The sequence below is a fragment of the Thermonema sp. genome (assembly GCF_026003375.1).
Classification (GTDB): Bacteria; Bacteroidota; Bacteroidia; order Cytophagales; family Thermonemataceae; genus Thermonema; species Thermonema rossianum.
In genome coordinates this window covers 476,873-534,543 of sequence record NZ_BPHD01000003.1, presented here as the reverse complement: position 1 = coordinate 534,543, position 57,671 = coordinate 476,873, and the positions used below count along the sequence as shown (strand labels likewise).

The following is a 57,671-nucleotide window of genomic DNA, read 5'->3' as shown; positions in this document are numbered from 1 at the left end:
ATGCCGCACGCCACGCATGGAAAGAGCAATACGAAGGAAAGCGCTTCTATCACGTATCTACCGATGAAGTGTATGGTTCGCTCGAAAACCCGGATGAGTTCTTCACCGAAAGCACCCCTTATGACCCGCGCTCGCCTTACTCTGCCTCCAAGGCATCGTCCGACCACTTTGTGCGTGCTTACCACAACACCTATGGGCTGCCCGTGGTGCTTTCGAACTGCTCCAACAACTACGGTCCCAATCAGTTTCCGGAAAAGTTAATTCCGCTTTGTATTCTGAACATCAAAAACAACCGCCCTATTCCTGTGTATGGCAAGGGCGAAAATATACGCGACTGGCTGTATGTAGTCGATCATGCCAAAGCCATCGACTTGGTGTATCACCAAGGCAAGACCGGCGAAACCTACAACATAGGCGGGCACAATGAATGGAAAAATATAGATGTGGTACGTCTCATCTGCCGCCTGATGGATGAAAAACTGGGGCGCCCCGCCGGCACTTCCGAACAGCTGATTACTTTCGTAAAAGACCGTGCCGGTCATGACCTGCGCTATGCCATCGATGCCGGCAAGATACAAAGAGAACTGGGCTGGACGCCTTCCGTGCAATTTGAAGAAGGACTAAGCCAAACCATCGACTGGTATTTGGCAAACGAAGCATGGCTTGAGCGTGTAAGCAGTGGCGCCTACCGCGATTATTACCGTATTCAATACGAAAATCGTTCGTAACACATGAGTAACTTGTATAAAAAACCTTTTCACCCTGGCTCTTTGCATAAACTACGTTTTTTGGTAACCGGCGGTGCCGGCTTCATTGGCTCTCACCTGGTAGAGTACCTGTGTGAGCACAAGGCTGCCCTGGTGCGTATTATGGACAACCTAAGCACCGGCAAAATCGAAAACATTGCGTCCTTCCTTGCTCTGCCCAATGTAGAGTGGATAGAAGGTGACATTCGCGACCTCGACACTTGCATGCAAGCATGCGAAGGCATAGACATCGTATTGCACCAAGCGGCTTTAGGTTCCGTACCGCGCAGCATTGCCCAACCGCTGCAGAGCCATGCCACCAATGTGGACGGCTTCTTGAATATTCTTTATGCAGCCAAAGAGAAAGGCATCCGGCGTGTGGTTTTTGCCTCTTCTTCATCGGTTTATGGCGACAGCCCGCACCTGCCCAAGCAGGAAGAAATCATAGGAAAGCCTCTTTCGCCCTATGCACTCACCAAGCTTATCAATGAGCAATATGCCGAAGTGTTTGCGCGTACCTATGGCATAGAGTACGTAGGCTTGCGTTATTTCAATGTATTTGGTCCCCGCCAAAACCCGGAAGGACCTTATGCCGCCGTCATACCGCTGTTTATGAAAGCAGCCCTGACAGACAGCGCCCCCACCATCCACGGCGACGGGCAACAGTCCCGCGACTTCACTTTCGTAAGCAATGCGGTAAAAGCCAACCTGCTGGCAGCGCTCACCCGGAAAGAAGAAGCCATCAACCGTGTGTACAATGTAGCTTGTGGCAAGCAATACACTGTTCTGGATATATGGCAGCATATAGCCCGGCTGACGGGCACAGCGGTGCAGCCTGTCCATACGGCGCCCCGCCCCGGCGATGTGCGCCACAGCCTCGCCGACATAGGCGCCGCCCAGCAACTGCTTGGCTATGAACCGGAGCATTATCTTGAAGAAGGACTTGCCCATTCATTGGCATGGTATCGAGCGCTTTATGCCCCCAATCCCAAAGGCTGACAAGCTTGTAAAACAGCGCTTTTTTCACTCCATTTTGCTATCTTGTTCATAGGTAAAAAATTGTTGTTCAATGAACAAGGTAGCTTTTTTTATTTTGCTTGCTTTACTGACACTTGAAGCCCGGTGCCGGCAAGGGAAGCAGCCGGTTCTTGTTGGTGTTCCGGAGTGCGTCAACCGCAAACATCTTACACCCCGAGCCATGTCCCGCCTGTACATCTTCAAAAGAGAAAACCAATACAGCACCTACAGTATTGCTTTCAGCCCCGAATACCGGCTCTACCACCACTATTTAAGCTCCCGTGATGAGGTCCATGGAGTCAAACACAGCGCTCATGGAGCTTTTATAGGCAATACCGTTGTGCAAGTTAACCCCAAGGTAAAACTGGTATTTGCAGAAATACCTATGTATGAAGACATTAAAGACCAATATACGCTAAGAAACATGCTGCGCCAAAAACCAAGAGAAGCAGCTCACTTGTTTTGCGACGCCTTTGAGTATAGCGTGAATTTCATGGATAGCCTTGGTGTCAAGGTCATTCCCATTGCATGGATATGGAACCTCTCTTTCTTTGAACGTTTTTTTGGCAAAGACGTACCCCATCAGCAACGCATAGAATGGCTGGAAGTATTCAAAGCACGCATGCGAAAAATCATCGCCGACCATCCGAACATACTCTTCTTAATGGCCGCCGGCAACGACAGCAAAGACACGCGTAAAAATCTTACCGTGCATAGTATGATAAAGCTGCCCAATGCCCTGACCGTGGGCGCCTTTGATAACGATTGCCGAAACCGTGCCTCTTACAGCAATTATGGTCCGCTGGTAGATATATGGGCTGCCAGTGATGTAGAAGTTGACTTCGGGGGGAAGAGGCTCTATCCTATCACTTTTAGTGGCACCTCCGCAGCTACTGCCGTTGCCGCCGCTTGGGCAGCGCACTGGCTCGGTCAAGGGCTTAGCCAAGAAGAAGTGGTGCGCCGCCTGAAAGAAGCCGGTTGCCTGCCGGCACATATACCTTAAAAAGAAAAAGGCAACCTGCTGTGGGTTGCCTTTTTGCGTCGGGATGACTGGACTCGAACCAGCGACCCCCACGTCCCGAACGTGGTGCGCTACCATCTGCGCTACATCCCGATAAACAGGAGAAGGCGACCCTTTGCCTGAAAGCCGCCTTCTTATTTTACAAGTCGGGATGACTGGACTCGAACCAGCGACCCCTAGCACCCCATGCTAGTGCGCTACCAACTGCGCCACATCCCGATTGCCTTTTGCTGTTGCAAAGATAATAGCTTTGTTGTAAACTTACCAAAAGATTTTTCAAAAAATTTTTAAAGCACGCTTTATGGTCATTGCTATCCATGGTCGTAATTTCCGCGTCGAAGTGCGCCATTACATCGAACGCATGTTGCATATACTTGTGCATCAATACCATGCCAAGCTCTTTTTTTCGAAAGACTTCGCCCGGCTGATTCAAAAACACGAGCTGCAAGCATACGACGGGCAGCTGTACTACACCAACCACAGCGACCTGCCCGAAGTCGATTTCTTCTTTAGTGTGGGCGGTGATGGCACCATGCTGGAATCTGTAACGCATGTAGGTGCCCGGCAAATCCCTATTGTAGGCATCAACACAGGACGCTTGGGCTTTCTGGCAACCATCGCCCCGCATGAACTGGAAGACGCCGTGCACAACCTCTACAATGGCTACTATCATTTCGACGACCGCTCGCTCATCCATCTTGACTCGAACTGTCAGCTGTTCGGTGAGCTCAATTTTGCGCTCAATGAATTCACCGTCACCAAGCGCGACACTGCTTCCATGATCATCGTGCATGCTTATGTGGATGGTGAGTATTTAAACTCTTATTGGGCAGACGGCTTGATTATCTCCACGCCTACCGGCTCTACCGGCTACTCTCTCAGCTGTGGCGGTCCCATTGTTTTTCCCCGCTCAAAAAATTTCATCATTACGCCGGTAAGCCCGCATAACCTGAGCGTGCGCCCATTGATTATTTCAGACCAAAGCGTCATATCGCTACAGGTAGAAGGCCGAAGTCGTTATTTCCTTGCTTCACTCGACTCGCGTTCCGAAATCATTGACTCCTCCGTACAAATAGCTATTAGTAAGGAGCGGTTCTGCGCCCGTTTGGTGCAAATGAAAGAGCACAGTTTCATGGAGACATTACGCAACAAGCTCAACTGGGGCTTGGACGTGCGCAACTAAAAGGCGGCCCGGGCTGACCAATAAAGCCATGCCGCCACCAGAGGGGCTGCCAACAGCAAACCATCGAAGCGGTCCAGGAAGCCGCCGTGCCCCGGAATCAGTTTGCCGGAGTCTTTCACGCCCAAGCTACGCTTTATCATTGACTCGGTGAGGTCGCCATAAATACCCCCAACCGTAATCAAAAAAGACATGCCTACCCACTGCTCCACACTCAATGATTGAAACGCAGAGGACAAACCCAAAGCCACGAACATGGAAAGTACCCCTCCACCAATGGCGCCTTCCCAGGTCTTGCCGGGCGATATGCGAGGGAACAGTTTGTTCTTGCCCAAAGCCTTCCCAACAAAATAAGCACCGGTATCATTTGCCCATAGCAAAAGCAAGAAACCCAATGCTATGTAGTAATGATAGCTGCCTTCAAACAGATAAGCAGCTCGCATGTAAAGCATAAAAGGAAGCAACACATATATCCAAACCACACAATGCAACGCCATAACTTCCAAGGGCTGTCCTTGATGGCGGTCATAGAGCAGTGTCCAACACAAAAACACAAACAAAAAAACCGGCGCCCACAGCCATGCCCACGATTGCAAAGCCCCTACCAAATGCAGGGCGTGCAAAAGCAGGATAATGGCCGATGATAAAACACCTGCGGTTTTGCCGGGATGTTTAATGTGTATTTGCGCCAAAGTCAGCAGCTCATATGCCGACAACAGGGCTATCAAGGAAAACAAAGCAACGAAACTCTCGCCGCGCCACCACACACTGCCCAACAACAACACCCCACCTATAACACCCGACAATACGCGCAACTGAAGGTTAGATGCTTTCTTCATCGGACTGCTCGAAGTTGATTTCATGACGAATTATTTTTAATGCTCGAATGACATCAGCAGGATGCACTTGTACCTCTGCTTCACCCCACAAGCCATACATGGAATCTTTTTTGTTTAAGACCACCGCCTGAATACCCCGCTCAAGCAGAATTTGCTGCACAATGCCGGCTCTGTGCGGAAAAGAGGTCTTATATACAGTCTGCCATTGCATGTATTCACATCTTAATGCTCCGGTACGCTTAAGGAGATGGTAGCAAATTACAAAATTTAATATGACAAGCCACATAAATGGCTATAAAAAAGGTAAGCATAACTTTTTTAACTTTACCCTTCGGAAAGTTTTTAGCTATCGTCATGAATTTATCGTTTAGTACTACGGAAATCACCTCCGGGCATTTGGCTTCCGATGCCCCCCTGCACTATCGCCTGTTGTTTGCTTACAAAGCGGCTGCCGAATGCCTCGAAGGCGGCAAGCTGCTTGAAGTGGGCTGCGGCATTGGCAGAGGCCTGCCTTACTTGCTTCCCAAAGTAGATGCGTACTGGGCTATAGACAAAAACCGTCAACTGCTCGAGGCGCTGCAAGCGCAGTATCCGCAAGCCACTTTCATAAGTGGACAAGTGCCGCCCCTTTCTCAAATACCGGACAATAGCTTCGACTATGTGCTCAGCTTTCAAGTCATAGAGCATATTCCTAATGACAGGCTGTTTATCCGGGAACTTCACCGGGTACTAAAACCGGGCGGCACACTCATACTCACCACGCCCAACCGCCTGCGCTCATTGACGCGCAACCCTTGGCACATACGCGAATATACCGCCACGGAACTGACCCAATTGCTGCAAAGCTTTTTTACAGAAGTAAAAATGCAGGGCGTAGGCGGCAATGAAAAGGTAGAACAATATCAAGCGGCCAATGCTGCGTCCGTAGCCAAGTGGAAACGATGGGACGTATTCAATCTTGAGTACCGCCTGCCACGCTGGATGCTGCGCCTGCCGTATGAAATACTGAACCGGCTGAACCGTAACCAATTGATGCAGAAAGAAAGCGCCGCACGCAACATCACACTCGACGACTACTTGCTTGTAAAAGACATGCGGCGGGCTTTGGACTTGTTTGTGACGGCAAAAAAATAGAAGGGTGAATCCTCACCCTTCTTTCTACTCTTCAACGGGAATAATGTTTATTTGAATGCCTAAAAAGTTTTCATAGTCTTCGGCTTCTTCCCGTATGTCTTCATCGTCTTCGGGATAGTACCAGGTAATCTTCACTTCGCCTCCGGCATCTTGATATTCCTTCAAGATGCGCACGATGTCCAAGAAGCACTTGGAAGAGCTGGTGTTGTAGTAAGTAAGGTTAAAAGTGAAATCTATAGGCCCTTTCTTTTCCTCGGTGTATCTTTTGAGCCAATCCAAAATAGGACGGTAAAACTCCCAGGTATCTTCCAAGTATGACTCGCCTTCAATCAAGCACTTTCCGGTGGAGGCATCAAACTTAACATGTGGGGTAAAATAGGTACTTTTTACACCTTCAATTTCTAAGTTTTCCATATGCTCGCTTTATTTTCTGTATTCCAAAATATTTAAAGATTCTTCTTCACATTCACTGCCAAAGCAAAGAACGAGAGCTTGTCGTCCACATCGCGGAACTCCACTGATATGGGTTGTGCCGAGGTGAGGGCTATCTGAATGAGCCCGATACCGGCGCCCTTGCTGCGCTCGTCTTCATTGGGGTTGATGCGTTGCTCAAACTTCAAACGGCGCAACGCCTCCCTGTCGAGCGTATTAATCAGCTCGCACTTGTCCCACAGGGTAGGTATCCACTTCTTTTCTACCAGGTTGCCTGCCATCAGCGTATAAAACGCTTCATCTTCGGTAATTACGATGGTTCCTACCCGGTATTCTTTATCTCCAATTTTACTCACTTCCGAGGAATAAAAAAAGATATTCTGTGCCAACTCCATGAAAATAGAGTACACTTTTTTGCCTGATTTCGGGTCTTGTGCCAATTTATTTTGCAATTCCTTGCTTATCTCATAAATAATCACATCGGACATAGGACCTTTATAAGACACCAATATTTCTTTGCTTGAAAGGTCCTGGTAGTGATTAAAAAAGCTGAACTTTCCCATTGCAATTTATTTTTTCCTGTTTTTGAATAGTTTAATTATAGCAAAGTGTTTAAATATATGCAATTCTATTTTTATTTTTTTATTCTGCCGGGATTGAGTAGCACTTTTTTAGCAAAATTTAACAAAAGGTGCACGGTTGTAGCATTCGCTTCACAATTAAAGGGGAATTCTTATTTTTGAGCTATTAATTTGTCTGTGAAACGTAGAGTCTTAACTTCATGATACGGATTGGGATATTTTTTGGTGGCAGCTCACGCGAGCGCGAAGTGTCTTTTGCCGGTGGTCGCACCGTTTACGACAACTTGGATAAATCGCTTTTCGAAGCTGTTCCCATCTTTGTCGACAGTCTGGGGCGCTTCATCTTATTGGAATGGGAATACCTGTATAAAGGCACCATCCGTGATTTTTACCCTCCGGCGCAGCATCAACCCCGTGATTTTCAAATTTATATAGAATCACTTGCTCAAAGTCCGGCGGCATGGCTCGAACGCATAGCAACCGAAGTGGGGCGTCCCATCACGCCTGCGGACTTCGCCGGTCTTTTCGATGTGGCTTTCCTGGCATTGCATGGCTCTTACGGTGAAGATGGCACCATTCAGGGCTTGCTCGAATGGTATGGCATTCCTTATACCGGCTCGGGCATTTTGCCCTCAGCCATAGGCATAGACAAAGCCACCCAACAACGCCTGTTTCAGAAGATGGGCTTCGAGCGCCCGGCCTACCGCCTCATCGGGCGCGATGACTACCTGCGCATGGATGCCCGGGCACTGGAAGCGATGCTGCAAGCAAGCCTTCAACAGTTGGGCGACCCTTTGGTGGTAAAGTCAGCACATCAAGGCTCTTCTATTGGCGTCAGTGTGCTGCGCAATCCCAAATTGGAAGATTGGCAACAAGCCCTGGACAAAGCCTTCTTCATACGGCGCCTTTCGTTAAGTGAATGGCACAAGCTGAACGAAGAGCAGCAGCGCGCCCGGCTTATCGAGTGGACCGACATTCGCGAAGGGCTGGGATTTCCCATGCTTGCGGAATACGAAAACGAACATACGACCCTTTATCATCCGCATGAATTACGCGCGTGGCTTCAAAAGCACACCGAAGGGCAAGCCACTCTCTATGCGCTGCAAAACACGGAAACCGAAGTACTCATCGAAGCTTTCATTCACGGGCAAGAGTTTTCTTGTATTGTGGTGGAAGATTTACAGGGCAAGCCCGTGGCATTGCCTCCCACACAAATCATCAAACAGAGTGAAGTATTTGACTACCGGGCTAAATATTTGCCCGGAATCAGCCGTAAAATCACCCCCATTGAGCTGCCCGACGAGCAAATAGAAGCCATCCGAAAAGCCTGTGTGGCATTGTATGAAGCCATGGAAGGCGAGGTGTATGCCCGCATCGATGGTTTCATTACACCGGAAGGCAAAATTTATCTTAACGACCCCAATACCACTTCGGGCATGATGCCCTCTTCTTTCTTTTTCCATCAGGCTGCGGAAATAGGGCTTGACCCCAGCCGCTTTCTCACCTACATTATTGAGCGCTCGCTGCAGGTGCGTGCCGCACAACCCAACCTGCATTTTGTAAGCCGGCGCCTGCTTGCCCAATTACAACAACTCCGGGAAAAACTGCATCATCAAAAACAAGACACTATCCGCGTAGGTGTCATCATGGGGGGCTATTCGTCTGAAAGACATATATCGGTAGAGAGTGGGCGAAATATCTATGAAAAGCTTTCCGCCTCAACCAAATACACGCCCATTCCCATTTTCCTGACCGGCAATGCCGGAAATTGGCGCCTCTACCGCCTGCCCGTTCACTTGATGCTTAAAGACAATGCCGACGACATCAAAGAAAAAATTGAAAACTACCAAACCCACCCCATCATCGAGCAAATCAAACAAGAAGCGCAAGCCCTCACGGCACGCTATGCGCAGGATGCTTTCTTTGAGCCCCAAGCCATCAGCTTTGAAGAACTGGCGCGCATGGTAGATGTAGTGTTTATAGCCCTGCATGGGCGCCCCGGTGAAGACGGCTCTTTGCAAGCTCGTCTCGAAGAATACGGCATTCCTTATAATGGATCGGGCGTGGCCAGTTCTCAAATCACCATCAATAAGTATGAGACCAATGAAATATTGAAGCAACACGGCGTGCCGGTAGCTGCCCACCGTTTGGTGCACAAAGAAGAGTGGCTGCAACAAGGCATGCAAGTCGTAGAAAGTATTGAAGCAAGCTTCGCCTATCCTTTCATAGCCAAGCCCGCCGACGATGGTTGTAGCTCGGCTGTAAAAAAGGTAAAAAACAGAGACGAGCTCATTGCCTATATCGAAGCGTCATTCAGAAGCGACGAAACACTGCCTCAAGAGCTGATGCAGCGTCTTGGCTTGAAGCCGGGCGCCCCCTTTCCGCCCCGTGAGTTTTTCCTTATTGAAGAGCTCATTACGGCGCGCGGCGCGCGGCGTTTCCTCGAAATCACCGGTGGGCTGCTTACGCACCTCACCCCCGACGGCAAGCGGCGCTATGAAGTATTTAGCCCATCGGAAACCCCTGCCTTAGGTGAAGTGTTGTCTTTGGAAGAAAAATTCTTGGCAGGCGAAGGGCAAAACATTACCCCCGCACGCTTCTCGGAAGACCCGGAAGAAAACCGGCGCATCACCGAAGTCGTAAAACAGCATTTGCAAAAAGTAGCTGAAATATTGGATGTAGAAGGCTATGCCCGCATCGATGCTTTCGTGCGTGTTTACTCAGCCGAAAAAGTGGAAACCGTAATTGTGGAAGTCAATTCCTTACCCGGCATGACACCGGCTACGTGCATTTTCCACCAAGCCGCCTTGCATCATTACAAACCCTATGATTTTATAGACGGAATACTCACTTATGCCCTAAACAAACAGAAAAAGACAAAGCTGAAACACACATGAAGTTCTGGATAAAAACCAATTCCATCAAACAAGTAGTCATACATTTGCTGCTGGCTGCCGTTTCGTTTACGCTGTTGCTGGTGCTTTTTTTCTTCTACCTTATCCCCTACATTGCACGGCAAGACGAGGTAGCAGAAGTACCCCGCCTAACCGGTGCTTCCATAGATTCGGTATTGGCAGTGGCCGGGGAACTGCCTGTAAAGGTGATTATTCAAGACAGTAGTTTTTCGACTGAATATAAGCCGGGCACCGTATTGAGCCAATATCCCCTGCCCGGCACACAGGTAAAACCGGGGCGCAAGGTATATCTTACCATTTGCCCCAAGGAGCCCCCACTTACTCAAATGCCCAAGCTCACCGGGCTTTCTTACCCCACAGCCATTGCCAAGCTTAAAAGCAATCAGTTGGAACTGGGGCGCATCCGTTTTGAGCCGGATATTGCCATAGACATTGTGCTGGAGCAGGAAATAGACGGGAAGCCCATTCCGCCCGGCACCCCCATTCAGATGGGCACCAAAGTAGATTTGGTGGTGGGCAGTGGCATTGGCGAGGAGGAATTTGACGTTCCCGACCTCACCGGTCTGACGCTCGAAGAGGCAGAAGCCGTTTTGAAAGCGCGCTCGCTGCGCTTAGGCATCGTGCGCTACGACGAAAATGCCCAAGCCCCTTATCAACGCATATTCAAACAAAACCCACCGGCATTTGTCGATTTGTCGCAATATGAGTTGGCCGGCTACGACAAGCACGGGAAACCCATCTACCGGCCCGTAAAGGTGCGCAGCGATAGCCTTTTGTCAGGCAAAGGACACAGCAAGGGATTGGACCTGAACAAGGTGCCCCGTAATAAAATACGTCCGGGCGAGATGATAGACATATGGATTTCGAACAACCCGGCTTACTCTGTCTTCAACGATACGCTTTCGAGCATGATGGACGAATTCCAACCCATCGACTCCCTGATAAAAAAAGACAGTAGCCGGAACAAAAAAATAACCCCATAGCTTCAGCGGTATGGCGCCACGCCCCCTTATCCGGATTCCTACCGATAAGAAAATACACTTGTTTCTTCATGTAGCGGCAGCCCTGCTCGCAGGCTTGCTGCTGCTGCTGTTCTTCTTTTTGGTCATGCTCCCCTACTATACTCGCCAAGAGCAACTGCGCAGTATTCCTCAGGTAGAGGGGCTCTCTTATCAGGAAGGGGTTCGCCGTCTGCAAGACGCCGGTTTTTTACCCGTGGTGCAAGACACAGTTTTTGTGGCAGGTGCCGCACTCAACAGCATCGTAGAGCAATACCCGCCCTCCGGGCAGCTTGCCAAATCGGGCAGAAAGGTGTATTTGCGTATCACCCCCTCTTCCGTCCCCAAAATACCCATACCCGAAGTCATAGGATTAAGTACGGAATATGGCTTGCGCCGTTTACAGCAAGCCGGCTTTCAACACATACAACTCCGCTACTTGCCCCACCCGGAAACGCCCCCCAACAATATTGTAGGACTTAACAACAGCCGGGGCAGTGTTTTATCTCCTCATACGCCTTTTTCTTTAAGCGACACGCTGGTGGTGGTAGTGAGCGAATCGCCCGAGTCACAAATAGAAGTGCCGCAGCTGATGGGGCTCAGCGAGGAAGAAGCCCGTTTTGTAGTTCGTGCCTTGGGCCTGCAGATAGGCAAGGTGGAATATGTCTTTGATCAACCCGGCCTGCCGTTGGGGATGGTTGTTAAACAAAACCCTCTCCCCCATTACTGGGAAGAGGGGAAAAAGCACTATCGCCACGTAAGCCGTGGCAGCTACATAGACCTTTGGGTAGTGGGCATGCCCGTTCCCCAAGAAGAAGCCACCGAAGACTCTTTGCCAACCCCATAACTGATTTCACTGTGACGTATCTTACCGCCGGTGTTTCCTACCTGCCCCAGCATAAACAAAACGCCTGCGGCAAACAACAAATTGGCAAGTAGCAGGTAAAAAGGATAACCGTCTTTTTTCATAAGCCACCAGAAAGAGAAGAGGGCAAAAGCACCTATTATCTCCACCAACCAGAAAGCTGTTTCGGCAGCTTCCTCATGCGCATGTATGAGGCGGTGGCTTACTTCCGGCAATTCTTCTACTATCTCTTCGGCACCTTCGCCCGTGAGCAGAGCCGGAATAGCCAGCAAGGCAGCCAATATCACAAGCCCCAAGCCGGTCATGGCCATTTCTTTCTTCCGGAGCAAGAGCGATACAAGAAGCACCAGACTTCCGAAGAACATGCCTGCAATAGGCAAATGGTTCACTACCAAGTGTAAATGTGCTGCGTTCATAAGCTTTGTTTTTTGGGTAATACTCAAAGATAAGCAAGCTTCGGCTTTTCTTTTACCCCTTAGGCTTAGTTTTTATATTTTTTACATAAACTCATATTACCTAACACAAGAAATTTGTATTAACAAACAGTACATATAAAATCAAAATACTTTCTTTTGCAAAAGAATAATAACATACACTACCAAGCATATTTTCAAGCATTTATTTTCCAAAAAAATTGAGCCAAACATTTGCTTTTCTTATATTTGCAAGCAGCTTATTATCAAAAGTAGAGCCTTATGAAAGCGTTTCAACTTCTCATTTTTGTAATTTTACTTAGCTTAGACTTACATGCGCAAGTAAATGTAACAGCTACTGCCGGAGTAAACAGCAGCTCTTACACTACACTCGGTGCAGCCATTAATGCCATCAACAGCGGTACACACAGGGGAAATATCAATGTTAGAATTACCGGCAACACCACCGAGCCCGGAAATATTACCATCAACCCCTCGGGCACCGGTGGTGCCAACTACGTATCCATCACCATACGCCCGCAGGGCGGAGTGCGCACCATTAGTGCCAATTTTGGGGGCGCTCCTTTGCTAACATTAAATGGCTGCCAAAACGTAACCATCGATGGCGAGTACAACGGAGGGCGTGGCTTGCAGTTTATACACAACGGGGGAGGTACTGACGACTACGCTGTTTTGTTTATAAACGGAGCCTCCAATAATGTCATTCGTTACTGTGACTTCCGGGCAGGACAAACGCACAACGACCGGGGCGTAGTCACCTTGCTTGCCACAAATGGCACCCCCATTCAAAACAACATCATAGAGTATAATGCCATTTACCATGCTCCAAGCCATTATCCCAAAAACGGCATTATAGCAACTACAAATGCCGGAAACGGTGCCATACGCGACAATACCATCCGGGGCAATTACGTTTACAACTTCTACTCTTCCGGCAGCCCCACTGCCGGCATACGCTTCGACCTTAGTTTTGCCTCTCCGGGCTTGAGCTACGGCAATCAAATCCTGAATAACCGTATTTTTCAAACCACCTCACGCAACTACACCTCCGACAATACACACCGTGGCATTTACCTGCAAGGCGGCGGCAGCTATACCGTAAGCGGCAACGTCATCGGCTATGCCAATGGCAGCGGCACGGGCACCTATTCTATGACTACCCCGGGCAGCAAACTACGCTACCGGGGCATAGAGATGCGCGACCTCGACAACATAGGCACCCATCTTATAGAAAACAACACTATTTCGAATTTCTATTTTGAAACCACCTCAAATGAAAACAATGCTGCCGGTGGTAATGAAATAGGCGTGTGGTGTGGTATTGTAGTGGGTGAGTATAAGACCAATGATATTTTCGATGATAGCTACAACGCCATCATACGCAACAATACCATAGGTAGCCATACTACCAATGATGTTATTACCGTAGTCAATGGAGGCACCAGCGACCAAAGCATGACCAAAGGTATTTATGCCCATTTCAATGGCAATTGTGTGATAGAAAACAACCGTATCGGGGGTATATGGGCTTATGGTGCAGGCCCCAACAATGGCTCCAATTTCGTAGGGATCGATGTGGACGGCAGCGGTAATAAAAACGTGAACTACAACCTGATTGGCAGTGAAACGGTAGCCCATAACATAAAAGCCGGGCGGGCAGGCTTCACTACCGAGGACACCTTTGTAGATGGTATCTATGCCGATGCTTGGGGGAACAATACTTATAATTACAACGTCATTGCCAACATGACTTCTTATGGCAGCGGCACCACCAGCACCACCGGCTCTACCAACGGAGGCATTTACTGCTACTATGGCACCAACACCTTTATTGGCAACCGCATCCACGATATAAACATATACAATGACGGCGGATTCTTCTCGTTTCCGGACCCCACCACCGGCAACTCCGTAAACGTACAACAGTTTGGTATTTACAATACTGCCGGCACCGGGCAAGCCATCACAGACAACGAAATATATAACCTCTATAACCACCATCCCTCCGGGCAATTGTGCACTGTAGCCTTGATGCTGGGCGAAGGAGGCAATGACTCCTATGTAGCCCGCAACCGCATTTACAACCTGTGGATGAACAGTAGCGACCTTAGCTCTATCATTATGGGCATGGGGGTAGATAATAACAATTCTACCGATGAATGGACGCTGGCCAATAACATGATTAGTGTAGGGCAAAACGTTACCCGCAACTATCGCATCTTGGCATTCTATGCCAACACGCCTGCCCGTTTGCGCCTGTGGAATAACACTTTTCTGGTGCAGGGCTCTTCCAATGGTTCAGCCAACAACCGTACTCATGCCGCCATTTTCATTCAAAATGATTTCGAAGCTTATAACAACCTGTTTTTCAACGCCCGCACCACCACCGGCGGAAGTGCAGGTATCAATGTAGCCATGAGTGTATTCAATGCAGTTGATGTGCCCTCCGTTAATACGGACTATAATGTGTACTTGGCTTCCGACCCCATCTTTGGCAGATTGACCTTGGGCTATCTGAACAACAATGGCTATTCTGCCCCTTATGCCTTCACGCAGATGAGTACTTGGCGCACCGAAACAGGTAACGACGCATACAGCTGGGCAGAACACGGTAGCGGCTCGGCACCTACCTCCTACGTCCCCAACCCAACGGCTCTTTTTTTGGACCCTGACAATGGCGACTTGCATATTAATCCCAATCATGAAAGCGCCTGGTTTGTGAATGGCAAAGGCAAGCAAATCAACCATACGGGCGTGATTACCGACTTGGACGGGGACACCCGCTCCGCTTCGGTAACTACAGGCACCACCGACATTGGTGCCGATGAGTTTACTATGAACCTGGCTGTTGCTCCACCCAATGCCTATATTGAAAGTGGCAGCATCAGCAATGGCAGCACTACGGTTTTCTCTTGGGCACAGAAAGAGATAGCGCGCATTACATGGGTAGGCACTGCTTTGCCTTCCGAAATGTGGGTGCAGTATTACTCCGGCGAAACGCCTCCCAACCCCGTGCCCGGAGCAGAGTACAGCGACGGCTACTGGCACATAGAGCCCAAAAGTGGCACTTTTACCGGCTTATACACCGTACAGATTAACTTTGGACCGCATGAGACCGGCACCATCACTACGCCAAGCCTCTCTGCAATTCTTACCAAACACGATGCCGGGGTTTGGGTGCCCTTCTTTGCCGGCACCGGCCCCCTCCAAAGTCAAAAAAATTATATAACTGACCCTAAACAGATATGGGTCACGGGTATCAGTTCCTTTTCTGATTTTGCCCTTACCTCCGGTTTTGCGCCTCTACCGGTACAACTCACACACTTCAACGGCGAAGCTACACCCGAAGGGATAGAACTAAGATGGATGCTGACAGGCACGCCCAAAGAGGTGGTGTATGTAGAGCGCTCAAACGATGCCTTACATTTTACACCCATAGCCGAACTGCCGGCTCGCGTGGGGGAAACCAAGCATTTGGATCCTCACCCACAAGCCGGTTATAATTACTACCGTTTGCTTATCCGGGGCAATGAGCAGGAAGAATACTCCTCTATCATTGCCATATGGTGGAATGAAAGTGCGCCCACCGTGCAGATATATCCCAACCCGGCCACTTCGTGGGTAAAAGTGCGCGGCATTCCCTCCGGCGCAAGCATCAAGCTGCGCAGCAGCAACGGGCAACTCATACAGCAAAAGCAGGACCTCCGGGCTGAATGTGAGCTCAATCTGCAAGGACTTGCTTCCGGCATTTACCTGCTTGAAATAGAAGATAAAACCGGGAAACGGATAGAAAAACTCATGGTGCAAAAATAAGGGCTAAGCGTGTGCTATACTTCATAAAACAAAAACAGCGGCAGGTTCTGTGAAACCGGTGCCGCTGTTTCTTTTTTTTCACTCTTCTTCAAGCTCAGTTCATACCATAGCGTTGTACATCATCGGCCGTGATGGTATCGCCGGCAGCCATGATAACCAGGCGCTCCACCACATTGCGCAGCTCACGTATGTTTCCTGACCAGCTGCGCGACTGCAGCAGCTTCACTGCTTCCGGCTCTATTTCTTTCTTTTTGGTACCATACTCATCGGCAATAGCCTGCAAGAAATGCTCTACCAACAAGGGAATATCTTCTTTTCGCTCGTCCAAAGCAGGCACTTGAATAACTATCACACTTAAGCGGTGATACAGGTCTTCACGGAAATTCCCTTTTTTAATTTCTTCGCGCAGGTCTTTGTTGGTAGCGGCAATCACCCGCACATCTACTTTTATTTGCTTATCGCCCCCCACACGGGTAATCACCTGCTCTTGCAGTGCCCGCAACACTTTGGCTTGTGCCGACAGGCTCATGTCACCGATTTCGTCTAAGAAGAGTGTGCCCCCATTGGCTTGCTCGAACTTGCCAATGCGTTGTTTCACCGCCGAGGTAAAAGCACCTTTTTCGTGGCCAAACAATTCACTTTCAATCAACTCGCTGGGAATGGCCGCACAGTTGACCTCCACAAAAGGACCTTTGGCACGTTGGCTTTTTTCATGAATTTGGCGGCACACCAACTCCTTGCCTACCCCATTGGGTCCCGTAATCAGCACGCGGGCATCGGTAGGTGCCACCTTGTCTATATCTTCAAGCACGCGCTTGATAGCCGGCGACTCGCCTATGATTTGGTACTTCTTGCTTATTTTCTTTTTCAGCACTTTGGTTTCTTGTACCAAGTTGGTTTTGTCGATGGCATTACGCACACTCACCAGCAGGCGAGCCAGGTCCGGTGGTTTGGTAATGAAGTCGAAAGCCCCTTTTTTGGTGGCTTCTACAGCCGTATCGATGCTTCCGTGTGCCGAAATCATAATGAATTGAGTGTCTTTGCCCAATGCCATGGCTTTATCGAGCAGCTCCATGCCATCCATTTTGGGCATTTTAATGTCGCAAAGCACCACGTCGAAATCGTCTTTTTCTATTTTTTCGAGTGCTTCCACGCCATTGGCTGCTTCATCTACTTCATAGTTCTCAAACTCCAAAGCGTCGCGCAACGCCTCCCGAATCATTTGCTCGTCATCTACAATCAGAACTTTTGCCATATCTTTTCATTGAGTTGTGTGGACAAATAATTGTACAAAGCTAAAATTTATAAATTCACCCGTTCTTTTACAAAGGCTTCCCACTCTTCAAGCAGTGCCCCTTTGATAACACGCGGGAACTTATGTTGCCCGCCCTCTTTTCCTTTCATCCGCATAAAGTCATAAAACACATCGTTGGGCAGTGCATGCACATAAATTTCCTTCAAAGCGGCGCTGCGTTCCACCCGGTAATCATCGTTCAACACCTTGAGATGCTCATCGAGGCGTTCTTTCAGAAGCCGGGCATCTACCGGGTCATCGGTGCCCACATACCAACGGTGTGCAAACAATGAACCATAGGGCACACCTGCCACGGTAAACTCTTTCACCCGTATGTTCAACTCCTCTGACACAAGCTCTATGGCTTTGTTCATATTATCCACCGAAAGGTGCTCACCACAGAGGCTCAGGAAGTGTTTGGTGCGCCCCGTGATGATGATTTCAGAGCGCTCTCTGTCAACCAATCGCACGACGTCGCCAATCAAATAACGCCACGCCCCCGCACAGGTCGAAAGCAAAAGCGCATAGTCTTTGCCTTCTTCTATTTCGTCAATCATATAAGCCTCGGGGTTCTCCACAATTTGCCCGTCCGGCGTGAAGTTCTTCTCATCGAAAGGCACGAACTCAAAGAAAAGTCCATTGTTAAGCACCATTTTCAAATCGCCGCCGGGGCGCGACTGGTAGGCAATAAAACCTTCCGATGCCAAATAGGTTTCTATATATATCAAAGGCTTACCCAACAGCTTCTCGAAGCCCTTCTTATACGGCTCAAACGACACGCCCCCGTGTACATAAATATGCAGGTTGGGCCATATTTCATGAATATGAGCCACATTGTAGCGTGCAATAATTTTTTCAAGCAAGATTTGAATCCAAGCCGGCACTCCCACAATAAAGCCGATGTCCCACTTAGGCGCCTTTTCGGCGATTTCATCCAACTTCTGATTCCAATCCGTATGCTTGGCAATGCGCTTGCCCGGCTTGTAGAAATGCTGAAACCAGAAAGGAATCTGGCTGGCAGTAATACCGCTCAGGTCACCTTCAAAGTAAGTACCCCGGTGATTGAGGTGGGTGCTTCCGCCCAACATCAGCATGCCCGTTTCAAACAGCTTGCTGGGCAAGTTGGGATAGTCCGAGAGGGTCAGTATCTGCCGTATGCTGGTACGTTGAATGGCTTTAATCATTTCCTTGGTAACAGGAATATATTTCGAAGAGGCTTCGGAAGTACCGGAACTAAGGGCGAAATACTTCACATGCCCCCGCCAAGCCACATCTTTTTCGCCGGCTTTGGTGCGGTGCCACCACTCCTTGTACATTTTGTTGTAATCGAAAACAGGCACCCGTTCTTTATAAGCTTTGTAGAAGTCGCGGCTCTCACGCGGCAGCTGCTGAATTAAACGAATCAGGTCTTCGAAGTTATAATACAAACCAAAAGCCGTATGCTGGGCTGAAGAAAGCAGTTTCAAAAGCTCGCGCTTTTGCAGAGTAAAGGGTGTGTGCTTCTCTTGCTCTATGCTTTTTCGTAATTTTATGCCCTGCTTCAACAGCGTACCTAAAATAGCCATAAGTCCTCCTTTTTTAGTACTATGCAAAGTTAAATTTTTCCTTTATTCTGAATATAAAATGCATGCCCAAAAACAGCATTTATTTGTAAAATACAATAAAAAACAAAAAAACCAACCTCAAAACAATGAAAAGTACAATAGATAAAATAAAACAAGAGTTAGGCGAGCACGTACGTTTGATTGCCGTAAGCAAAACGCACCCGCCCGAAGTCATCATGCAAGCTTATGAGGCAGGATGCCGCGATTTTGGCGAAAACAAGGTGCAAGAGATGCTGCCCAAGTACGAAGCATTGCCCAAAGACATACGCTGGCACTTGATTGGACACCTCCAGCGCAACAAAGTAAAATACATAGCCCCTTTTGTGCATTTGATTCATTCGGTGGACAGCGAGGCGCTCTTGCGCGAAATCAATAAGAGGGCAGCTCAAAATGAAAGAGTGATTGACTGCCTGCTGCAAATTCATATTGCCCAAGAAGAAAGCAAGTACGGCTTAAGCTATGAAGAAGCCCATGCCCTGCTGACCTCTTCCATTTGGGAAGAGCTGCCCCATGTGCGCATCATAGGTTTGATGGGTATGGCTACCTTTACCGACGACACCGCGCAAATACGCCGGGAGTTCAGAGGCTTAAAGCACTTTTTCGATGAGCACAAGCAATATGAGCGTCCCAATGTGAAAATGCAAGAACTTTCTATGGGCATGAGTGGCGACTACCGCATAGCCATAGAGGAAGGCTCTACCATGGTGCGCATCGGCAGTGCTATTTTCGGGCAACGTCAATACACCTGACAGCATGCAAACAAGCATTCCTCACTACCGGCACAGGATACGCAAAGGTCCGGCAGGTGCACTCTACATCTTCGATACCATACGCAAAAAGTGGGTGCGGCTTCTGCCCGAAGAGTGGGTGCGCCAACAGTTCATCCGTTGGCTTATAGAAGAGCAGCACTACCCCGCCGCTTTGATTGCCGTAGAGCAGAGCTTAGGCAAATGGCGTGCCGACATTGTGGTGTATGACCGCCGGGGCATGCCTTTCCTTGTCGTGGAGTGCAAGCGGCATGCCATCACCCTTTCACGCGACACCCTGATGCAGGTGCTTCGATACAACGCCCTGCTCAAAGCCCCCTATTGGGCAATCACCAATGGAGAGGAGGTGCACCTCTTTTCGGTAAACCCCGAAAAGCAAGCAATGGAAGCCCTCGATGCCTTTCCCCCTTTCCCTTCCTGATTTTTTTCAGGCTTGCCATTCATTACCATTTCTGGTAAAAAATCATTAGCTTTACCATGAAGCTTAATTTCCCAAAAGCCCATGAAACGCTTTTTTGCTAACCTTAGCCTCAACACCAAATTTGTGCTGTTTACCCTCGTCACCCTTTTAGTTACTTTCTTGGGGCTGGCGATCTACATCTACGAATATCAGCAGGGCTACTATGAGGACCGCACCGATACCGAAATGTATCAGCACTTGGACGACCTCAGCCGTTTGGTGAAACTCGAATACCGCTACCGCGAAGACATCGTAAAACAAGGCATGCAGGTCCTGCGCTTTCATATGCAGCAGTTGGGGCGCCTGCAGGAAACCAAAGAGCTTTTGCCTCTGGCATTGACCAATGAAGAAAACAAGAATAAAACCTTGGTCAACCTGCCGCGCTGGGAAATAGGCGGGCAGCAAATACAAGGCAGTATTGCCATCGTGGACAGCATTCATAACCTGACCGGCGCAGATGTCTCTATCTATCAAAAAACCAATGTAGGCTTTGCACGCATCAGCACCACCGAGCGCAGCCCCGGCGGCCAACGGTTGGAAGGCTATTATATTTCACCCGAATCGCCCATATCGCTCAGCATAGAACAAGGAAAGCCTTATTTGGGCAGAATCAAACGCTTTGACCGCTGGTATATTGCCTACTTCACCCCCCTTACCATCCTCGACGAAGTAAAGGGCATGCTGTCTATAGCCATTCCCGAAAAGGACCTCAGCTATCTGCGGCGCGAGCTCAAAAGCATTCAGTATTTCCGCACCGGCTATCCCTTCATCATGAGCTATGACGGCGAATATGTGGTGCACCCCTATGCCGAAGGCAAAAAAGAAACGGATTTAAACTTTCTGGAATTTGTACAACAGAAAGAGCGCGGGCGCTATAGTCGCGAGCAAAACAATGAAGAGCAGTTGCTCTATTTTTCTTACTACGAACCCTACGACCTGGTCATTGGCGCTTACGTCGATCGGGCCGAAGCAATAGACCTGCCGCTCAAAGACCTGCGCCGTTCGTTGGCAGTCAGCTTCCTGCTGGCTTTGATTATCGGCTCGGTAGGCATTTCCCTGCTGGTGCGCAGCAATATTCTTAAACCTATCCAACGCTTGGCAGAAGTCATTTCCGACCTTGCCCGTGGGCGTTCGGTAGAGCCGGTACATTTCAACCAAAACGACGAAATAGGCGCCATCGCTGCTTCGGCCAATCAGCTCATACGGGGCTTCAATCAATACTCGCGCTTTGCCCAAGAAATAGAGCAAGGCAATCTCGAGGCTTCGTTTACCCCATTGAGCGACGAGGATATTTTAGGAAAAGCCCTGCTCGACATGCGCGACAGCATCAAAGAAGCTGCCCAACGCAAGCAAAAAGAAGAATGGATGAACGAACGGCTCAACCACTTCAATGAGGTGTTGCGCCGGCAGTTTGAAAACATAGAAGACTTCTCTGCCCGCCTGCTGGCAGAAGTGGTCAACGAGATGGGGGCCGTGCAGGGCGGCATGTTCCTGCTGAATGACGAAACACTGCCTGCCGAGCAGCAAAAACTTGAAATGGTGGCTTGTTATGCCTATAACCGCCACAAGCGCCTCCAGCGCGAAGTGCGCCCCGGCGAAGGCCTGGTAGGGCAAGTATATCTGGAAGGCGATACCGTCAACCTGCTGGAAATACCGGAAGACTACCTGCTGCTCTCTTCGGGATGGGGCGAAACAGAACCCCGCAACATCTTGATTGTACCGCTGAAAACCAACGACGTAACCATTGGCGTGCTGGAGTTGGCAAGCCTTCAACCTTTCAGCCAAGAGCAAATCACCTTGGCAGAAAAGGTAGCGCAAAGTATTGCAGCCACCTTCTTTACCGTGAAAAACACCACACGCACACAACAGCTGCTGCTTGAGCAACAAGAGCTCACTGAGCAATTGCGCGCCCAGGAAGAAGAAATGCGCCAAAACCTCGAAGAGCTGCAAGCCACACAAGAAGAGATGGAGCGCAGTCAAAAGCAACTGCACGCTATTGTCAATGAGGCGCAGCGAAAAGAAGAGCTGCTCAGCTCACTTATCAACAACACGCAAGACCTTATCGTTGCCATTGACGACAAGTACCAAATCACCATCTTCAACAAGGCGGCCAAAGACTGGTTCTTTGAGCAAAATGGCGTGCATCTGAACAACGGTGCCAACATTATCAATATGCTGACGGTAGAGCAAAGCGAAAAATTTAAGGAATACTTCGACCGTGCCCTGTTGGGCGAGCGTTTCTCGGAAGTGGAGCCGGTGCAAACGCCGGCAAACACCACCGAGTATTGGGAGTACACCTTCAATCCCATCAAAAGCAAAGACGACAAGCCCGCCGGTGTGTCTATGTTTGCCCGCAACATCACCGATAAGGTATTGCAAGAGCAGGAGCTCAAAGAAATCAACCGCACCATCATAGAAAAGGACCGCGAGCTGCAGCGCCGTCTCGAAGAGCTGACCCAAGCCCAACAAGCCATCCGGGAAAAGCAAGAAGAGCTCGAAGCCAAAGAGGCAGCCATCGACAGCAGCGCCATCGCCAAAATAGAGATGGACATAGAAGGCAACATATTAGAAGCCAATCAGACTTTCTGCAGCCTGTTTCAGTACGAAAAAGAAGAACTGGAGCACATGCACCATAACAAGCTGGTTGATGCAGAGACGTTGAATTCTATCGAATACCTTAACTTTTGGCGCAACTTGCGCAATGGCATCAGTCAGCATGGCCAATACAAGCGCATTACCCGCTATGGCGAATCCATTTATTTGATTGCCACCTACATACCGGTACGCAACGAAGCGGGCAAAGTAGAACGAATCGTGCAGATGGCTATGGACATTACCGCCTTCGTATTGCGCGAAGAAGTCTATGAAATGCGCATTGCACGCCTGCAACAAGACCTTGAACAGTGCCGCGAGGCGCAAGAGCAAGACAACAGCTCAAACAAAAAGAAATAAGGGCAGTTTGCCCACACACAGGGGATTCCTTGCCCTGCTTGATGCATCATAGGCAAGGAATCTCTATTTTTAGGCTTTCAAAAAGAAATGAACCTTTTGAAATTTTTTACGCTATGGCATCCATACAAGTAGAAGGAGGACACCCACTCAAAGGCACCTTGCACCCCCAAGGGGCAAAAAACGAAGCACTACAGGTGCTCTGTGCCACTTTGCTTACCGAAGAAGAAGTAACCATTCACAACATACCGAACATACGGGACGTCAATAAGCTCATCGAAATACTGCAAGACCTGGGCGTGCGTGTAGAGCGCCTTGCCAAGGGCAGCTATCGTTTTCAAGCCAAAAACATCAACCTTGAGTATCTGGAAACCCCTGCTTTTGCGCAAAAAGCTGCTGCGCTGCGTGGCTCGGTCATGATTTTAGGCCCGCTGCTTGCCCGCTTCGGCTATGCGCGCATTCCCAAGCCCGGGGGCGACAAAATCGGACGCCGCCGCCTCGACACCCACTTCTTGGGACTTCAAAACTTGGGCGCTGACTTTCAATATGACCCGGCCACCGGTTATTACAGCATACAAGCGCATAACCTGAAAGGTACCTACATGCTTTTAGATGAAGCATCGGTTACCGGTACTGCCAATATCATCATGGCGGCCGTGCTTGCCCAAGGTACGACCACCATTTACCATGCCGCCTGTGAGCCCTACATTCAGCAGCTGTGTCATATGCTGGTGCGCATGGGTGCCCGCATTTCAGGTATTGGCTCCAACCTGCTTACGATTGAAGGCGTGGAAGCGCTCGGCGGTACCGAACACACTATCTTGCCCGACATGATAGAAATTGGCAGTTTCATTGGTTTGGCTGCCATGACCGGTTCTGAAATCACCATCCCCAACTGCCGCATCGATCAGCTGGGATGCATTCCGCGCGTCTTCCGGCGTATGGGCATTGACATGGAATTTCGCGGCGATGACATTTACATACCCGCCCAAGAACATTACGAAATAGATACCTTCATGGATGGGTCCATACTGACCATCTCCGACGCCCCCTGGCCCGGCTTCACGCCCGACCTGCTTAGTATCGTGCTGGTAACGGCCATACAAGCACGGGGCACCTTGTTGGTGCACCAAAAAATGTTTGAGAGCCGCTTGTTCTTCGTGGATAAACTCATCGATATGGGGGCGCAAATCATCTTGTGCGACCCGCACCGTGCCACAGTCATAGGCTTAGACAAGAAAATGCCGCTGCGTGGCATACGCATGACCTCGCCCGACATACGTGCCGGCGTGGCATTGTTGATTGCTGCCCTTTCGGCAGAAGGCATCAGCATCATCGACAATGTGGAGCAGATAGACCGCGGCTACGAAAACATAGACGGACGCCTAAATGCCATAGGTGCCAAAATCAAACGTTTGTAAAGAAATGAAAACACTACTTCTTACCCTATTTTCCTGCATGCTGCTTGCCGCTGCTCATGCACAGGGGCACCTGGTTTTTTCCGATAGTGTGTACCGCCTCCCCCAACCACTGCTGAAAGGACAGACAGCCGAGGTGGTGCTTCGCTGCACCAACACGGGCGATGCACCGGTGCTCATCTGGCAAGTGCAAAGCAGTTGTTATTGTGTACTAAGCGAGAAGCCCAAGCAAGCCATTGCCCCCGGCGACAGCGCTCATATACGCGTTAAGATACAAAGCGAAGGACTGCCGGCAGGACCTTTCCGGCGCCATCTTTTGGTTATCAGCAATGCCGTGCCTCCGGAGCAACTTTTGCGCATAGAAGGCGTGGTGGAAGAAAAAAAGTAAGCCCTCTTGCTTTGGCATGCCGGGGCAAAGCGAAACTACTGTTCGAACAAAAGCAACAACATTTGCGCAACGAAATCTACTGTTTCGAACGGTGCCGGGCACGCCATGTCGAACGAAGTGAGCCTTCCCCTCAAACCACAAGAAGCAAAGAGATCTCTCGCTGCGCTCGAAATGACAAGGGGGCATCCGGAATAACAAAAAGGAAGGGGGCTTGAAAGAAAAAAAGTCAATGTACAAAAAGATGCTTCCGAAAAAGCAAAAGACCTTGTGAAAAAAGCTACTTTGTCATTTCGAGCCTCACGCAGTGAGGTGAGAATTCTCAAGCTCAAGCCCGCCAAGCTCCCCCCCCACTTCGTGTATCTCCTTGCAATCACCTGTTATTCTTTATGATAGCCACAAGCATCATAAAAGCGAAAAAATTTTTTCGCTTTTATGTTTGGATTATTGAAACCACTTGCCGTATATTTGCATCGTCAATCAGGGCAATGGCCCGTTCGTCTAGCGGTCTAGGACGCCACCCTTTCACGGTGGAAACACGGGTTCGAGTCCCGTACGGGTCACCAAAAACAACAAAAAAGCTTCCCTTCATGAAGGGAAGCTTTTTTTATTCATGAGCTGCACTACCGGAAAAGCCACCGCAAACAAACAGGCTTTTTCGCAGCAGAAGAAAGCATACTTAAGAATAATGCTGTAACTTTGCCGGTAACGATTCTTTACGTATTTTATCCATGAGCATGAACACCCAACCAACAACCCTGACCTTAGCCCGGCGTGTAGAAGCCTTTGTGCAGTTGGGGCAACAGCTGAAAAACCTACCGGAGGCAGAAAAAACGGCTTTGTTCCAAAGCGCCGAAGCGCGCAATCCCTGGTTCACTGCCGAAAATTTACACTTTGCTTTGGAAGCCCTGCAACATTATCTCGACGCCGGCGCCCTGCAAGCATGGCTACAACCTTATTTGCCCCTGCTTGAACAGGCGCGCACGCCCCTGCCCGTTGGCGTAGTGATGGCAGGCAACATACCGGCCGTAGGCTTTCATGACCTGCTGTGCGTGCTGCTGAGCGGACACAAGCTCTTGGCAAAGCTTAGCAGCGACGACGAAGTGCTCATGCGCTACCTTATTGACCGGCTTTGTGAAATAGAGCCGGCTTTCAAACCTTTGATTGAGCTGCCCGAGTTTATCAACCAAGCTGCTGCCTACATTGCTACCGGCAGCAACCACTCGAACCGTTACTTCAAACACTACTTCGGCAAAAAGCCCCATATCTTGCGTGGACATCGCAATGCCGTGGCCATCCTCGATGGCAACGAAACCATAAACGATTTCTTGGCACTGGGCAAAGACATATTCCGTTACTTCGGCTTGGGCTGCCGCAACGTGTCAAAGTTGTATGTGCCGCGCCACTACGACTTCCAAGCTCTTTTTGAAGGCATGGAAGCCTATCGCGACATTATCAACCATCATAAGTACGCCAACAACTACGAATACAACAAAGCTGTTTTCCTGGTAAAACCTGTGCCACACTTAGACAACGGTTTTCTGCTGCTGCGCGAAGCCGCCGAGATTGCCTCGCCGGTAGCCGTCTTGCATTATGAATATTATGACGACGCCGGTGCCTTGCAAGAAGAATTGCAAAAACACAGTGCTGCCATACAATGCATGCTTAGCCGTGCGGGCACCTTTCCGGGCACCATCCCCTTTGGCGAAGCCCAAAATCCACGCCTAAGCGACTATGCCGATGGCATAGATACCATGCAATTCCTTCTTACTTTATCTGCTTAGCTTATCTTCACATTGGTCAATAACTTTTAAAAAACAAAAACTATGGGAGCAATCACCGATTTCATTGAAAAACACTATTTACACTTCAACGCTGCAGCACTGAAAGATGCTGCCCGCGCTTACAAAAAACATATTGACGAAGGTGGCAAAATGCTCATCTCTTTGGCCGGTGCCATGAGTACCGCCGAGCTGGGCAAATCCTTGGCTGAAATGATACGCCAAGACAAAGTAGCCATCATCTCCTGCACCGGTGCCAACCTCGAAGAAGATGTTATGAACCTGGTGGCTCACAACCACTATGAGCGCATTCCGAACTGGCGCGACCTCACCCCCGAAGAAGAGCAGGCCTTGCTTGAAAGAGGCATGAACCGTGTAACCGACACTTGTATTCCCGAAGAGGAAGCCTTCCGCAAGCTGGAAGACCGCATCTTGAAACTGTGGCAAAAAGCACAAGCAGAAGGCAAACGTTATTTCCCCCACGAATATTTTTATCAACTGATATGGAGCGGCGAACTGGAAAACGACTACGAAATAGACCCCAAAGACAGTTGGATGGTAGCCGCAGCCGAAAAAAACCTGCCGATTGTAGTACCCGGCTGGGAAGATTCCACCCTCGGCAACATCTTTGCCGCCCACTGCATCAAAGGCGACGTGCGCCCCGACGTGGTGAAGTCAGGCATTGAATACATGATGTTTTTGGCTGACTGGTATCAAAAGAACAGCGGCGGCAAAGGCGTCGGCTTCTTCCAAATAGGTGGCGGCATTGCCGGCGACTTCCCCATTTGTGTGGTACCCATGCTGCACCAAGACCTGCAAATGGAAAACATTCCTGTATGGGCTTACTTCTGTCAAATATCTGACTCCACAACAAGCTACGGTTCTTATTCCGGTGCTGTACCCAACGAAAAAATCACTTGGGGCAAACTGGCCGTAGACACGCCCAAATTCATCGTAGAGTCGGATGCCACGATTGTAGCACCGCTTATCTTTGCTTACGTTTTGGGCTGGTAAACACCCATAAAAATTGACTGCAAAGCTCGCTTAGCTCCGTAAGTTTTCAAAACCTTGCGGAGCTTTTGTTTTCGATGTTTGTCATATCGAACAAAGCGGAGCGGAGATTGAGATTTCTCGCTGCGCTCGAAATGACAAGAGGGGGCATGCTCAAAATGACAAGGAGAGTACCCGGACGAACGAAAGCGATTCAGAAGCCTCTTTGCTTTTACCCGGCGCTAACAAAAACTTTACAAAAGGAACTTGCATCATTCACAAAATAGTTTTATACTTGATTTGGAAAACATTAAAATACAAAAGTATTCAAGACGCCACCCTTCAAATATGGAGCCTGCACGCTCAGCGTGGTGCCCCTGCGAGCTGAGCCTACAGACAGAAGCGAACAGGTATCGCAGCTGTTGTTTGGCGATGTTGTCTCTGTTCTTGAAATGTCGGACGACGAAAAATGGCTCCGCATCCAACATGTCTTCGACGGATACGTAGGCTGGATAGACCTGCTGCAGCTGGCTGCCATCTCCGAAGAAGAATATTTGCGCCTGCAAAGACACCCGGCACCGGTGGTGGCCAATCTCTGCCATTTCCTGCACAACAACCGGCGGCGGATCCCTGTCACCATAGGCTGCTCCTTGCCTTTTTACGAGCACGGTAAGCTCTACCTCGCCGGTGAGCATTATCACTTTCAAGGCGAAATTTACGACACACAATATCCTAAAAGCCGCGGCTTTGTGATGCAAGCTGCCCGGCAGCTTTTGCATGCCCCCTACCAATGGGGTGGGCGTAGCCCCTTCGGCATTGACTGCTCCGGCTTCGTGCAGCTGGTCTTTAAAATGGCCGGCTACCGCTTGTTGCGCGACGCTTATCAACAAGCCGAACAAGGGCACATGCTCGATGGCCTTTCGCAAGCCGAGCCCGGCGATATCGCCTTCTTCGAACGCAACAAACGCATTGTGCACGTAGGCATCTTGCTCGAAGATCGCAAAATTATTCATGCGCGCGGCTGCGTACGCATTGACCTGCTCGACAATACAGGCATTCTGGATATACAAACTCAAACCTACTCGCACCGCTTATCGCATATAAGCCGGATTGTGAGTACATAAAACCGCAAAGCCATGGGCAAGGTACTCATTCTGAACCAAGACTACAGCGCGCTGACTGTCTGCTCGGCACAAAAGGCGTTTATCTTGCTGTATCTGCAAAAAGCCGAGCTGGTAAAAGAAAATCCACGGCAGAAGTTACGCAGCGTAAACCATGCCTACCCCATGCCGTTGGTCATACGGCTGCACCGTTACGTGCATATCCCCTACAAAGGAGTAATGCTGAGCCGTCAGAACATTTTCCGCCGCGACGGCTACCGCTGCCAATATTGTGGTGCCAAGCAAGACCTTACACTCGACCATGTAGTGCCCCGTTCGCGTGGCGGCAAGTCATCGTGGACCAACTTGGTGACAGCCTGCAAGCGCTGCAACAACAAAAAGGGCGACCTGACCCCCGAAGAAGCAGGCATGCCCTTGCGTCGCCAACCCTACCGCCCTTCTTTTGTGATGTTTTTGCGCAGCCTTTCAGGGCCCGTTTCTGAGGCATGGATTCCTTTTTTGGGCGGGCAGGAGGTTTAGCTTACTGCCATTGAACAAAGCCGCTCAAAAGTTTGTAATTTGCATCTCAGTCACAAGAGCCATCATAAAAAACAAATTTGGTTATGCGCTTTTTGATTGTGGATGAGATGCATCCCTCTATTTTACCCTTGCTTGCCGACTTGGGTATAGAAGCCGACTATGAGCCCGGCATAGACTACCGGCAAGCCAAATCGGTCATCCGTCAATACGAAGGCTTGATTATCCGCAGTAAGTTCTTTGTAGATGCAGGTTTTCTTCAGGCTGCCCCACGCCTGCAGCTGATAGCACGCGCAGGCTCCGGCTTAGATAATATAGACCTGGTAGCTGCCCGCCGGCAAAACATACATATCATCAACGCCCCGGAAGGCAACCGCGATGCTGTTGCCGAGCATGTCATAGGCATGCTGCTGGCTCTGATGAATAAAGTGTGTTGGGCAAACCGGGAAATCAGACAATGGATATGGCAACGCGAAGCCAATCGTGGTGAAGAAATACGGGGCAAAACGGTGGCTATCATAGGTTATGGCAACACGGGGCGTGCCCTTGCCAAAAAGCTAAGCGGCTTTGAGTGCCGGGTGCTTTGCTACGACCACAAACTTACTGCCTATGCCGACAAATATGCCATGGAAGTAAGCATGGATGAAATATGGGATCAGGCAGACATCGTGAGCATCCACTTGCCACTTACCGAAAAGACACGCCGGCTGGTAGATTATGACTACCTCACGCGCTTTCGCAAGCCTGTTTATTTTGTAAATAGTGCCCGTGGTGAAATTGTGGTATTGCGTGACCTGCTGAAAGCCCTGCAAGAGGGAATTGTCCGGGGCGCTTGTCTTGATGTGCTGGAGTGTGAAAAGTTCGAGCGGCTTACCGAAGAACAAAAACAAACACTTGAAGCACTGTTTGCCTTACCGCAGGTGTTGTTTACTCCCCACGTAGCCGGCTGGACGCGCGAGTCCTATGTGCGTATCAATGAAGCTTTGGTCAAGAAAATACGTATGTTTTTGCAACAGTCAAATCAATAACGCAATGAGAAAAATCATTGGCAGCCTGTTTGTTCTTCTTCTACTTTGCGGTTGCTCGTCGGAGCAGCGTGCCGCTGAGGCATGGGCCGACTGGCAGTGCCGTTATACCCACACTCTCCGGCTGTTTGCCACCGCCCCACCCCCACAATCCGACAGCCTGTGGCAGGTGCTGCGCCAGCTGGAAGAGGAACGCCTCACCCATGCCATTGATTTAAAAAACAGTTTGGGCAACGAAGCACTCAACCCCGATGCCTTCCGTAAGCTCGACAGCTTGGCCGCTGCCCTGGCAGAGCCTTGTGTGGAATAAAATAAAGTACTTGTATGCAGCTAAAAAAAAGTCTGTGGCATGCTATCAGCCGCCCCGTGTCCGTGGCTCCTCTGGCTACTTTTCGTTTCATCTTTGGCGTTGCCATGTTTATCAGCACCCTGCGCTTTCTGTGGATGGGCTGGGTGTACGACCATTACATAGCACCTAAACTGCACTTTCATTATTTTGGCTTTGAATGGATAGAACCGGCACCCGCGTGGGCACTGTATGCCATCCATGGGCTGATGCTGCTTGCCGCCTTGGGCATGGCTTTGGGGTATCGCTACCGCCTGTCGGCTGTTTTGTTTTTTCTATGTTTTACCTACACCGAACTCATCGACATCACCTATTATTTGAACCACTACTATTTTGTGAGTCTGGTGTCTTTCGTCATGATATTTTTGCCGGCGCATTACAATTATTCGCTCGATGCCCGCTTGGGCAAAGTGCAGGCAGTCCGCTATGTAGAACGCTGGCAAGTAGGTATTGTGCGTTTCTTGCTGGCCATGGTCTATTTTTATGCCGGTGTGGCAAAAATCAACGATGAGTGGTTGTTGCATGCCCTGCCTTTGCGTATTTGGCTGCCTGCTCACAACGACATGCCGCTGCTGGGTCCCGCCTTCAACTACCCGCTCACTGCTTATGTGTTCAGCTGGGCAGGCATGCTCTACGACACGCTGATTCCCTTCTTCTTGCTCAACAGGCGCACACGCCCCTTTGCCTACATAGTGGTATTGTTCTTTCACGGCGTAACCGGCTATCTGTTTCAAATAGGCATGTTTCCGCTCATTATGAGTGCTTCGGTGTTGGTGTTTTTCTCTTCGGAGTGGCACGAAAGGCTGTGGCAGCGCTACCTGCCCGGCTGGCAAGTAGCTACACAGGCATTTCGCCCGGCCTCTTTTCCCCGCCTGCAATATGCTTTCTGGGCATTGTTTGTGTGTTTTCAAGTGCTTTTCCCTTGGCGCTATTTGCTTTATCCGGGAAACCTGTTCTGGAACGAAGACGGTTTTCGCTTTTCTTGGCGCGTGATGCTCATAGAAAAAGCCGGTACCGCTACTTTTTTTGTGCGTGACCGCCAAAGTGGGCATGAGTGGGTCATCGACAACCGCGAGTTTTTAAATACGCACCAAGAAAAGCAAATGGCCATGCAGCCCGATTTGATTCTTCAGTTTGCCCACTACCTGCATGATTATTACGAAAAACAAGGGGTTGCCGATCCCATCGTGCGTGCCGAGGTGTATGTAACCCTCAACGGGCGCCCCAGCAGCTTGTATTTTTCGCCGGATTTGGATTTAAGCCGCCTCGAAGACAGCTGGGCGCCACGTCGCTGGCTCTATCCGGCGCCTCCCTTGCAAGAGCCGCCTTTTCAAGGGCTTTTAAACATTTTTTAAAGACACGGGCACTCTTGTAATATTTTTCATGCTTTTGGTGAGACATTTAAAAATAAAATTTCGTTTTTTGAGTAGTGAAATTCTCATGACTCACAAAGCCTGACTACTATGAGTTCAACTCCCGTATATTGCCTCATTGATGATGATGAAATCAGCAATTTGATTAGCGCTACCATTATTCAGAAAGTAACAGGTGCCCAAGTAATCACATTCACTCGTGCCCGGGAAGCACTTGAATACCTTCAGTCTGCAGAACGCCTCCCCGATGCCATCTTTTTGGATATCAATATGCCGGAAATGAACGGATGGGAATTTCTGGATGCGGTCGAGCAACTGCCCGGCGACATCAAAAATGCTCTTCAAATTTACATGCTTAGTTCTTCTATAGACATAGAAGACCAACGAAAAGCCGAAACATACCGGCTTGTAAGGGGCTATATTACCAAGCCTATCTCACCGGATAAAATGGTGGCTACCGTGAGCAACTAAATGCAAACATGCCGGTGCGTTCTCTCACCGGCATGTAAGATTTTTCCTGGTTGGTGTTCGATGGGTTGTCAGAACTGCATTTCGGGCACTTCGCCTTCCACAATCAGTTTTCCTTCAGTTGCTTGGCGTATATAATCAACACTTACACCGGGAGCCCGTTCTTTTAAGAGGAAACCACCTTCCGGCAAAATATCCAAAACAGCCAAGTCCGTAACTACCTTTTTCACGCAGCGCACGCCCGTAAGCGGCAAGGTACACTTTTTCAACAGCTTCGATTCGCCGGTTTTGGTGGTATGCTGCATGGCCACAATGATATTTTTGGCGGAAGCCACCAAGTCCATGGCGCCGCCCATGCCCTTTACCATCTTACCGGGAATTTTCCAGTTGGCAATATCGCCGTTTTCCGACACCTCCATGGCGCCCAGCACAGTCAGGTCGATATGCCCCCCTCGAATCATGGCAAAACTTTCGGCAGAGCTGAACAGGGCAGCACCGGGCACCATGGTAACCGTCTCTTTACCGGCATTGATAAGGTCCGGGTCTTCCTCCCCTTCATAGGGATAGGGTCCCATGCCCAGCAAGCCATTTTCCGATTGCAACACCACATGGATGCCTTCGGGTATGTAGTTGGCAACCAAGGTAGGGATGCCAATGCCTAAATTCACATAAAAGCCGTCTTGTAGTTCGCGGGCTATTCTTTGAGCTATTTGTTCTTTTGTCAGAGCCATAATTTCGCTGGGTTTTGAGTTATGCATTGCGTGGACGTACGGTGCGGCGCTCGATGCGCTTTTCATAATTTTTGCCGTGATAGATATGCTGCACATAAATACCGGGCGTATGGATTTCATTGGGATCCAACTCGCCGGCGGGCACCAGCTCTTCTACTTCGGCAATGGTAATTTTTCCTGCCGCTGCCATCATAGGGTTGAAGTTACGGGCAGTCCCTTTGTAGATGAGGTTGCCCATGGTATCGCCTTTCCAAGCTTTGACCAGGGCATAATCGGCACGCAACCAACGCTCCATCAGGTAGAGCTTTCCGTCGAACTCACGCACTTCTTTGCCTTCGGCTACTTCGGTGCCTACGCCTGCCGGCGTGAAAAATGCCGGTATGCCGGCACCACCGGCGCGAATGCGCTCTGCCAAAGTGCCTTGTGGGATGAGTTCTACTTCCAGCTCGCCACTCAACAGCTGACGTTCGAACTCCTTATTTTCACCTACATAAGAAGAAATCATCTTACGTACTTGCCTGTTCTTGAGCAAGATGCCTATACCGAAATCGTCCACACCGGCATTGTTCGATATGCAAACCAAATCTTTCACACCACTGCGTGCCAAAGCAGCGATGCAATGCTCGGGAATGCCGCATAAGCCAAAGCCGCCCAACATAAGGGTAGCCCCGTCGGGAATCTGTGCAATCAGGGCATCTAAGTCGTGTACAGTTTTATCTATCATGATGCTTGCTTGTTTTAGTATGGCTAATATGCAAAGTTTTATTGAAAAAAATCAATTTTATAGTACTTTCTTTGCCGGCTTGGGCATTTTTTTATCATTTCGCAACTTTGCTTTCACCTAAACCGCCAGAACATGCGCTATCAACTGATTCCCTATACGCTGCACTTTAAATTCAAAGCCGGTACCTCGAGAGGGTATCTCACGCAAAAAACCTCTTACTTTATTGTGCTTACCGACGAACAGGGGCGACGAGGCATTGGTGAGGCTGCTCCCGTGCCAAAGCTCAGCCCCGACGATACGCCGGCGCTTCCTGCTCAAGCCCATGCTCTTCTCAAAGCCCTATGCCGGACCTCTTTCGACTCGCTATCTGCTGCTTTGGAATGGCTGGCACAACACTGCCCCCCCAATTTTCCCTCCCTGCGTTTCGGTGTGGAAACAGCACTACGCAGCTTGTGGAGTAAGCATCCTTTCATCCTGTTCGATATGCCTTTTGTGCACGGGCAACAAGGCATTCCCATCAATGGCTTGGTATGGATGGGCGACCTCGATTTCATGCAAAAACAAATAGAAGAGAAGCTGCAACAGGGCTTCCGCTGTATCAAGATGAAAATAGGAGCCTTGGAGGTGGAAAAAGAGTTGGGTTTGCTACGTGAACTGCGGCAACGCTTCCCTGCCGACGCTCTTACGCTGCGCGTGGATGCCAACGGTGCCTTCGGTGCAGAAGAAGTCATGCCCGTACTCGAAGCCCTTGCAGCCCTCGAAGTGCACTCCATAGAGCAGCCCATTCGCCCCGGTCAGTGGGATGCCATGGCACACTTATGCGAAGTGAGCCCGGTAGCTATTGCACTGGACGAAGAGCTGATAGGCATTCACACGAAAGAAGAAAAGACACGCTTATTGAAACATATACGACCTCCTTACATCATCTTAAAGCCCGGCTTGGTGGGTGGACTTCAGGCAGCAGATGAATGGATACAAGCCGCCAAACTAACGGGAACCGGCTGGTGGGCTACCTCAGCGCTGGAAGCCAACGTAGGTCTGAATGCCATCAGTCAGTGGACGGCTACTTTTGCACCGGCTCTGCCACAGGGCTTGGGTACAGGGCAGCTTTATCATAACAATGTGCCGCTGCCGTTGTCTATTGCCAACGGACATTTATACGCCCACTTCGAGCGGCATGCATCCATCGATTTCGACGCTTGGTTCAACAAAGCATAAAAAAACAGCGGAAGCACAAGGTGCCCCCGTTGTTTCATGTATCCTCACTATATGGAAAGTGCTATTGCAGCTTTGTCTTACGCATGGATGCTCAATAAAGGGACTTCTGTCTTAAAGAGCATCCGGCGCGTATGACTTTTATCGAACAAGCGTTTAAACACAGATTGTTGATGCGGAATCATTACCAGCCAGTCTATATTATGTGTCTGCACATAACGTTCAATGGCTTCTTCCGGCGATTCTGCTTCTTCCAAATGGTAGTCGTGGCGGTACTTTTGGAAGTATCGGTCCAATAGTACGATGGCTTCTTCTTTTTCGGGTGTCAGCTCTTTTTCAGGCCTTTTCACGTGTATGATGTGAATGGCGGCATCGAAGCGTTCGGCTATGTATTTTATCAAACGCATACCGGCTTTGTTGATATCAACTTGCCGGCAGTCGGTAGCAAAAGCAATATGAAATACGCCCCGGAAAGCAGCCTGCGGCGGAACCGCCAACACAGGCATATCTTTGATTTCATCTATCAAAGTAGTGGTAACCGTGCCCAGCCATCTGTCCAGCGCCCCACCACCACGCGTACCTACAATCAAAAGATCATGTGGTTGTTCCAAAACAAAATCCTTTATTGCTTCCACCACAAAGGCCCGTCGCAAAATAAAAGACACGTTCACTGATGGGTATTGAGCACACAACGCCTTTACCTCTGTTTCCATTTTCTGCCGTGCTTCCTCTTCCAAAGCCTCAACCGAAAGCGGGTCAAAAGCCATGCCTTCGCCCAGTGCTGCCACCGGCACATGCCACGCATGCAGCACGCTCACCTCTGCCCGCAAGAACTTGGCAAGCTCCAGGGCATAAAGCAGTGCATTTTGTGCCACAGCAGAAAAATCAGTTGCGACTAAAAATCGTAGCTTTGCCATTGTTATCTTGTCGATGTACTTCAAAAGTAGCAGAAGAAGTGTCAACGGCAAATGACTTTTATCAATGCTGAAAGAAAAGCGGCAGTTCTGTGTTTGTCTTTTAAAAAAAGAGTAGTTATGAACGACATACAATCACTGATTCTTGAAATAAGTGCCAAAATAGAGGCTGCCCGCCAGCAATTGGTAGAGGCCTCAATAGACACCACTCAGAAAAAGAAGCGGCTGCAGATGCTGCGTGCCGTACAACAAGAATGGCAATTGCGGGTAGAGTGTTACCGGCGTGCCTGCCACGACCTAAGGTCAGCAGAAGAAGGAAAGCAACTCCCCTTTCCCTTGGAACACTACGAGCGGCAAAAGGAAAAAGAAGAGCGTATCATACGGCGCATTGCCGGTTTGTTTCAATAATTGCAGCCACTTGCCCCCGACGGGTTCAAAATATTTAGCTATTTTTAAAGTCACAGGAAGACAAGTGGTGCCATGGAGATGAACACGGGCTATAAAATCGAAGATTTCTACTATCCTATCCTTCGTATCATGCAGGACAGGCGCAGCTTGCAACGCCCGTCGGTGATTGTGCAGCAGGTCATCAGCCGCATGCATGTTGCCGACTCGGTGGCGCCCGAGTGGTGGAACCATGGATTACGCCTTCAGGTAAAAAATAAAATACGTAAAGCTTTTGCTCATTTGTGTATAGCAGAGCTTGCCCAACGTACCACCAACGTTTTGCCCCAATGGCTGCTGACGCCTAAAGGCGAAGGATTCAAAGACGACAGCAGCGCGCTCATTCAGCAAGTGCGTTTGGCTTTGCGCAGTCACAAACAAGAGCTTGGCTCTTTTGGCGTAAGCCCTGAAGGGCACCTTATTCCCAACAAGCCGCGGGTCGTACGCCGGCTCAATCCCCGCCTGCCCAACATACATAACCTGAATACGCTCTTTTACGGTGCCATTGCCACCGGCAAAACACGCGAAGCCATCAAGTTGGCTGTGGAGCTGGCCGGCAAACACCTTAGCAAGAGCGAACGGGAGCAGAAGCAGCTGCACGACTTCCTGGGCGGGCAAATAGAGTTTTTAGTTCTGCACAAAGGCATTGGCTATGAGCAAATGGTCCTGCACTTTTCGCCCCATACACAGTCTTGGGAAGACGGTTTTTTGTTGCGGCTGGCACGCCGTGCCGAAAAAGAGCCGAACAAGTCTTTTGTGTTGCTGCTGGAAGGCATCGAACGCACTTCCATAGAAAACCTTTTCGGTGAGATGCTTTTGCTTTTCGACCCGGACAAACGCATAGGGCAAGCCAACCCTTTGAAAATAGCCCTTCCTTCAGGCGAATATGTGGGCTTGCCTGCCAACTTGTATCTGGTAGCCACCATCGAAGACATACGCCAGGCATGGCAACAGATGGCTCTGTATGCGCGCTATTTTGAGCTGGTGGAGCTCACCCCCCGCTATGACCTCAGCAGCGTGGCTTACAGCGACTTTTTATGGGCACTCAACCAAGAGCTGCTGCGCAAGAAAGGCGAATATTTTTTGATAGGGCACACTTTTTTCCTGCAAAGCAATCAGAATTTCAATTTTCTACGTGTTCTCAACCGCCAAATCATACCCTTGCTCACTGCCTATTTCGAAGGTAACCAGGAAGCCGTGGCCTGCCTGCTGCAGCAGGCTTTTCAGCAAGCCCCTTCTACACACGGGCGCTTCGAAGTGACACGCCACTTGCAAGGAAGCGTGCAAGTAAGCCGCATAGAGCACCCTTAATAAAAATAGTAACCATGCAGTGGATACTCAAACCACAACCTTCTGCCCGGCAGCTGCAAGCGGTCATGCGGCAACTGCACCTCAAGCGGCTGCCTGCCTTGCTTTTTGCCCAAAGGGGCATAAACACTGCGGAACAAGCCCGCGCTTTCTGCCGTCCCAAACTCAGCGACCTGCACGACCCTTTTCTGATGCGGGACATGTACACCGCCGTGGAGCGCCTGCATTGGGCCATACAACAACAGGAACCCATTTTGCTTTATGGCGACTATGATGTAGATGGCACCACGGCCACCGCCATGATGTACCGTTTTTTGAAGCCTCTTCACCCGGCACTGTATTACTACACCCCCAACCGGCACATAGAAGGCTATGGTGTTTCCATTCAAGGCGTGGACTATGCCATTGCCCATGGCTGTAAGCTGATGATTACGCTCGATTGTGGCATCAAAGACTTTAAAGCCATAGAATATGCCCGCAAAAAAGGTATCGACGTGATAGTGTGCGACCACCACTTGCCCGGCGAGCGCCTGCCCGGTGCCAAAGCCACGCTGAACCCCAAACGCACCGACTGCCCTTACCCCTACAAAGAGCTGTCGGGCTGTGGTGTAGCCTTCAAACTCATGCAAGGCTATGCACAGGCCTACCGCGTAGATGAGCGGCATTTGTATGCAGGCTTGGACTTGGTGGCGCTTAGTATAGCCTGCGATATTGTGCCTATTCAAGGCGAAAACAGGACTTTGGCTTACTTTGGTTTGAAAAAGCTCAAAAAAAGTCCGCTGCCGGGCATCAAAGAGCTCTTGCAAGTAGCCGGCTTTGCCATAGACCGCGATTACAGCATCAGCGACTTGGTTTTTGGTGCCGGTCCGCGCATCAATGCTGCCGGCAGGCTGGAACACGCACAGCTGGCTATTGAGCTGCTTATAAGCGATGACCCTGCCGATGCCTACGACAAGGCGCTATATATTCACCGCCTGAACCAAGAGCGTAAACAACTGGATGAAAAAATCACTGCCGAAGCCCTGCAGATGATTGAAAAGCTGCGCAAGCAAGGTTATGAGAGCCATGTGCTCTTTCACAAGCATTGGCACAAAGGCATTATCGGCATCGTGGCTTCGCGCTGCATAGAGCAGGTGTATCGTCCCACGGTGATACTGACCGAATCGAATGGTAAAGCGACCGGCTCGGCACGCTCCATCGCAGGCTTTGACTTATACCGTGCCATAGATGCATGCAGCGATCTGCTTGAAAGTTACGGGGGGCATGCCCATGCGGCCGGCTTAACCCTTAGCTTGGATAAAATTGCTGCTTTCAGGGAACGTTTTGAGCAGGTGGCACGCCAACAGCTCAGGCAAGTAGAACCGGAACCCACGCTCGAAGTAGATGCTTTTGTATCGCTGGCCGATTTAGACCAAAGCACCGAGCGCATTATCAGCGAGCTGGCACCCTTCGGACCGGGCAATGAACAACCGCTTTTGGTCAGTCGTGTGCAATTGGCCGAACCGGCACGTACCGTCGGGCAAGAGGGCAGCCACCTGAAATTGTGCGTTAAAGAAGACACTTCGGCCGTCTTTGACGCCATCGCCTTTCGCATGGGCGAATGGGCATCACAACTAACACCCGGACAATCTTTTTATATTTGCTATCACCTGGAACAAAACGAATACAGGGGCAACAAAAGCCTGCAGCTGAGAGTCAAGGATATCAAAGTAGAAGCACCGGCATGGGAGAAAGAAACGTTTTCGCCGTCATAGTTTTTTTATTCGCAATCATGGCAAACCAAGGGCATGCCCAAGATGCTGCCCCGGCCGACACCCACCACTGTCACCGTAAGGTGTTTCCGGTGGATACTCAATACATTGAGCGCGACGTCAACCGCATGATGGTAGAGTATTTTATAGACAACCGCGGCTATAGCTTTGAGCTGAAAAGCAGCGCTAACAACGGCAATTACCTGGTACGCTGGACCCCCAACGTTGCGGGCGTCCACGGCTTTCGCTTTTCTTATCGTAGCCTTACCATAGGCGTAGGCTTCAAGCTACCCCTTTCCGAGTTCAATGCCCGTAACTACGGCAACACCGACTATTCCAATCTGACAGTGGCTTTCAATAAACCCAAAATAGCCCTGCTGGGCAGCTGGCGCCGCTATCGTGGCATGGTAGATTTAAACTCGCCCGACTATATGCCGCCTTATGCCTATTACAAACAAGCCGACCTGACTGCCGGCAGCCTCACCCTCAAAGGCAGCTATATTTTCTCGCCTGAACGCTTTTCTTATAAAGCGGCTTATATCTACACCGAACGGCAATTGCGCAGTGCCGGCTCATGGCTGCTCAGCGGGGCATTCAACCTCTCGCGCTTACGGGGCGACTCCTCCATGGTACCGGCTCCCATACGCAGTAATTTTGGTGAAAATGGCGGACTGCAAGAGATTCAGCGCCTTTACCTGGGCATGGGCGGCGGCTACGCCCACACTTTCGTGTATCAACACTTTCAACTCTCACTCCTGCTCAACCTCGGCCTTGCCCTGCAGCCTATGCGCTACTACCTCATGCAAAGCAGCCGGTGGCAGGCGGCCAATCAAATAAGCCTTTATAGCGACTTAGGCGCTTCGTTTTCCTACAACCGCCCACAATGGTACATCGCCCTGCAGGGGCAGGTTTTTAACGATGGTTTCCGCATCGACGACAACATATCGGGCAACACTTCGCAACTGTGGTTTTCGTTTAAGGTGGGCTGGCGCCCCCTTGCACCCGCTTTTGTGCGGCGGGGCGAAGACTTCTTCTTCCATACGCTGCAAAAGCTGAACCCTTTCAAAAACAAGAAGAAATAAAAACCTCCCGGCCGCTCCGGCTTATGGTGTGGCAGCAGCTTCTATCTTTGCTTTCAAGGCCGGATGATAAGGCAGGATGCGAAAAGCCGCCTTGTAGCATGCCAAGGCACGCTCTTTTTGATTGATTTGCATGTAGACGTCGCCTATCAGCTCCAAAGCAGCCGGCTGCTGTTCGTAAAACAACAAAGCCAGCTTCAAAATCACCTCCACCATATCGTGCCGCCCGTTTTTCCAACAGAAAAGCGCCAAACGCGTAAAGTCGGAAGGCAGCAACTCTGCCTTTCGCATGGTCTTCAGCCGGTTGAGTTGCTCCATAACGAAATTCAGCTGCCCTTGCTTCCAGGCAGCAAGCAGCGTTTTGTAAGGCGAATCATAGGACTCATAGCCCAAAACATGCAAGGGCAAAGGCTCAACCGGAAAACTTGCCCGCAAAATGCTTTCTATGATACGAAAACCCTTTTCCGAATTCACCAATACGACCATGCCCCACCCTTTTGCGGGCACGCCCATCATGTAGTTTTTATAGTTGCCGTAGTCGCCCCAATGCCAAAATACGGGCATGCCTTGCCAATCATAGACGCCCACGCCCAAGCCCCACTCAAGAGACTTCAGTGCCCCGGTGCGTGCACTGCTGTGCGGGCGAAGCATCAGTGCATGCCATTCCGGCTTCAAATACCGGGGCTTCAGCATTTCTTCCAAGAAACGGGCATACTCGGCCGCAGTCGTAAGCAAACTATGATGGGCACCTGCTTCGGCATGGCGCCGCATATGTGACGGATAACCGTTTTTCCAATGTCCGTAGGCGGCATTGCCCAAAAAGCGGCTACGAAACACAAAACTGCTCCGTGACATCTGCAAGGGCTCAAAGACGTATCTTCCGGCAAGCGTTTCAAAGTCGTCGCCCGTTAGTTTTTCACATACTTTTTGTAAAAAAGCAAAGCCTTGTCCGGAATATGAGAGGTCGCTACCCGGTGAAAAAGCAATGGTCAGCTTACCGTAGCGCCCATTGGGCAAACCCGAAGAGTGGCTAAGTACATGCTTGGCTGTGATAAGATACCAACGCCTGTCAGTAACAGTTCCCCCTGCGAATGCCTGCAGTTCTGCCGGCGACAGGTAGTCTGCCAATGGCTTGTCAAGGTCTAAAATACCCTCTTGTGCCAGGCGCAAAGCGATATATCCGGCTACGGGCTTGCTCAAAGAGGCGGCTTCCATCACAGTCGTATCGGTCAAGGGCTGCTTGGTCCTTGCATTGGCCCAACCGAAGCTTTTCACCCAGTAGGTTTTTCCGTCTATAAGCAACGCCAGCGATACTCCTTCCACCTGTGCCTCCTGCATCAGTTGCTGTACCCGCATTGTCAAATAAGTGGTATCGGGCTGAGCAGCCAGTAAATGTACAGTCAGCAAGCAACACAAGCGCAGAATTCTATGCATAATAGTTTGAGCGGTTCGTTCGTTTTCCTTAAATTAAGGAAATTTAATTGAAGCATATGCCTTTAATATTTGGAAAACACCTTGCCGGCAACCTGCTGATTGTCTGTGTGGCATTCACGGCTGCTGCTCAAAACAGTGTACCACTCGTCACCATCTACAATCAAAACACCCCCATCGTTTACATAGAGAAACACCAAGACGAATATGTATTTTACCGCGTGCAAGATGGCAGCTGCTTGGGGCGATGGGACGGAAAGCAGGTATATGTGGCACGCAGCCATGTAGTCAAAGGGCACCTGACAGACGGGCAGCTGTTCGATGCCCAGCAGCACTTGCTTTATTGGGTGGAAGAAACCGCTGATGGCGCTTTGTTGTTGAAACATCCTTTAAGTGGTCCCTGCTACAGCATACAAGCCGGCATGCCCCTCCTGCCCGGCACCCGGTATTATTGGCAATGGCACATTGCCTCGCCCGGCCGGCCGCTTCTTTATGCCGTGCTCATCTACTTTGTATATTTCATGCCAGCCCCACTGTGTTAATGCTCTTTGAAAAGTGTATCTTTGTATTTGTTGAAGCTTTCAAACTATGAATGAAGTACCCATGATAATGAACGAAAACAATTTCCCTACCCCTCATCAAATTGTAGCTGAACTGGATAAGTATATTATTGGACAGAAAGAAGCCAAGAAGCATGTAGCCATTGCTTTGCGCAACCGTTGGCGCCGCATGCATGCCCCCGCCGAGATTCAGGGCGAAATCATGCCCAACAATATTTTGATGATTGGACCCACCGGTGTGGGCAAAACAGAGATAGCCCGGCGCCTTGCCCGCTTGGCCAACGCCCCTTTCGTGAAAGTAGAAGCTTCCAAATTTACGGAAGTAGGTTACGTGGGGCGTGATGTGGAAAGCATGGTGCGCGATTTGGTGGAGCAGGCTGTCAATATGGTGAAAGCACAAAAGCAGGAAGAGGTGAAAGCCAAAGCCATGGCGGCAGTCGAGGAAATCATCTTGGACGCCCTGATTCCCCCACTACGCTCGGGCGCTTCTTCCGAAGACCGGGAGCTGAATCAAAAAACACGCGAACTCTTTCGCGAACGGCTGCGCCGCGGCGAACTCGACGACAAAAAAATAGAGATTACCGTATCACAACCGGCAAGTGCCAATGTGGGCGTCATGGGACCGGGCATCGACGAGCAAACCCTCCAGAGCTTGCAAGAAATGCTGGGCAGCATGATGCCCAAAAAAAGCAAGCGCCGCAAGCTGACCATAGCCGAAGCCCGCAAGCTTCTTTTTGAAGAGGAGTCATCCAAGCTTATCGACATGGACGAGGTGAAAGAGGAAGCCCGGCGACGTGCCGAAGAAGCCGGCATCATCTTTATAGATGAAATAGACAAGGTGGCTTCCAGAGGCAGTGAACGAGGACCGGACGTCAGCCGCGAGGGCGTGCAGCGCGACCTGCTGCCCATAGTAGAAGGCTCTACGGTGGCCACCAAATACGGACCTGTAAAAACCGACCATATTCTGTTCATTGCAGCCGGTGCCTTCCATCTATCCAAGCCTTCCGACCTGATTCCCGAATTGCAAGGGCGCTTCCCTATTCGTGTAGAGTTGGAAAACCTGACTCAAGAAGATTTTTACCGTATTTTAAAAGAGCCCAAAAATGCACTTACCAAACAATACGAAGCCCTCTTTGCTGCCGAACAGGTAGAGCTGCATTTTCAAGACGAAGCTCTGCGCCGTATTGCCGAGATTGCCTATGAAATCAATAACGAAATGGAAAATATAGGGGCAAGACGCCTGCAGACAGTCATGACCCAACTGCTCAATGACTTTTTATTTGACATACCGGACAAAATTCCACCTTATGCCAAGGTGATGGTTACTGCCGACATGGTCAACGAGCGCCTGCAGGGGCTTATCAAGAACCGCGATTTGAGTCAATACATTTTATAAAGCCGGGCGGCACACGTCAAAAAAGGGCACCCCGTAAAAGAGGGTGCCCTTTTTGATATAAGAGGTTCTACATGTGGCAAGACATGTGCCTACGCTTGACAATTAAAAGTAGGTCTGCAAGCCAACGCCTATAAGCAAGCCATTTCTTCCCTGCTTAAGGTCTTTGTCATCGGCATTCGACAGGGCATAACCGCGGAAGCGCAGCGCCGGCTCAATGGCCACGTGGTTGTTTACAAAGAAAGCAAAGCCGGCTCCCAAAGAGTATCCCAAACCGTTATAAGTGGTGTTTTTGCCAAATTTTTGGCTTGCATAGCCCACATATCCTTCAAAGAAAAGGTTCATAGGCAAGTAAAAGCGGGCGAACGGCCCCACGCCTACGGTGGTGTATTCGTGATCACCTTCCACACTGCGTGTGAAAATATCCATAGCCAAACCGAGGGCTATTTCATCGGATACAAACATACCCACCGAAGGATTGAAGTTGATCTCGGTAAACTTCTGCTCGGTACGTACCAGCGTATTGCCGCTACGCACTTCGCTGTACTCCTTGCCGAAGTTGATGCCGAAGCTACCGCCTGCCAGAATAGTACCTTGACTGATTTGCGCCATGGCAGCTGTGCTCCACAAGCACGCTAACAGTAACCATACTTTTTTCATAGTTGCTTATGTTTTGATGGACATGCGAAATAAGTCATTTCTTTTCATCCATACAATAAGCGCTAAAAAGAAGCCAAGGCGGTCATCATCTTTATTTTTTCGCTGCCGGGTGCCTTGGGGAGTTCAAAAAAGAAGGCCAGCTCTTTGTCACTGTTTTCCGAATAATATACCTTTCCACACAAAGCCATGATGTAATAATGCGCCGCATACAGCTCTGATTCGTTATCTGAGGAAAACAGCCGCTTCCCTTTGCCATTGCGGGCAGGTTTGGCGCCCAAAACTGCTAATTTCACTTCTACCAGTTCCTCCGGCTCCTTGTCCGTCAGCGTAATGTGGACGGTCTGTCTTTCAGATACAGACTGAAGGATATGCCCTGTCAAGTTGTGCATCACCTTGTCTAAAAAATACTTATCTACCAGCACATGCAAATGCGCTTTAGGTGAAGGCAACACATCCACAATCACCTGAATACCGGTTTTGTGCCGGCGCATACGGGACGCATGCTTTTGCATGTAAGCCACTAAGTCGAGCAGTGCCAAGTGGTGGTCCGAGGCAAACTCTTTGATTAAGTAATCGCCATCATGCCGGGCGTCATCCAATATCTTTTGACATTCGGCAATAGAGCGCTCCAAAAGTGAAAAATATTCGCTATCAAAACCAAGAGGCGACACGTGGTAGTGCTGCTTCATGATTTGCGCCAGTGCTTTCATCTCTATTAAGATACTACGCAAACGGTACTGCATGCCGGCATACACCTCTTCATATCCATCACTCAAATACAACAGCTCATCGTGCCGGTGAATAAAGCTTTCTTTTTCTTTGCGCAAGCGTGCTACCGTTCGCTGCAGAGTTCTATAGCGAGCCAAGCCGGCTAAAAATGCTATCAGCAGAAGAAGGGACAAGAAGCTTGCCAGGAGAAAAAGACTATGAGGGTTCATTATATGGTAACGGTAAAGAGGAAGGTTTAGTTTGCATTGCAATGCATTGAAAGAAAATAAAATAACCTCAAACAAAAATGCCGGAAGCAATCGTTTACTCCCGGCATAGAAGCATTGAGGCGCAAAGCGTTTTTAAAAGGGCAATTCTTCCTCGCTGTCATCAGTAAAAGCAGCGCCTGTGGGGTAGTCTTCTTGCTCTGCGGCAGGCACGTAGTCCTGCTCTTGCAAGCTTCGCCGTTGCAGGGCATAAGCAGTTGCGTCGGTGTACCATCGCCCGTTGTACTCGCGCGAAGCCACTTGAAAACGCACTTGCACCAGATCATTCAGCTCGCAACTATCCAACAAATCCACTTTGTCATTCCAGAGCAAAAAACAAATTTGTTTTGGGTAAGCATCTTGTGTTTCTATAACAAACTCGCGCTTGCGCCATTCGCCATTGCGCCCCTGTCCGGTTTGCACCTCGCCAATAAAAATCAATTTTCCTTTTACTTCGAAACTCATATTGTTTGATATTTAACTTAACCAATGGAAAACGAAAATAAACAAAAACGAGGGTTTTACCTATTTCGATTGAGGCAAACCCTCGCAAAATGGCTGCTTTTCCAATGCTCTTTTACTGCTTTACAAGGCGCAGTGTTTGGTTTTCCTGTCCATCCGTGATGCGCAGCACATACACGCCCCGGGGCAGCTCAGACAGGTCAAGCATGTCGTTACCGGTGACTGTTTTCTGCATTAGCAACCTGCCTTGTGTATCAAACAGCAACAGCTCTGCTTGTGCTTTTACGCCTTCTATATGCACGCTGCCCATAGTCGGGTTGGGAAACACAACCGGGCGTATGCTCTGTTGTGCTCCGGATACCAAGACGCTACGCACCTCGCTCCATGCCGCCTGCCCGTCTGCATCTACCTGCTTGATGCGGTAATACCAGGTACCGGGCTGTACTTGCTTGTCTGTCCAGTTATAGGCTTGCAGGCTTTGAGTATTACCGGCGGCCTTCACCCTTCCTATGGTCTCAAAAACAAGCAGGTCTTGCGAGCGCTCTATTTCATAGTAAGCGGCATTCAACTCTTGGGCGGTCGTCCAATAGAGCTTCACGTCCTGTCCTTCTGCTTCTGCTACAAAGTCTTTAAACTCTACCGGCAGAGGCGAGAAGCTGCTCATAGACACCAAAGTGAATATATCCCCGTTGTTGAAATCCACATTGTCGAAATACACCAGTTGGTTGCCGCTATCATAAGAAGAAGCAGGGAAGAAAGTAAACTCATCACTAAACTGCCCGTCCTTATCGGTATCGATATAAAGGCGCAAATGAGAAGCATCCGTAACCACAATGCCATTGGCATCCATGATAAACTGTACGCTGCCCACCTCGCCTTGCTCTGCCACACGCCAGGTGCGCTTCAGGCGGCTAAAAGCACCGGAGGGCACATCCACACGTTCCGTATTGTTCACTACCGGCACGTTGTCATCGCCAATAAAGAGGTATTCATTGTTTTGCAAGTCATCGGCATTACGAATACGGAAGCGATTCTCGCCCTGCGCATCTATATGCACGGCCTCACTGCTGCTGCTCTGTCCTATGCCGGCAATATGATAGGCATGGGTTGCCGAGTAAGTATAAATAGCGTTGGCACTCAGGGCAATGCCATATTTGCCGGCCAGGTAATTTTCAACAATGATGCGCCGCGCCTCATGAATGTCCTTGTCGTTGTAGTAAATCACTTCGGCAATATCACCGGTAAAGTAGTTGCCGGAAGCTACTATAGAGTTGTCATGGAAGCGTGTATCGTTGTCCACCCCGCCCAGCACCGCGGCATTATGGGCAAAAAGACGTCCCACGCCGGTAGCAGTGCCTATGGCAGTTCCGTTCACATACGCCGAAATATTGCCGTCAGCACCGTCGGAGTGGTTGTAAATAAAGCTAAGCACATAGGCAGTATTGGCAGCAATGGGGGCACTTACATATTTGGTACCTGTGCTGCCGCCCCAAGGGGTGGTAACGCCCCCGTCATCGTCGGCGTCATTCCACGCATGGAAATAGATATTTCCATTTTCTATGTACACATTCAGTCCCCGGCTACCACCTCCTTGCTCATAAATTACCTGACGAGTGGCAACATCTGCTCCGGTGCGCACTACCAAAAACAGTGCTTTCTTTTCATAATAGGGCGAAGGTATACTGATTTCGGCATCATATGGCAACAAATAAAAGTCATTACCATCGAAGCGCATGACCGGGAAGCCGTTCAAGGTGTTGGCAGTGCTTTGAATCCGGGCACGGTTGGCAGCATTTGCCTGTGTTGCGTCGTTGGCATTGGGCGAAGCATCGGTCCAAGTATCCACCGTTGCATTGTGGGCAAAGCCGGTGAGGGCATCGGCCTTGAACCAAAATACGTTGTAAGGAAGCATACCTACACCTGCCGAGGCTTGCCAACCGAAGGGGTCGTTGTCAATAATTACATAATTGTGAAAACGTTGAGAGGGGTCAGTTACCGCATTGCCGGTAGTCACGCTCTGCAGCTCTATGACAAAGTTTTCATTTGCTTCGGGAATGGCATCGTCATAAATGAAGGTTACAATAGATAATGGTGCTACGGTCGTGCCCGGCGTAAAAGTAACGGTTCCGGTAGCTGCCAAAGAATAGTCGAAGCCATTGGTGGCAGTGCCCGAGATGATGGCATATTGCACGGTAGTCGTAAATGCCGAGGGGCGGTCCATCACCACGTTAATAACCGGTGCCCCTACACTTTCATCATTGCTTTGGGTAGGCAGCTGAAAGCTTACTGCCGGCTGTGGATCGTTGTCTTGGATGGTCAAGGTATGCTCAAAAGGTGTATCGAAGCCAATTGTTCCGCTATGAAGCTCCAAAATAATGGTTTCGTCGGCTTCGTACTCGTTGTCGTCAGTAATGGGAATAGATATGTCGAAGAAATTTTGTCCCACGGCAAAGTTAGCAGTACCTGCCGTAAAAGTATAATCGCTGCCATTGGTAGCAGTACCGCTCCCACCGGCTATGCGCAAACGATAACCTACCGATTCGGCAGTGGAGTTGTCCCCTGTCCGCAAGATACGCACGGTCGCAGTGCCGACACTCTCGTTGACAGTAGAGGCTGCCACATCGAAACGGAAGCGTGGCGGCGTGTCGTTGTCGTAAATGTAAAAGGTATGCGCAGGACGAAGTGCTGATATTTGCAAGCCTGCCGAAGGTGTGTTCAAGCCTACTATTACATCTTCGTTGCCTTCCACTGCCACATCGCCGGTCACGGTGAAGTTGATAAACAGCTCTTGCGTGCCGGCCGGGAAGTTCAGCGTACCCGCCGGCAGGTCATAATCAACCCCTCCGTTGGTAGCCGTTCCCCCCGTTGCCGCATAATTTACCGAGCGGGCTACTGCCGTTTGCGCATTCAAGCGCACGGCAATGGCAGCAGGCGTAGTGCCCGCATCGCCCTCCAGCACTGCCGAAGAGGGGTATACAAAACGCGCAGTAGGAATGAAAGCCGCCAGTGTCATGAAAGTACCCTTGGGGATATTGACCGTAGCTTCATAGAAGCCCCCGCCTACATTCGCCAGCTCTACCACTTCGGTAGTGGCGGTATTGGTGTAAGAGGGTACCGCACCGCCGCTTTTATCCAGCACCACGGCATAGGAAGTATAGCCCGGCGGCAAAGCAGGCAACATGGAAGCCTCTACCCGGATGGTCACGGGTCCTACATCGCCATAATGATCAAATTGCCAGTTGCGCTCCAATATTTGAATATTGTCGCCTTCTTCGGGAGCACCGGCAGCAGTCCAATTCAAAGGTTTGCCGTCGTGCCCGGTCAACAGATACTCACCATCACTTAAATTGGCACTGTTTACAGAAATGATAAAAGGATTTAAGCCTTGGCTTAAAGTATGCTCATCACCGGCGGCATACCGCCCTACCCCTACTATATCAGCCCCATAATACACTTGATAAGCATAGTAGTCATTCACAATGGGGTTGGCTACGTATTTAGCTCCCAAATAGTTTTCTACGATGATACGCTCGCTTTCATTCACCACACGCTCGTAATGAATAAACTCCGCAATATCGCCACCAAAGTATGCCGGCTGCGTATCTGCCATATTGTTGCTAAGCACCGTTTGTCCTACCACAGCACCCAGTCCGGGGTTACCGGGGTGGCCATACAACCAACCCAAGCCGGTAGCGGTTCCCTGCAAGTTGCCGTTCAGGTACAGGCTAAACGTACCGGTGTAGGTCGCCGGGTTGTTGGGGTCAGGGCCTGCGTTCCGTGCATCGTAAATCAAGGTGAGCACATAGGTAGTATTGGCAGAGACCGGCGCATTCACCCCTATCCAAGGCCACCCGTCATAGGGACCATCAGAAGTTGCTTTGTTATAGGCACCTGCATAAATGCGCCCGTTTTCGATGTATATATTCAATCCCCGCACATTCCCCCCTCTTCAAATATCATTTGGCGGGTAGTCACATTGGCGCCGGTACGGAACACCACAAATATAGTACGCTCTTGATAGGGTCCCGCATTGTTGAGGTCGTTGGTAGTGTTGAAGCGTAAAGACTGGCTCACGCCATCGAAACGTACCACCGGGCGCCCATTGATGCCCAAGCTTGCCAGGGTGCGCAGCTGGGGACGTTGTGAGGCAGTGTTTTGATAGGCATCGTTATTGATGGCAGACAACGACATGTCATTCCATATCTGCACGGCGGTGCCGTCGGGCTGGCCCATAGCACCGTTGATCCTGCCATCGGCACGCAACCATATTTTGTTGTCGCTGTTGCCGGCTGTTTCAGTGCTCACACCGCCCGGGCCTTTCTGCGCCCATGTGCCCCATGCAAGGCATAACAGTAGTGTGCAGAGTGCTAATGGTTTCATGAGCAATTTCATAAATGCTTGCGTTTTGCTGATAATCAATATAGTTTTGTTATGAAGTTGTAACCTTTATTTTCGATGAATTGCATTTTTACAAGATAAAGGCACATATTCTCTCGATGAATGAAAAAGCAATAGTGTGAACTGTAAGAAACGTTTACAAAAACTATGCAAAACATGAATATATCAGACATCTGCAAGCTTGTAGAAGACTTCGCACCTTCTGCTTATCAAGAAAGCTACGACAATGCACGGCTCATTTGCGGTAATCCGCAAGCGGAAGTGCTTGGCGTTCTGATTACACTTGACTGCACCGAAGAAGTCATAGAAGAAGCCGTAGAAAAAGGCTGCAATTTGGTGATTGCCCATCATCCCATTGTATTTAAGGGGCTCAAAAGCCTGACCGGTGCCAACTACGTAGAGCGCACCGTCATCAAAGCCATTCAAAAAAACGTGGCAATTTACGCAGTGCACACCAATTTAGACAATGTTTACTATGGTGTCAGCCACAATCTGGCCACCCGTTTGGGCTTACAGAATGTAAGAATTTTGCAGCCAAAAGCCCACACTCTGGAAAAATTGGTCGTCTTTTGTCCGCTTTCTCATTCGCTTCAAGTGCGTGAAGCGCTGCATGCAGCAGGTGCCGGGCAGATAGGCAATTACAAAAATTGTAGTTTTCGAAGCAAAGGGCTGGGCACCTTCCAACCCAACGAGCAGGCCAACCCTTTCATCGGTCAAGCCGGCGGCGGCTTGGAAGAGGTGGAAGAAGAACGCATAGAAGTCATTTACCCTGCCCACCTTCAGGCACAAGTACTGGCAGCCATGCGCGCCGCGCATCCATACGAAGAGGTGGCTTATTACGTACACCGTCTGGAAAATTACAACCAAGAGGTGGGCAGTGGCGCCATCGGAGAACTGGAGAACGCCTTGCCGCCTGTAGATTTCCTTCAATACGTCAAAAACAAACTGCCTGTCAGTGTCATTCGCTATACCCACACACATAAAACGCAAATTCGCCGGGTAGCTGTTTGTGGCGGCAGCGGGGCATTTCTTATTCATACAGCCCGCCGGCAAGGCGCCGATGCCTACATTACGGCCGATGTCAAATATCATGAGTTCTTTGATGCCGAGGGCGAAATGATGTTGCTCGATATTGGGCATTATGAAAGTGAAGTACACACAAAAGAGTTGATTTACGCTTACTTATCCTCAAAAATTCGTAATATTGCGCTCTGCATTTCAGAAATCAGTACCAACCCCATAAATTACTTTTAAGCGATGGAAAAAACGGTTGCAGAAAAGTTAGAAGCGCTTTTGAAGCTCCAGGAAATCGATTCCCAATTGGACGAAATTTATAAAATGCGTGGTGACCTACCCCACGAAGTGCAAGACCTCGAAGACGAAATCGAAGGGTACAAGACCCGCATCGGACGCTTCGAAGGCATGATAAAAGAATGGGAAGCAGAAATTAAAGAGCTCAAGCAGACCAAAAAAGAGTGCGAGCAGCGCATAGAGAAATACAAAGAGCAGCAGATGAATATTCGCAACAACCGCGAATACGAAGCCATCAGCCGCGAAATAGAAAGCGAAGAGCTCGAAATTGTGCTTTGCGACAAGAAAATCAAAGAGTTATCTGAAAAAATCAAAGCCGAAAAAGAAGAGATAGCCGAGGTGCAAAAGCTCATTGACGAGCGCAGCATAGACCTCGAAAACAAAAAGAAAGAGCTTGACCAAATCATGAGCGAAAGCGAAGAAGAGGAGAAAAAGCTCAAGAAAAACCGCGAGAAGCAGGTAAAACAAATCGAAGAACGGCTGTATGCTGCTTATGAAAGGCTGCGCAAAAATGCCGGTAATGGCTTGGCTGTTGTTATGGTTGCGCGCGATGCCTGTGGCGGCTGCTTCAACCAGGTGCCTCCGCAAAGACAGCTGGAAATCAAAGAGAAGAAAAAAATCATTGTTTGCGAGCACTGTGGGCGTATCCTTGCCGACGTAGAAGAAATGGAAGAAGTTGAAAAGCCCAAACGCAAAACACGCCGCACCGCAAAGAAATCATAGGTCAGAAACGAAAAAGCCGCCTGCATGGCGGCTTTTTTATTACCGTTTTTTGTGTAACAACTATTGCATTGAGCGCATTTCCTCACGCAGACGTGCATCCAAGCGTTTGCAGCAGTTTTCAATTTCCATGGCCATCAGCTCATCACCGGTGGCTTTACGCAGGGTATCTGCCAGGGTCGCCATGGTTTCTATGCAGAAACGCTTCATTTCAATGGTATTCATTTCTTTGTTCCACAGGTCTATTTTCAGCGTACCGCTGCCGGTACCATCCCATATGGCCAAAGAAAAAGCCTTGGCATCCTGCCGGGCATCTTCAGGTTGTTGGGTAGCTTCCCAACGGATAGACTCGCACACATTCTGCTCGTCCAGGGTGATGTGCAGTTGAATGGATTCTTGTCGTTTGCTCATGATTGTTTTTTGTGCAAAGGTACTACTTTGACTTCAAACGGAAAGTAATGGTACCACGTGCCCGGCTGGGCACACGCGTAGAGCTGCGTACCAAGCACCCTTCGATTTGCTCTTCGAGTGCCCTCTTGTACAGTGCCACCACCCGCGGGCTTACGTTGTACTGCTTCGTGGTGATGGTTTGCAAGTAACCATCTTCATCAATGATGATTTCAAAAGTAATAAAACCTTCTTCGCCCGAATTGTCATTGACTTGCAAGTTATCGCAGCTCAGCCGCCAGCCGTCCAGACCGGTTACACTGAATCCACCTTCACCGCCCCCGTACAAGCCTCTGCCGTCCAAAGTACCTTCACTGCGTCCCTTGGTGCCTTCTTTACCTTCCTCGCCTTTACCGGTACCTGTGCCATCCGGGTTAAATAAGGCTTTGGGGTTGGGCTGTGGACGGGGTTCCGGCTCAACCGGCTTGGGCTCATTTTGTTTGGGCGCAGGGGTAGGCTTGGGCGATTCTTCGGGAACACTTACTTCCGCATCAGGCAACTCGCTGGGGGTTTCCACCGCTTCATTTTCGGCGGCACTTTCCTCAGGCACCGGCTCGCTGCGCGTTTCTTGTGTAGGCACAAAGCGTGGATTTTCGCCTTCGCCCTCTTCATCCGTGCCGTAAGACAATTCTATGCCATACTCCGGCGGCGGTGGAATAGGCGGCTCCCACGCATAAATAAAGAAAAACAGCAGTACGATGAGGGTGTGTATCACCAAAGATACGATGAAGGCCGTACGGCTGCTCGATTTTTCTATTTTTTCCAATGGTTCTTTTTCCTGTACCATGCTTTTGCCTTGATAAGACGATTCCTTTATTTGGGTTTAGCAGCAATCGACACCCGTGCTTTCAAGCTATTGGCAATGCCGGCCACTTCTACCAAGTATTGCGTAGGCACTTCTTTATCTACATGCAGCACCACCACGCCTTCCCCTTCCGGCTGGGTAGAAAGCAATTGCTGCAAGCGCATCTCCAATGCTTCCATGTCTTTCACCGGCTGACCATTTACAAAAAACTGCAAGTCTTTGGTTATGGTTACTGCTACCTTTTGCATTTCTATCTTCACGCTCTTACTGGTGGGGGTGCTTACCGGCACCCCGGTAGGCGTTACTGCCGATGAAGTCAGCATGAAGAAAATAAGCAGCAGGAAAATTACATCGGTCATGGAAGAGAGGCTAAAAGCCGGATCAACCTTATTTTTTGACTCCAAAGCCATATCATTCGCAGGTTTTGTTGTTATTGAGTTTCAAAGATATGAATTGGTGTTGTAACACAAAAACACCCACCGAAAAGCAAAGCGCCAGTAAAGCTGTGCTTCACACACAGGTGCATGCTTTTTAAACTGAAGCAAAAATCTTGCCCAGTCTTTTTTCGTAAAGCCTCTTTTTACCGAAAGGGGGGCATCGTGTTTTACCAAATAGGAACGTGAAAACAGCCGGGTCAACAAGCGAATGGCATGATAAGCCAACGGATGGCGGTGCAAGTCGTTAAAAAACCAACCGGCGCGGCTATTGTTTTGACACCAATGCATCAGCTCAACAAGCTGCTCATCGTTCAGATGGTGGCAAAAAAGCGAGGTGTAAACGATATCGGGGCGTTCCTTTGCAGAAAACAGCCGGTAATCACTCACTACGTAGTCAATTTCCGGGAAGTGCACGCTCTGCTGCCGGGCATACTCTACGGCATCGGTTTTCAGGTCAACCCCTATCAATTGTGCCGGTTGTTTTCTCTTGCGCAGGTAACGCGCAATGGCACGTAAATTATCGCCCCCACCGCTGCCCAACTCCACAATCGTCAGCGGACGCCCGGCCGGCACATGTTGTAGTAGTTTGTTCAGTGCAAAAATGGTGGCGCTGTGTCCTCCTAAGTAACGGTTGATGGTCTCCAGCTCCCGCAAATTATCGTACAAGTCCGCCGCCGGAATGTTGTCGGCATCCAACAGTTCTTTTTGAAGGCTCCTTGTAGTCCATGCATTCATAAGGCAATGCTTTTGCTCAGGTATAAAAGTGTGAAATCTTCTTATCTTTGCGCAACCTTCATTCAAAAATCCCTATAGCTGCACACCGTCATGGAGAAAATCATTATTCTTGACTTTGGTTCTCAATATACGCAATTAATTGCCCGCCGTGTGCGCGAGTTGCACGTTTACTGCGAAATTCAGCCCTTCAACCGTCCCGTATCGCTTAGCGAAGAGGTCAAAGGAATCATCCTTTCGGGAAGCCCTTTTTCGGTGAACGACCCCAACGCCCCCATGGTAGATGTTAAGCAGTGGCGTGGCAAAGTGCCCGTGCTGGGTATTTGCTACGGTGCCCAATTGATGGCTCACCAAGAAGGAGGCGAGGTGGCACCTTCCAAAATCAGGGAGTACGGGCGCGCAACACTTCAAATAGACATGCCTCAACACCCGCTGTTCGAGGGTATGTCTGCCGCTTCGCAAGTATGGATGTCGCATGCCGACAGCATTCTGCAGTTGCCCGGGCACTTCCGCATATTGGCACACACAGAAAATATTCCTGTTGCTGCCTATGAAATCGAAGGCGAAAAGACCTACGGCATTCAGTTCCACCCGGAAGTAACCCACTCGCTGGAAGGCAAACAATTGCTGCACAACTTTGTGGTAAACATATGCGGCTGCAGCCAAAGCTGGACACCGGATTCGTTCATAGAGCAGACTGTAAAGAGCCTGAAAGAGCAGCTGGGCAACGATAAAGTAGTGATGGCTCTTTCCGGCGGTGTCGATTCCTCCGTGGCAGCCATGCTTTTACACCGCGCCATAGGCAGCAATCTGTATTGTATTTTTGTAGATAACGGCTTGTTACGCAAGAACGAATTCGAGCAGGTGCTGGAAGCTTATCGTGGCTTAGGGCTCAATATCAAAGGCGTGGATGCCAAGCAACGCTTCTATGATGCTTTGCGTGGCCTTACTGACCCCGAAGACAAGCGTAAAGCCATTGGACGCACTTTCATTGAAGTGTTTGACGATGAAGCCCATAAAATACAAGATGTGAAATGGCTGGGACAGGGCACCATCTACCCCGATGTCATTGAGTCGGTATCGGTCAATGGTCCTTCGGTTACCATCAAGTCACACCACAACGTGGGGGGCTTACCCGAGCGCATGAAACTCAAGGTAGTAGAGCCCCTGCGTAGTCTTTTCAAAGACGAAGTGCGCGAAGTAGGCTATGCCTTGGGCTTGCCCAAAGCCATCATCGGGCGGCATCCTTTCCCCGGACCGGGCTTGGGCATCCGCATTTTGGGCGAAGTAACCCCCGAAAAAGTGCGCATCTTGCAAGAAGCCGACGACATTTACATTCAAGCACTACGCCAAAGCGGGTGGTACGATAAAATATGGCAAGCCGGCGCTGTCTTGTTGCCCATTCACTCGGTAGGCGTCATGGGCGACGAACGCACCTATGAGCAAGTAGTAGCCCTGCGGGCAGTGCACAGCACCGACGGCATGACAGCCGACTGGGTACATCTCCCCTACGAACTGCTTGCTGACATATCCAATACAATCATCAACCGGGTAAAAGGAGTCAACCGGGTCGTTTACGACATCAGCTCCAAACCCCCTGCAACTATCGAATGGGAATAACACCTTAAAATGTCTCATTTTTTAAACCCATAGTGGCTATGAATTACACACTGAAACACATTCCTGAACGCACACAAAAGCCCCGCGAAGTAGGGCTTACCATGATGATGGACAAAGGCATGAGCATACGCCAGGTAGAAGATGTGCTCGACGTAGCGGGCGATTATATAGACGTGGTCAAGTTGGGATGGGCTACTTCTTATGTAACCCCCAACTTAGATAAAAAACTGGAAGTGTACAGGAGTGCCGGCATTCCTGTTTACTTTGGCGGCACCCTCTTCGAAGCTTTTGTTGTGCGCAACCAGTTCGAAGACTATCTGCGTGTGCTGGATAAATACAAGATGACCTTTGCCGAAGTATCGGATGGCTCCATAGAAATGCCCCATGACCAAAAGTGTGAGTATATCCGCCGGCTGGCACAGCAAGTGACGGTGCTTTCGGAAGTAGGCTCCAAAGATGCTTCCAAAATCATGCCGCCCTACATGTGGATAGAGCTGATGCAGGCTGAGCTCTCTGCCGGTGCATGGAAGGTCATAGGCGAAGCACGCGAAGCAGGAAATGTAGGCTTGTTCCGCTCTTCGGGCGAGGTGCGCGAAGGCTTGGTGAAAGAAATTCTTCACTCCATCCCCTATGAAAAAATCATTTGGGAAGCGCCCCAAAAAGCGCAGCAGGTGTGGTTTATCAAGTTGATTGGCCCGAATGTAAACTTAGGGAATATAGCTCCGCAGGAAATCATTCCGTTGGAAACCATACGCTTGGGCTTACGTGGCGACACCTTCGACTTTTTTCTACCCAAAGAATAAAAATCAATGAAAGAATATCGCAAAGCCTTTATTTTGTGGCTGAAAGGCTTGGCAATGGGCAGTGCCGACGTGGTACCGGGCGTATCGGGCGGCACTGTCGCTTTGATTGCCGGTATCTATACAGAATTGATAGACACCCTCAAAAGTATTGACGGGGAAGCATTGGTCTTGCTCCTGCGTTTCCGGTTTAGGGATTTTTGGTACAAAATCAATGGTGGTTTTCTGCTGCCTTTGCTGACAGGCATTGGCACTGCCCTGTTTTCTTTGGCCCGCCTCATCA

54 protein-coding genes and 3 tRNA genes (2 of these 57 running past the window's edge) are annotated in these 57,671 nt (G+C 49.7%); 35 read left to right on the top strand and 22 right to left on the bottom strand.

The window, feature by feature from the left end:
* The 3 genes from rfbB to QVE43_RS12000 form a co-directional block, all read left to right on the top strand.
* A protein-coding gene (gene rfbB, locus QVE43_RS12010; RefSeq protein WP_288007472.1) for a dTDP-glucose 4,6-dehydratase crosses the window boundary here: on the top strand, nt 1-728 show its 3' portion. 337 nt of this gene lie to the left of the window's left edge; 728 of the gene's 1,065 nt are visible here — the last part of the coding sequence; the start codon falls outside the window, past its left edge; it ends in the stop codon at nt 726-728.
* Between the two features lie 3 nt (nt 729-731).
* The gene (locus tag QVE43_RS12005) at nt 732-1,745 is read left to right on the top strand and encodes an SDR family oxidoreductase (protein WP_288007470.1); all 1,014 of its coding nucleotides are present in this window, start codon (nt 732-734) and stop codon (nt 1,743-1,745) included.
* 70 nt (nt 1,746-1,815) lie between these two features.
* Nucleotides 1,816-2,766, top strand: coding sequence for a S8 family serine peptidase (locus QVE43_RS12000; RefSeq protein WP_288007468.1), 951 nt, complete (start codon nt 1,816-1,818; stop codon nt 2,764-2,766).
* A 38-nt stretch (nt 2,767-2,804) separates the two neighbouring features.
* Here the strand turns inward: QVE43_RS12000 and QVE43_RS11995 are convergent.
* A tRNA-Pro gene (locus QVE43_RS11995) sits at nt 2,805-2,877 on the bottom strand.
* Nucleotides 2,878-2,930: 53 nt separating this feature from the next.
* Nucleotides 2,931-3,003 (bottom strand) — tRNA-Pro (locus QVE43_RS11990).
* An 82-nt stretch (nt 3,004-3,085) separates the two neighbouring features.
* Between QVE43_RS11990 and QVE43_RS11985 the strand changes: the two genes are divergently transcribed.
* Nucleotides 3,086-3,967 (top strand): NAD kinase, encoded by an 882-nt coding sequence (locus tag QVE43_RS11985; RefSeq protein ID WP_288007466.1) that lies wholly within the window; start codon nt 3,086-3,088, stop codon nt 3,965-3,967.
* Here QVE43_RS11985 and QVE43_RS11980 read toward each other — a convergent pair.
* Both QVE43_RS11980 and QVE43_RS11975 read right to left on the bottom strand, forming a co-directional pair.
* On the bottom strand, nt 3,964-4,827 hold the full coding sequence (locus tag QVE43_RS11980) for a CDP-archaeol synthase (RefSeq protein ID WP_288007464.1): 864 nt from the start codon (nt 4,825-4,827) through the stop codon (nt 3,964-3,966). The genes QVE43_RS11985 and QVE43_RS11980 overlap by 4 nt on opposite strands.
* Nucleotides 4,787-5,014 (bottom strand): putative signal transducing protein, encoded by a 228-nt coding sequence (locus QVE43_RS11975; RefSeq protein WP_038030522.1) that lies wholly within the window; start codon nt 5,012-5,014, stop codon nt 4,787-4,789. The genes QVE43_RS11980 and QVE43_RS11975 overlap by 41 nt, the downstream gene beginning before the upstream one ends.
* A gap of 143 nt (nt 5,015-5,157) precedes the next feature.
* Here QVE43_RS11975 and QVE43_RS11970 point away from each other — a divergent pair, with 143 nt between their 5' ends.
* Nucleotides 5,158-5,937, top strand: a complete 780-nt coding sequence (locus tag QVE43_RS11970; RefSeq protein WP_288007461.1) for a bifunctional 2-polyprenyl-6-hydroxyphenol methylase/3-demethylubiquinol 3-O-methyltransferase UbiG — start codon at nt 5,158-5,160, stop codon at nt 5,935-5,937.
* Between the two features lie 24 nt (nt 5,938-5,961).
* Here QVE43_RS11970 and QVE43_RS11965 read toward each other — a convergent pair whose 3' ends face one another.
* Both QVE43_RS11965 and QVE43_RS11960 read right to left on the bottom strand, forming a co-directional pair.
* The gene (locus tag QVE43_RS11965; RefSeq protein WP_038030524.1) at nt 5,962-6,351 is read right to left on the bottom strand and encodes a DUF1987 domain-containing protein; all 390 of its coding nucleotides are present in this window, start codon (nt 6,349-6,351) and stop codon (nt 5,962-5,964) included.
* 32 nt (nt 6,352-6,383) lie between these two features.
* Nucleotides 6,384-6,932 carry a SiaB family protein kinase gene (locus QVE43_RS11960; RefSeq protein WP_288007458.1) on the bottom strand — a complete coding sequence of 183 codons (549 nt, stop codon included), beginning with the start codon at nt 6,930-6,932 and terminating at the stop codon, nt 6,384-6,386.
* A gap of 218 nt (nt 6,933-7,150) precedes the next feature.
* Here QVE43_RS11960 and QVE43_RS11955 point away from each other — a divergent pair, with 218 nt between their 5' ends.
* The 3 genes from QVE43_RS11955 to QVE43_RS11945 are packed head-to-tail and all read left to right on the top strand — an operon-like array spanning nt 7,151 to nt 11,710.
* Nucleotides 7,151-9,847: a D-alanine--D-alanine ligase gene (locus QVE43_RS11955; protein WP_288007456.1), complete on the top strand. Its 2,697-nt coding sequence runs from the start codon at nt 7,151-7,153 to the stop codon at nt 9,845-9,847.
* A complete protein-coding gene (locus QVE43_RS11950; protein ID WP_288007454.1) occupies nt 9,844-10,848 on the top strand; it encodes a PASTA domain-containing protein in 1,005 nt (334 codons plus the stop codon). The genes QVE43_RS11955 and QVE43_RS11950 overlap by 4 nt, the downstream gene beginning before the upstream one ends.
* A gap of 10 nt (nt 10,849-10,858) precedes the next feature.
* Nucleotides 10,859-11,710 (top strand): PASTA domain-containing protein, encoded by an 852-nt coding sequence (locus QVE43_RS11945; RefSeq protein ID WP_288007452.1) that lies wholly within the window; start codon nt 10,859-10,861, stop codon nt 11,708-11,710.
* Here QVE43_RS11945 and QVE43_RS11940 read toward each other — a convergent pair.
* Nucleotides 11,635-12,144: a hypothetical protein gene (locus tag QVE43_RS11940; RefSeq protein ID WP_051633186.1), complete on the bottom strand. Its 510-nt coding sequence runs from the start codon at nt 12,142-12,144 to the stop codon at nt 11,635-11,637. The two genes, QVE43_RS11945 and QVE43_RS11940, sit on opposite strands and share 76 nt — an antisense overlap.
* A gap of 279 nt (nt 12,145-12,423) precedes the next feature.
* Here QVE43_RS11940 and QVE43_RS11935 point away from each other — a divergent pair, with 279 nt between their 5' ends.
* Entirely contained in the window at nt 12,424-15,975 is a 3,552-nt protein-coding gene (locus QVE43_RS11935) for a T9SS type A sorting domain-containing protein (RefSeq protein ID WP_288007450.1), read from the top strand.
* 94 nt (nt 15,976-16,069) lie between these two features.
* Here the strand turns inward: QVE43_RS11935 and QVE43_RS11930 are convergent, their stop codons facing one another.
* A complete protein-coding gene (locus QVE43_RS11930; RefSeq protein ID WP_288007448.1) occupies nt 16,070-17,230 on the bottom strand; it encodes a sigma-54 dependent transcriptional regulator in 1,161 nt (386 codons plus the stop codon).
* Nucleotides 17,231-17,277: 47 nt separating this feature from the next.
* Entirely contained in the window at nt 17,278-18,834 is a 1,557-nt protein-coding gene (locus QVE43_RS11925) for a GH3 auxin-responsive promoter family protein (RefSeq protein ID WP_288007446.1), read from the bottom strand.
* A gap of 95 nt (nt 18,835-18,929) precedes the next feature.
* Between QVE43_RS11925 and QVE43_RS11920 the strand changes: the two genes are divergently transcribed.
* From QVE43_RS11920 to QVE43_RS11855, 14 genes are all read left to right on the top strand, one after another.
* Nucleotides 18,930-19,622 carry a YggS family pyridoxal phosphate-dependent enzyme gene (locus tag QVE43_RS11920; protein ID WP_288007662.1) on the top strand — a complete coding sequence of 231 codons (693 nt, stop codon included), beginning with the start codon at nt 18,930-18,932 and terminating at the stop codon, nt 19,620-19,622.
* Nucleotides 19,623-19,626: 4 nt separating this feature from the next.
* Nucleotides 19,627-20,061 carry a type I restriction enzyme HsdR N-terminal domain-containing protein gene (locus QVE43_RS11915; RefSeq protein WP_038030531.1) on the top strand — a complete coding sequence of 145 codons (435 nt, stop codon included), beginning with the start codon at nt 19,627-19,629 and terminating at the stop codon, nt 20,059-20,061.
* 81 nt (nt 20,062-20,142) lie between these two features.
* On the top strand, nt 20,143-23,052 hold the full coding sequence (locus QVE43_RS11910) for a Cache 3/Cache 2 fusion domain-containing protein (protein ID WP_288007443.1): 2,910 nt from the start codon (nt 20,143-20,145) through the stop codon (nt 23,050-23,052).
* A 113-nt stretch (nt 23,053-23,165) separates the two neighbouring features.
* Entirely contained in the window at nt 23,166-24,470 is a 1,305-nt protein-coding gene (gene murA, locus QVE43_RS11905; RefSeq protein WP_288007441.1) for a UDP-N-acetylglucosamine 1-carboxyvinyltransferase, read from the top strand.
* A gap of 4 nt (nt 24,471-24,474) precedes the next feature.
* On the top strand, nt 24,475-24,855 hold the full coding sequence (locus QVE43_RS11900) for a DUF1573 domain-containing protein (RefSeq protein ID WP_084147143.1): 381 nt from the start codon (nt 24,475-24,477) through the stop codon (nt 24,853-24,855).
* Nucleotides 24,856-25,342: 487 nt separating this feature from the next.
* Nucleotides 25,343-25,418: transfer RNA gene (locus QVE43_RS11895), tRNA-Glu, on the top strand.
* Between the two features lie 165 nt (nt 25,419-25,583).
* Nucleotides 25,584-26,636 (top strand): acyl-CoA reductase, encoded by a 1,053-nt coding sequence (locus tag QVE43_RS11890; RefSeq protein ID WP_288007439.1) that lies wholly within the window; start codon nt 25,584-25,586, stop codon nt 26,634-26,636.
* 42 nt (nt 26,637-26,678) lie between these two features.
* Nucleotides 26,679-27,647, top strand: coding sequence for a deoxyhypusine synthase family protein (locus QVE43_RS11885; protein WP_288007437.1), 969 nt, complete (start codon nt 26,679-26,681; stop codon nt 27,645-27,647).
* 344 nt (nt 27,648-27,991) lie between these two features.
* A complete protein-coding gene (locus tag QVE43_RS11880; protein WP_288007435.1) occupies nt 27,992-28,747 on the top strand; it encodes a C40 family peptidase in 756 nt (251 codons plus the stop codon).
* Nucleotides 28,748-28,759: 12 nt separating this feature from the next.
* On the top strand, nt 28,760-29,263 hold the full coding sequence (locus tag QVE43_RS11875) for an HNH endonuclease (protein ID WP_038031570.1): 504 nt from the start codon (nt 28,760-28,762) through the stop codon (nt 29,261-29,263).
* An 83-nt stretch (nt 29,264-29,346) separates the two neighbouring features.
* Nucleotides 29,347-30,288, top strand: coding sequence for an NAD(P)-dependent oxidoreductase (locus QVE43_RS11870; RefSeq protein ID WP_288007432.1), 942 nt, complete (start codon nt 29,347-29,349; stop codon nt 30,286-30,288).
* Nucleotides 30,289-30,292: 4 nt separating this feature from the next.
* Nucleotides 30,293-30,595: a hypothetical protein gene (locus QVE43_RS11865; protein WP_288007430.1), complete on the top strand. Its 303-nt coding sequence runs from the start codon at nt 30,293-30,295 to the stop codon at nt 30,593-30,595.
* 14 nt (nt 30,596-30,609) lie between these two features.
* Nucleotides 30,610-31,986 carry an HTTM domain-containing protein gene (locus QVE43_RS11860; protein ID WP_288007429.1) on the top strand — a complete coding sequence of 459 codons (1,377 nt, stop codon included), beginning with the start codon at nt 30,610-30,612 and terminating at the stop codon, nt 31,984-31,986.
* A 108-nt stretch (nt 31,987-32,094) separates the two neighbouring features.
* On the top strand, nt 32,095-32,475 hold the full coding sequence (locus QVE43_RS11855; protein WP_288007427.1) for a two-component system response regulator: 381 nt from the start codon (nt 32,095-32,097) through the stop codon (nt 32,473-32,475).
* Between the two features lie 68 nt (nt 32,476-32,543).
* Here the strand turns inward: QVE43_RS11855 and QVE43_RS11850 are convergent, their stop codons facing one another.
* Both QVE43_RS11850 and QVE43_RS11845 read right to left on the bottom strand, forming a co-directional pair.
* Entirely contained in the window at nt 32,544-33,203 is a 660-nt protein-coding gene (locus tag QVE43_RS11850; RefSeq protein WP_038031560.1) for a CoA transferase subunit B, read from the bottom strand.
* A 19-nt stretch (nt 33,204-33,222) separates the two neighbouring features.
* Nucleotides 33,223-33,927 carry a CoA transferase subunit A gene (locus QVE43_RS11845; RefSeq protein ID WP_038031558.1) on the bottom strand — a complete coding sequence of 235 codons (705 nt, stop codon included), beginning with the start codon at nt 33,925-33,927 and terminating at the stop codon, nt 33,223-33,225.
* A gap of 132 nt (nt 33,928-34,059) precedes the next feature.
* Between QVE43_RS11845 and QVE43_RS11840 the strand changes: the two genes are divergently transcribed.
* Nucleotides 34,060-35,145, top strand: a complete 1,086-nt coding sequence (locus QVE43_RS11840; RefSeq protein WP_288007424.1) for an o-succinylbenzoate synthase — start codon at nt 34,060-34,062, stop codon at nt 35,143-35,145.
* 77 nt (nt 35,146-35,222) lie between these two features.
* Here QVE43_RS11840 and QVE43_RS11835 read toward each other — a convergent pair whose 3' ends face one another.
* Entirely contained in the window at nt 35,223-36,059 is an 837-nt protein-coding gene (locus QVE43_RS11835) for a universal stress protein (RefSeq protein ID WP_288007422.1), read from the bottom strand.
* Nucleotides 36,060-36,176: 117 nt separating this feature from the next.
* On the opposite strand from QVE43_RS11835, the gene QVE43_RS11830 reads away from it, so the two are divergent.
* The 4 genes from QVE43_RS11830 to QVE43_RS11815 all read left to right on the top strand — a co-directional run bounded on the left by QVE43_RS11830 (nt 36,177) and on the right by QVE43_RS11815 (nt 40,641).
* A complete protein-coding gene (locus QVE43_RS11830) occupies nt 36,177-36,464 on the top strand; it encodes a hypothetical protein (protein ID WP_288007421.1) in 288 nt (95 codons plus the stop codon).
* Nucleotides 36,465-36,536: 72 nt separating this feature from the next.
* On the top strand, nt 36,537-37,811 hold the full coding sequence (locus QVE43_RS11825; protein ID WP_288007419.1) for a hypothetical protein: 1,275 nt from the start codon (nt 36,537-36,539) through the stop codon (nt 37,809-37,811).
* 14 nt (nt 37,812-37,825) lie between these two features.
* Complete coding sequence (gene recJ, locus QVE43_RS11820; RefSeq protein ID WP_288007417.1) at nt 37,826-39,562, top strand: single-stranded-DNA-specific exonuclease RecJ; 1,737 nt, start codon at nt 37,826-37,828, stop codon at nt 39,560-39,562.
* On the top strand, nt 39,532-40,641 hold the full coding sequence (locus QVE43_RS11815) for a DUF4421 family protein (RefSeq protein ID WP_288007415.1): 1,110 nt from the start codon (nt 39,532-39,534) through the stop codon (nt 40,639-40,641). Before recJ ends, QVE43_RS11815 begins: the two co-directional genes overlap by 31 nt.
* A 21-nt stretch (nt 40,642-40,662) precedes the next feature.
* Here the strand turns inward: QVE43_RS11815 and QVE43_RS11810 are convergent, their stop codons facing one another.
* On the bottom strand, nt 40,663-42,072 hold the full coding sequence (locus QVE43_RS11810; RefSeq protein ID WP_288007413.1) for a serine hydrolase domain-containing protein: 1,410 nt from the start codon (nt 42,070-42,072) through the stop codon (nt 40,663-40,665).
* Between the two features lie 56 nt (nt 42,073-42,128).
* Between QVE43_RS11810 and QVE43_RS11805 the strand changes: the two genes are divergently transcribed.
* Nucleotides 42,129-42,611, top strand: a complete 483-nt coding sequence (locus tag QVE43_RS11805) for a hypothetical protein (protein WP_288007411.1) — start codon at nt 42,129-42,131, stop codon at nt 42,609-42,611.
* Between the two features lie 46 nt (nt 42,612-42,657).
* Nucleotides 42,658-44,025 carry an ATP-dependent protease ATPase subunit HslU gene (gene hslU, locus QVE43_RS11800; protein WP_288007410.1) on the top strand — a complete coding sequence of 456 codons (1,368 nt, stop codon included), beginning with the start codon at nt 42,658-42,660 and terminating at the stop codon, nt 44,023-44,025.
* Nucleotides 44,026-44,127: 102 nt separating this feature from the next.
* Here hslU and QVE43_RS11795 read toward each other — a convergent pair whose 3' ends face one another.
* The 5 genes from QVE43_RS11795 to QVE43_RS11775 all read right to left on the bottom strand — a co-directional run bounded on the left by QVE43_RS11795 (nt 44,128) and on the right by QVE43_RS11775 (nt 50,510).
* On the bottom strand, nt 44,128-44,682 hold the full coding sequence (locus QVE43_RS11795; RefSeq protein WP_288007408.1) for an outer membrane beta-barrel protein: 555 nt from the start codon (nt 44,680-44,682) through the stop codon (nt 44,128-44,130).
* Between the two features lie 62 nt (nt 44,683-44,744).
* Complete coding sequence (locus QVE43_RS11790; protein ID WP_288007406.1) at nt 44,745-45,584, bottom strand: hypothetical protein; 840 nt, start codon at nt 45,582-45,584, stop codon at nt 44,745-44,747.
* 168 nt (nt 45,585-45,752) lie between these two features.
* Nucleotides 45,753-46,121, bottom strand: a complete 369-nt coding sequence (locus tag QVE43_RS11785) for a DUF3127 domain-containing protein (RefSeq protein WP_288007404.1) — start codon at nt 46,119-46,121, stop codon at nt 45,753-45,755.
* Between the two features lie 112 nt (nt 46,122-46,233).
* Nucleotides 46,234-50,046 carry a Calx-beta domain-containing protein gene (locus QVE43_RS11780; protein ID WP_288007402.1) on the bottom strand — a complete coding sequence of 1,271 codons (3,813 nt, stop codon included), beginning with the start codon at nt 50,044-50,046 and terminating at the stop codon, nt 46,234-46,236.
* Nucleotides 50,043-50,510, bottom strand: a complete 468-nt coding sequence (locus tag QVE43_RS11775) for a hypothetical protein (protein ID WP_288007400.1) — start codon at nt 50,508-50,510, stop codon at nt 50,043-50,045. The genes QVE43_RS11780 and QVE43_RS11775 overlap by 4 nt, the downstream gene beginning before the upstream one ends.
* A 162-nt stretch (nt 50,511-50,672) precedes the next feature.
* Here QVE43_RS11775 and QVE43_RS11770 point away from each other — a divergent pair, with 162 nt between their 5' ends.
* Nucleotides 50,673-51,770 carry a Nif3-like dinuclear metal center hexameric protein gene (locus QVE43_RS11770; protein ID WP_288007398.1) on the top strand — a complete coding sequence of 366 codons (1,098 nt, stop codon included), beginning with the start codon at nt 50,673-50,675 and terminating at the stop codon, nt 51,768-51,770.
* Nucleotides 51,771-51,773: 3 nt separating this feature from the next.
* Entirely contained in the window at nt 51,774-52,550 is a 777-nt protein-coding gene (locus tag QVE43_RS11765; RefSeq protein ID WP_288007396.1) for a zinc ribbon domain-containing protein, read from the top strand.
* 60 nt (nt 52,551-52,610) lie between these two features.
* Here QVE43_RS11765 and gldC read toward each other — a convergent pair whose 3' ends face one another.
* The 4 genes from gldC to QVE43_RS11745 are packed head-to-tail and all read right to left on the bottom strand — an operon-like array spanning nt 52,611 to nt 54,971.
* Nucleotides 52,611-52,958, bottom strand: coding sequence for a gliding motility protein GldC (gene gldC, locus QVE43_RS11760; protein WP_038031537.1), 348 nt, complete (start codon nt 52,956-52,958; stop codon nt 52,611-52,613).
* Nucleotides 52,959-52,980: 22 nt separating this feature from the next.
* Nucleotides 52,981-53,781, bottom strand: coding sequence for a hypothetical protein (locus QVE43_RS11755; RefSeq protein WP_288007393.1), 801 nt, complete (start codon nt 53,779-53,781; stop codon nt 52,981-52,983).
* A 26-nt stretch (nt 53,782-53,807) separates the two neighbouring features.
* Nucleotides 53,808-54,209 (bottom strand): biopolymer transporter ExbD, encoded by a 402-nt coding sequence (locus tag QVE43_RS11750; protein ID WP_038031534.1) that lies wholly within the window; start codon nt 54,207-54,209, stop codon nt 53,808-53,810.
* Nucleotides 54,210-54,239: 30 nt separating this feature from the next.
* Complete coding sequence (locus tag QVE43_RS11745; protein WP_288007390.1) at nt 54,240-54,971, bottom strand: methyltransferase domain-containing protein; 732 nt, start codon at nt 54,969-54,971, stop codon at nt 54,240-54,242.
* 90 nt (nt 54,972-55,061) lie between these two features.
* Between QVE43_RS11745 and guaA the strand changes: the two genes are divergently transcribed.
* The 3 genes in view from guaA to QVE43_RS11730 are tightly spaced (at most 38 nt apart) and all read left to right on the top strand, a layout consistent with a single transcriptional unit that may run on beyond the window.
* Nucleotides 55,062-56,588, top strand: coding sequence for a glutamine-hydrolyzing GMP synthase (gene guaA, locus QVE43_RS11740; RefSeq protein ID WP_288007388.1), 1,527 nt, complete (start codon nt 55,062-55,064; stop codon nt 56,586-56,588).
* A gap of 38 nt (nt 56,589-56,626) precedes the next feature.
* Nucleotides 56,627-57,391, top strand: coding sequence for a phosphosulfolactate synthase (locus QVE43_RS11735; RefSeq protein WP_038031529.1), 765 nt, complete (start codon nt 56,627-56,629; stop codon nt 57,389-57,391).
* Between the two features lie 6 nt (nt 57,392-57,397).
* A protein-coding gene (locus QVE43_RS11730; protein ID WP_288007386.1) for a DUF368 domain-containing protein crosses the window boundary here: on the top strand, nt 57,398-57,671 show its 5' end (the start). 653 nt of this gene lie beyond the right edge of the window; 274 of the gene's 927 nt are visible here — the first part of the coding sequence; its start codon is at nt 57,398-57,400; its stop codon lies off the right edge, out of view.

Coding starts and splice junctions, on each gene's coding strand:
- QVE43_RS11805 (WP_288007411.1), top strand. CDS start 42,129: ATGCCTTTAATATTTGGAAAACACCTTGCCGGCAACCTGCTGATTGTC.
- QVE43_RS12005 (WP_288007470.1), top strand. CDS start 732: ATGAGTAACTTGTATAAAAAACCTTTTCACCCTGGCTCTTTGCATAAA.
- QVE43_RS11810 (WP_288007413.1), bottom strand. CDS start 42,072: ATGCATAGAATTCTGCGCTTGTGTTGCTTGCTGACTGTACATTTACTG.
- QVE43_RS11840 (WP_288007424.1), top strand. CDS start 34,060: ATGCGCTATCAACTGATTCCCTATACGCTGCACTTTAAATTCAAAGCC.
- QVE43_RS11870 (WP_288007432.1), top strand. CDS start 29,347: ATGCGCTTTTTGATTGTGGATGAGATGCATCCCTCTATTTTACCCTTG.
- QVE43_RS11925 (WP_288007446.1), bottom strand. CDS start 18,834: ATGGCTATTTTAGGTACGCTGTTGAAGCAGGGCATAAAATTACGAAAA.
- recJ (WP_288007417.1), top strand. CDS start 37,826: ATGCAGTGGATACTCAAACCACAACCTTCTGCCCGGCAGCTGCAAGCG.
- QVE43_RS11980 (WP_288007464.1), bottom strand. CDS start 4,827: ATGAAATCAACTTCGAGCAGTCCGATGAAGAAAGCATCTAACCTTCAG.
- guaA (WP_288007388.1), top strand. CDS start 55,062: ATGGAGAAAATCATTATTCTTGACTTTGGTTCTCAATATACGCAATTA.
- QVE43_RS11795 (WP_288007408.1), bottom strand. CDS start 44,682: ATGAAAAAAGTATGGTTACTGTTAGCGTGCTTGTGGAGCACAGCTGCC.
- QVE43_RS11830 (WP_288007421.1), top strand. CDS start 36,177: ATGAACGACATACAATCACTGATTCTTGAAATAAGTGCCAAAATAGAG.
- hslU (WP_288007410.1), top strand. CDS start 42,658: ATGAATGAAGTACCCATGATAATGAACGAAAACAATTTCCCTACCCCT.
- QVE43_RS11775 (WP_288007400.1), bottom strand. CDS start 50,510: ATGAAATTGCTCATGAAACCATTAGCACTCTGCACACTACTGTTATGC.
- QVE43_RS11910 (WP_288007443.1), top strand. CDS start 20,143: ATGAAACGCTTTTTTGCTAACCTTAGCCTCAACACCAAATTTGTGCTG.
- murA (WP_288007441.1), top strand. CDS start 23,166: ATGGCATCCATACAAGTAGAAGGAGGACACCCACTCAAAGGCACCTTG.
- QVE43_RS11785 (WP_288007404.1), bottom strand. CDS start 46,121: ATGAGTTTCGAAGTAAAAGGAAAATTGATTTTTATTGGCGAGGTGCAA.
- QVE43_RS11855 (WP_288007427.1), top strand. CDS start 32,095: ATGAGTTCAACTCCCGTATATTGCCTCATTGATGATGATGAAATCAGC.
- QVE43_RS11815 (WP_288007415.1), top strand. CDS start 39,532: ATGGGAGAAAGAAACGTTTTCGCCGTCATAGTTTTTTTATTCGCAATC.
- QVE43_RS11875 (WP_038031570.1), top strand. CDS start 28,760: ATGGGCAAGGTACTCATTCTGAACCAAGACTACAGCGCGCTGACTGTC.
- QVE43_RS11750 (WP_038031534.1), bottom strand. CDS start 54,209: ATGGCTTTGGAGTCAAAAAATAAGGTTGATCCGGCTTTTAGCCTCTCT.
- QVE43_RS11735 (WP_038031529.1), top strand. CDS start 56,627: ATGAATTACACACTGAAACACATTCCTGAACGCACACAAAAGCCCCGC.
- QVE43_RS11890 (WP_288007439.1), top strand. CDS start 25,584: ATGAGCATGAACACCCAACCAACAACCCTGACCTTAGCCCGGCGTGTA.
- QVE43_RS11900 (WP_084147143.1), top strand. CDS start 24,475: ATGAAAACACTACTTCTTACCCTATTTTCCTGCATGCTGCTTGCCGCT.
- QVE43_RS11945 (WP_288007452.1), top strand. CDS start 10,859: ATGGCGCCACGCCCCCTTATCCGGATTCCTACCGATAAGAAAATACAC.
- QVE43_RS11955 (WP_288007456.1), top strand. CDS start 7,151: ATGATACGGATTGGGATATTTTTTGGTGGCAGCTCACGCGAGCGCGAA.
- QVE43_RS11865 (WP_288007430.1), top strand. CDS start 30,293: ATGAGAAAAATCATTGGCAGCCTGTTTGTTCTTCTTCTACTTTGCGGT.
- QVE43_RS11745 (WP_288007390.1), bottom strand. CDS start 54,971: ATGAATGCATGGACTACAAGGAGCCTTCAAAAAGAACTGTTGGATGCC.
- QVE43_RS11860 (WP_288007429.1), top strand. CDS start 30,610: ATGCAGCTAAAAAAAAGTCTGTGGCATGCTATCAGCCGCCCCGTGTCC.
- QVE43_RS11850 (WP_038031560.1), bottom strand. CDS start 33,203: ATGGCTCTGACAAAAGAACAAATAGCTCAAAGAATAGCCCGCGAACTA.
- QVE43_RS11950 (WP_288007454.1), top strand. CDS start 9,844: ATGAAGTTCTGGATAAAAACCAATTCCATCAAACAAGTAGTCATACAT.
- QVE43_RS11970 (WP_288007461.1), top strand. CDS start 5,158: ATGAATTTATCGTTTAGTACTACGGAAATCACCTCCGGGCATTTGGCT.
- QVE43_RS11770 (WP_288007398.1), top strand. CDS start 50,673: ATGAATATATCAGACATCTGCAAGCTTGTAGAAGACTTCGCACCTTCT.
- QVE43_RS11940 (WP_051633186.1), bottom strand. CDS start 12,144: ATGAACGCAGCACATTTACACTTGGTAGTGAACCATTTGCCTATTGCA.
- QVE43_RS11835 (WP_288007422.1), bottom strand. CDS start 36,059: ATGGCAAAGCTACGATTTTTAGTCGCAACTGATTTTTCTGCTGTGGCA.
- QVE43_RS11755 (WP_288007393.1), bottom strand. CDS start 53,781: ATGGTACAGGAAAAAGAACCATTGGAAAAAATAGAAAAATCGAGCAGC.
- QVE43_RS11825 (WP_288007419.1), top strand. CDS start 36,537: ATGGAGATGAACACGGGCTATAAAATCGAAGATTTCTACTATCCTATC.
- QVE43_RS11935 (WP_288007450.1), top strand. CDS start 12,424: ATGAAAGCGTTTCAACTTCTCATTTTTGTAATTTTACTTAGCTTAGAC.
- QVE43_RS11985 (WP_288007466.1), top strand. CDS start 3,086: ATGGTCATTGCTATCCATGGTCGTAATTTCCGCGTCGAAGTGCGCCAT.
- QVE43_RS12000 (WP_288007468.1), top strand. CDS start 1,816: ATGAACAAGGTAGCTTTTTTTATTTTGCTTGCTTTACTGACACTTGAA.
- QVE43_RS11975 (WP_038030522.1), bottom strand. CDS start 5,014: ATGCAATGGCAGACTGTATATAAGACCTCTTTTCCGCACAGAGCCGGC.
- QVE43_RS11885 (WP_288007437.1), top strand. CDS start 26,679: ATGGGAGCAATCACCGATTTCATTGAAAAACACTATTTACACTTCAAC.
- QVE43_RS11845 (WP_038031558.1), bottom strand. CDS start 33,927: ATGATAGATAAAACTGTACACGACTTAGATGCCCTGATTGCACAGATT.
- QVE43_RS11960 (WP_288007458.1), bottom strand. CDS start 6,932: ATGGGAAAGTTCAGCTTTTTTAATCACTACCAGGACCTTTCAAGCAAA.
- QVE43_RS11965 (WP_038030524.1), bottom strand. CDS start 6,351: ATGGAAAACTTAGAAATTGAAGGTGTAAAAAGTACCTATTTTACCCCA.
- QVE43_RS11930 (WP_288007448.1), bottom strand. CDS start 17,230: ATGGCAAAAGTTCTGATTGTAGATGACGAGCAAATGATTCGGGAGGCG.
- gldC (WP_038031537.1), bottom strand. CDS start 52,958: ATGAGCAAACGACAAGAATCCATTCAACTGCACATCACCCTGGACGAG.
- QVE43_RS11765 (WP_288007396.1), top strand. CDS start 51,774: ATGGAAAAAACGGTTGCAGAAAAGTTAGAAGCGCTTTTGAAGCTCCAG.
- QVE43_RS11915 (WP_038030531.1), top strand. CDS start 19,627: ATGCAAACAAGCATTCCTCACTACCGGCACAGGATACGCAAAGGTCCG.